General features: G+C 36.1%; 46 protein-coding genes and 1 other RNA gene. 25 read left to right on the top strand and 22 right to left on the bottom strand.

Translation table 11 applies throughout. The features are described from left to right. Both GJU43_RS21390 and GJU43_RS21385 read right to left on the bottom strand, forming a co-directional pair. Nucleotides 1-2,072, bottom strand: a 2,072-nt coding sequence (locus GJU43_RS21390) for a VWA domain-containing protein (RefSeq protein WP_154343798.1), incomplete at its 3' end; no start/stop codon positions are given. 37 nt (nt 2,073-2,109) lie between these two features. Then, complete coding sequence (locus GJU43_RS21385; protein ID WP_195760080.1) at nt 2,110-2,661, bottom strand: hypothetical protein; 552 nt, start codon at nt 2,659-2,661, stop codon at nt 2,110-2,112. A gap of 498 nt (nt 2,662-3,159) precedes the next feature. Between GJU43_RS21385 and GJU43_RS21380 the strand changes: the two genes are divergently transcribed. The 6 genes from GJU43_RS21380 (at nt 3,160) to GJU43_RS21355 (ending at nt 8,598) form a co-directional block, all read left to right on the top strand. Then, nucleotides 3,160-3,645 (top strand): histidine phosphatase family protein, encoded by a 486-nt coding sequence (locus GJU43_RS21380; RefSeq protein ID WP_154343794.1) that lies wholly within the window; start codon nt 3,160-3,162, stop codon nt 3,643-3,645. Between the two features lie 5 nt (nt 3,646-3,650). Then, entirely contained in the window at nt 3,651-5,768 is a 2,118-nt protein-coding gene (ppk1, locus tag GJU43_RS21375; protein WP_370455678.1) for a polyphosphate kinase 1, read from the top strand. After that, a complete protein-coding gene (locus tag GJU43_RS21370) occupies nt 5,765-6,655 on the top strand; it encodes a Ppx/GppA phosphatase family protein (RefSeq protein ID WP_154343792.1) in 891 nt (296 codons plus the stop codon). The genes ppk1 and GJU43_RS21370 overlap by 4 nt, the downstream gene beginning before the upstream one ends. Before the next feature lie 152 nt (nt 6,656-6,807). Then, complete coding sequence (locus GJU43_RS21365) at nt 6,808-7,389, top strand: TMEM175 family protein (RefSeq protein WP_154343790.1); 582 nt, start codon at nt 6,808-6,810, stop codon at nt 7,387-7,389. Between the two features lie 12 nt (nt 7,390-7,401). Then, nucleotides 7,402-7,962, top strand: coding sequence for a Crp/Fnr family transcriptional regulator (locus GJU43_RS21360; protein ID WP_154343788.1), 561 nt, complete (start codon nt 7,402-7,404; stop codon nt 7,960-7,962). A gap of 57 nt (nt 7,963-8,019) precedes the next feature. After that, entirely contained in the window at nt 8,020-8,598 is a 579-nt protein-coding gene (locus GJU43_RS21355) for an NAD(P)H-dependent oxidoreductase (protein ID WP_154343786.1), read from the top strand. 177 nt (nt 8,599-8,775) lie between these two features. Here the strand turns inward: GJU43_RS21355 and GJU43_RS21350 are convergent, their stop codons facing one another. Both GJU43_RS21350 and dnaX read right to left on the bottom strand, forming a co-directional pair. Beyond that, nucleotides 8,776-9,363, bottom strand: coding sequence for a DNA polymerase III subunit gamma/tau (locus tag GJU43_RS21350; RefSeq protein ID WP_229655107.1), 588 nt, complete (start codon nt 9,361-9,363; stop codon nt 8,776-8,778). A 95-nt stretch (nt 9,364-9,458) separates the two neighbouring features. Further along, nucleotides 9,459-10,544, bottom strand: a complete 1,086-nt coding sequence (gene dnaX, locus GJU43_RS21345; protein ID WP_127338789.1) for a DNA polymerase III subunit gamma/tau — start codon at nt 10,542-10,544, stop codon at nt 9,459-9,461. A gap of 281 nt (nt 10,545-10,825) precedes the next feature. On the opposite strand from dnaX, the gene GJU43_RS21340 reads away from it, so the two are divergent. From GJU43_RS21340 to GJU43_RS21320, 5 genes are all read left to right on the top strand, one after another. Beyond that, nucleotides 10,826-11,275, top strand: coding sequence for a nuclear transport factor 2 family protein (locus GJU43_RS21340; RefSeq protein WP_154343784.1), 450 nt, complete (start codon nt 10,826-10,828; stop codon nt 11,273-11,275). Nucleotides 11,276-11,349: 74 nt separating this feature from the next. Next, nucleotides 11,350-11,793 (top strand): GNAT family N-acetyltransferase, encoded by a 444-nt coding sequence (locus GJU43_RS21335; RefSeq protein ID WP_154343782.1) that lies wholly within the window; start codon nt 11,350-11,352, stop codon nt 11,791-11,793. Continuing rightward, nucleotides 11,790-12,542, top strand: coding sequence for an endonuclease/exonuclease/phosphatase family protein (locus GJU43_RS21330; protein WP_154343780.1), 753 nt, complete (start codon nt 11,790-11,792; stop codon nt 12,540-12,542). The genes GJU43_RS21335 and GJU43_RS21330 overlap by 4 nt, the downstream gene beginning before the upstream one ends. A gap of 188 nt (nt 12,543-12,730) precedes the next feature. Then, nucleotides 12,731-13,210, top strand: coding sequence for a BON domain-containing protein (locus tag GJU43_RS21325; protein WP_154343778.1), 480 nt, complete (start codon nt 12,731-12,733; stop codon nt 13,208-13,210). Nucleotides 13,211-13,217: 7 nt separating this feature from the next. Further along, nucleotides 13,218-13,589 (top strand): LysM peptidoglycan-binding domain-containing protein, encoded by a 372-nt coding sequence (locus GJU43_RS21320; protein ID WP_154343776.1) that lies wholly within the window; start codon nt 13,218-13,220, stop codon nt 13,587-13,589. A gap of 251 nt (nt 13,590-13,840) precedes the next feature. On the opposite strand, the gene GJU43_RS21315 is transcribed toward GJU43_RS21320, so the two are convergent. After that, entirely contained in the window at nt 13,841-14,134 is a 294-nt protein-coding gene (locus tag GJU43_RS21315; protein ID WP_127338795.1) for a hypothetical protein, read from the bottom strand. Nucleotides 14,135-14,257: 123 nt separating this feature from the next. Between GJU43_RS21315 and rnpB the strand changes: the two genes are divergently transcribed. The 3 genes from rnpB (at nt 14,258) to GJU43_RS21300 (ending at nt 16,989) form a co-directional block, all read left to right on the top strand. Next, nucleotides 14,258-14,573: RNase P RNA component class A (gene rnpB, locus GJU43_RS21310), an RNA gene on the top strand. A gap of 31 nt (nt 14,574-14,604) precedes the next feature. Beyond that, the gene (locus tag GJU43_RS21305) at nt 14,605-15,855 is read left to right on the top strand and encodes a cation:dicarboxylate symporter family transporter (protein ID WP_154343774.1); all 1,251 of its coding nucleotides are present in this window, start codon (nt 14,605-14,607) and stop codon (nt 15,853-15,855) included. A gap of 195 nt (nt 15,856-16,050) precedes the next feature. Further along, the gene (locus tag GJU43_RS21300; RefSeq protein ID WP_154343773.1) at nt 16,051-16,989 is read left to right on the top strand and encodes a ketopantoate reductase family protein; all 939 of its coding nucleotides are present in this window, start codon (nt 16,051-16,053) and stop codon (nt 16,987-16,989) included. Here GJU43_RS21300 and GJU43_RS21295 read toward each other — a convergent pair. After that, nucleotides 16,986-17,183: a hypothetical protein gene (locus GJU43_RS21295; protein WP_370455679.1), complete on the bottom strand. Its 198-nt coding sequence runs from the start codon at nt 17,181-17,183 to the stop codon at nt 16,986-16,988. The genes GJU43_RS21300 and GJU43_RS21295 overlap by 4 nt on opposite strands. Nucleotides 17,184-17,379: 196 nt before the next feature. On the opposite strand from GJU43_RS21295, the gene GJU43_RS21290 reads away from it, so the two are divergent. Beyond that, complete coding sequence (locus GJU43_RS21290; RefSeq protein WP_154343769.1) at nt 17,380-18,039, top strand: hypothetical protein; 660 nt, start codon at nt 17,380-17,382, stop codon at nt 18,037-18,039. On the opposite strand, the gene GJU43_RS21285 is transcribed toward GJU43_RS21290, so the two are convergent. After that, nucleotides 18,036-18,725 (bottom strand): response regulator transcription factor, encoded by a 690-nt coding sequence (locus tag GJU43_RS21285; RefSeq protein ID WP_370455676.1) that lies wholly within the window; start codon nt 18,723-18,725, stop codon nt 18,036-18,038. The genes GJU43_RS21290 and GJU43_RS21285 overlap by 4 nt on opposite strands. A gap of 10 nt (nt 18,726-18,735) precedes the next feature. After that, nucleotides 18,736-20,094, bottom strand: a complete 1,359-nt coding sequence (locus tag GJU43_RS21280; RefSeq protein WP_154343767.1) for a sensor histidine kinase KdpD — start codon at nt 20,092-20,094, stop codon at nt 18,736-18,738. A gap of 150 nt (nt 20,095-20,244) precedes the next feature. Here GJU43_RS21280 and GJU43_RS21275 point away from each other — a divergent pair, with 150 nt between their 5' ends. Next, nucleotides 20,245-22,347: an outer membrane beta-barrel protein gene (locus GJU43_RS21275; RefSeq protein WP_229655106.1), complete on the top strand. Its 2,103-nt coding sequence runs from the start codon at nt 20,245-20,247 to the stop codon at nt 22,345-22,347. Between the two features lie 54 nt (nt 22,348-22,401). Here GJU43_RS21275 and GJU43_RS21270 read toward each other — a convergent pair whose 3' ends face one another. Both GJU43_RS21270 and GJU43_RS21265 read right to left on the bottom strand, forming a co-directional pair. Then, complete coding sequence (locus GJU43_RS21270; RefSeq protein WP_154343763.1) at nt 22,402-23,007, bottom strand: RsmD family RNA methyltransferase; 606 nt, start codon at nt 23,005-23,007, stop codon at nt 22,402-22,404. Beyond that, nucleotides 23,004-23,825, bottom strand: a complete 822-nt coding sequence (locus GJU43_RS21265) for a DUF3822 family protein (RefSeq protein WP_154343761.1) — start codon at nt 23,823-23,825, stop codon at nt 23,004-23,006. Before GJU43_RS21265 ends, GJU43_RS21270 begins: the two co-directional genes overlap by 4 nt. A 253-nt stretch (nt 23,826-24,078) precedes the next feature. Here GJU43_RS21265 and GJU43_RS21260 point away from each other — a divergent pair, with 253 nt between their 5' ends. The 3 genes from GJU43_RS21260 (at nt 24,079) to kdsB (ending at nt 27,310) form a co-directional block, all read left to right on the top strand. Further along, nucleotides 24,079-25,503: an ATP-dependent RecD-like DNA helicase gene (locus GJU43_RS21260; RefSeq protein ID WP_154343759.1), complete on the top strand. Its 1,425-nt coding sequence runs from the start codon at nt 24,079-24,081 to the stop codon at nt 25,501-25,503. Between the two features lie 117 nt (nt 25,504-25,620). Further along, nucleotides 25,621-26,451 carry a 4,5-DOPA dioxygenase extradiol gene (gene ygiD, locus GJU43_RS21255; protein WP_154343757.1) on the top strand — a complete coding sequence of 277 codons (831 nt, stop codon included), beginning with the start codon at nt 25,621-25,623 and terminating at the stop codon, nt 26,449-26,451. 124 nt (nt 26,452-26,575) lie between these two features. Then, nucleotides 26,576-27,310: a 3-deoxy-manno-octulosonate cytidylyltransferase gene (kdsB, locus tag GJU43_RS21250; protein ID WP_154343755.1), complete on the top strand. Its 735-nt coding sequence runs from the start codon at nt 26,576-26,578 to the stop codon at nt 27,308-27,310. A 224-nt stretch (nt 27,311-27,534) separates the two neighbouring features. Here the strand turns inward: kdsB and GJU43_RS21245 are convergent, their stop codons facing one another. From GJU43_RS21245 to GJU43_RS21225, 5 genes are all read right to left on the bottom strand, one after another. Further along, nucleotides 27,535-29,949, bottom strand: coding sequence for a thiamine pyrophosphate-dependent enzyme (locus GJU43_RS21245; RefSeq protein WP_154343753.1), 2,415 nt, complete (start codon nt 29,947-29,949; stop codon nt 27,535-27,537). A 187-nt stretch (nt 29,950-30,136) separates the two neighbouring features. Further along, nucleotides 30,137-32,917, bottom strand: coding sequence for an aminopeptidase (locus GJU43_RS21240; protein ID WP_154343751.1), 2,781 nt, complete (start codon nt 32,915-32,917; stop codon nt 30,137-30,139). Nucleotides 32,918-33,186: 269 nt separating this feature from the next. After that, complete coding sequence (locus tag GJU43_RS21235) at nt 33,187-33,915, bottom strand: TIGR00730 family Rossman fold protein (protein WP_127338810.1); 729 nt, start codon at nt 33,913-33,915, stop codon at nt 33,187-33,189. A gap of 210 nt (nt 33,916-34,125) precedes the next feature. After that, complete coding sequence (locus tag GJU43_RS21230; RefSeq protein ID WP_154343749.1) at nt 34,126-34,485, bottom strand: cupin domain-containing protein; 360 nt, start codon at nt 34,483-34,485, stop codon at nt 34,126-34,128. A gap of 297 nt (nt 34,486-34,782) precedes the next feature. Continuing rightward, complete coding sequence (locus GJU43_RS21225) at nt 34,783-35,124, bottom strand: helix-turn-helix transcriptional regulator (RefSeq protein WP_154343747.1); 342 nt, start codon at nt 35,122-35,124, stop codon at nt 34,783-34,785. Between the two features lie 191 nt (nt 35,125-35,315). Here GJU43_RS21225 and GJU43_RS21220 point away from each other — a divergent pair, with 191 nt between their 5' ends. The 3 genes from GJU43_RS21220 to GJU43_RS21210 all read left to right on the top strand — a co-directional run bounded on the left by GJU43_RS21220 (nt 35,316) and on the right by GJU43_RS21210 (nt 36,987). Beyond that, entirely contained in the window at nt 35,316-35,564 is a 249-nt protein-coding gene (locus GJU43_RS21220) for a hypothetical protein (protein ID WP_154343745.1), read from the top strand. A 71-nt stretch (nt 35,565-35,635) separates the two neighbouring features. Further along, entirely contained in the window at nt 35,636-36,046 is a 411-nt protein-coding gene (locus GJU43_RS21215) for a hypothetical protein (RefSeq protein ID WP_154343744.1), read from the top strand. 278 nt (nt 36,047-36,324) lie between these two features. After that, nucleotides 36,325-36,987 (top strand): ATP-binding cassette domain-containing protein, encoded by a 663-nt coding sequence (locus GJU43_RS21210; RefSeq protein ID WP_154343742.1) that lies wholly within the window; start codon nt 36,325-36,327, stop codon nt 36,985-36,987. A gap of 25 nt (nt 36,988-37,012) precedes the next feature. On the opposite strand, the gene uvrA is transcribed toward GJU43_RS21210, so the two are convergent. From uvrA to GJU43_RS21185, 5 genes are all read right to left on the bottom strand, one after another. Then, nucleotides 37,013-39,844 carry an excinuclease ABC subunit UvrA gene (uvrA, locus tag GJU43_RS21205; protein ID WP_154343740.1) on the bottom strand — a complete coding sequence of 944 codons (2,832 nt, stop codon included), beginning with the start codon at nt 39,842-39,844 and terminating at the stop codon, nt 37,013-37,015. 100 nt (nt 39,845-39,944) lie between these two features. Then, on the bottom strand, nt 39,945-40,898 hold the full coding sequence (locus GJU43_RS21200) for a Fic family protein (RefSeq protein ID WP_154343738.1): 954 nt from the start codon (nt 40,896-40,898) through the stop codon (nt 39,945-39,947). A gap of 62 nt (nt 40,899-40,960) precedes the next feature. Next, nucleotides 40,961-42,745 (bottom strand): chloride channel protein, encoded by a 1,785-nt coding sequence (locus tag GJU43_RS21195; RefSeq protein ID WP_154343737.1) that lies wholly within the window; start codon nt 42,743-42,745, stop codon nt 40,961-40,963. A gap of 74 nt (nt 42,746-42,819) precedes the next feature. Continuing rightward, a complete protein-coding gene (gene ggt, locus GJU43_RS21190; RefSeq protein WP_154343735.1) occupies nt 42,820-44,505 on the bottom strand; it encodes a gamma-glutamyltransferase in 1,686 nt (561 codons plus the stop codon). After that, nucleotides 44,502-45,086 (bottom strand): ACP phosphodiesterase, encoded by a 585-nt coding sequence (locus tag GJU43_RS21185; RefSeq protein WP_154343733.1) that lies wholly within the window; start codon nt 45,084-45,086, stop codon nt 44,502-44,504. The genes ggt and GJU43_RS21185 overlap by 4 nt, the downstream gene beginning before the upstream one ends. A 241-nt stretch (nt 45,087-45,327) precedes the next feature. On the opposite strand from GJU43_RS21185, the gene glmM reads away from it, so the two are divergent. Then, nucleotides 45,328-46,716, top strand: coding sequence for a phosphoglucosamine mutase (glmM, locus tag GJU43_RS21180; protein ID WP_154343731.1), 1,389 nt, complete (start codon nt 45,328-45,330; stop codon nt 46,714-46,716). 80 nt (nt 46,717-46,796) lie between these two features. On the opposite strand, the gene GJU43_RS21175 is transcribed toward glmM, so the two are convergent. After that, nucleotides 46,797-48,281, bottom strand: coding sequence for a glycosyl hydrolase (locus GJU43_RS21175; protein WP_195760079.1), 1,485 nt, complete (start codon nt 48,279-48,281; stop codon nt 46,797-46,799). A gap of 196 nt (nt 48,282-48,477) precedes the next feature. After that, the gene (locus tag GJU43_RS21170; RefSeq protein WP_154343727.1) at nt 48,478-49,350 is read right to left on the bottom strand and encodes a lysophospholipid acyltransferase family protein; all 873 of its coding nucleotides are present in this window, start codon (nt 49,348-49,350) and stop codon (nt 48,478-48,480) included. Between the two features lie 112 nt (nt 49,351-49,462). Here GJU43_RS21170 and GJU43_RS21165 point away from each other — a divergent pair, with 112 nt between their 5' ends. Then, entirely contained in the window at nt 49,463-50,101 is a 639-nt protein-coding gene (locus GJU43_RS21165; RefSeq protein WP_154343725.1) for a rhomboid family intramembrane serine protease, read from the top strand. 52 nt (nt 50,102-50,153) lie between these two features. Further along, nucleotides 50,154-50,846 (top strand): SIMPL domain-containing protein, encoded by a 693-nt coding sequence (locus GJU43_RS21160; protein ID WP_154343723.1) that lies wholly within the window; start codon nt 50,154-50,156, stop codon nt 50,844-50,846. Nucleotides 50,847-51,097: the final 251 nt, after the last annotated feature.

Below are 51,097 nucleotides of genomic sequence, written 5' to 3'. Positions count from 1 at the left end.
AAAGAGCCGGTGGTTTTGGTATAAGTTATTGTTCCACCACAATTATCAGTAGCTACGGGAGCCTGATTTTGCGCAGTTGCTAAACCTTCAACATCACTGCATTGAAGCGTTACGTTTAGTGCATTAGCCGAAGTGGTCCAGCTTGGTGCAGTGTTGTCCTGAATGGTAATTACCTGTGTGAAAGTTGTAGAAGTATTCAAACAAACATCTTTGGCAATCCAGGTATTGGTATAGGTTCCGGAATTGCTGCAGGAACCCGCAGCAAAAGCACCGCTGGTTTTAGTATAGGTTATTGTTCCACCACAATTATCAGTTGCCACGGGAGCCTGATTTTGGGCAGTGGCCAATCCGGCGGTATCGCTGCACTGAAGTGTTACGTTTAGTGCATTAGCCGAAGTAGTCCAGGTTGGTGCAGTGTTGTCCTGAATGGTAATGGTTTGATTCGCTGTAACGGTACCGCAACTCGCAGTAACTTTGAAAGTTCGGGTAACCACAATGGGGCATGTTCCTGTAGCAGTATCGGAATACGATATGGTGTAGGCTCCTATAGAAGCATCATTTGGTAATGATCCTCCTGCAGCATTTAATTGAGCTAAAGTTATGTTGGTACTTGCAGCAGCGTAAGGAAGTCCTGTAATAGCACTGGTTCCGCAGCCTGTAATAGTTGCATTAGCCGGGGCGGTAAGAGCAGCAGCCGGGCTAATGGAAACATTTGAAGCAGCAGAAGTTAATTCACAATTGGTAGTGCCATTTTTTACTTTTACTTTATACGCACCGCTCGTTGTCACCAATAAAGTTGAAGCGGTCTGACCTGTTATTTCAACATTATCTTTGTACCACACATAGGTTGGTGAAGCTGCATTTGTAGAAGCTGTTAATGTTGTTGATCCACAAGCACTTAATATGCCGCTGATTAATGGGGTACATGGCACAAAATAAGCCGGACTCGTAATAGTTTTAGAATCATTGGCGCAAGCTGAATTTTGATAGTTTAAAGTAGATGTACTTACCGTTTGAGTACCGCAGGCAGTTCCGGTTGGCGTTAATTGATAGTTTAAGGTAATGGTTTCTGAATTTAAAAAGTCAGTATTCCAGGTAATAACTTGTCCGGAAAGTGAGGCTGTGCCTTTGGTAGTAGTAATTGAACCAATTGTAAATCCGGGTATTATGGTTTCTTTTTGAATTAAACTTTGTGCAACCCATGATATTTGTGAAGCAATCTGAGTGTAAATTGAAGTTAGATTAGCAGCACTTTGCGTGATATAAGAAGCACTTCCCTGAATTCCGTCCAAAGTAAATTTTGCTACAAATTGGTCACTTCCGGGCGTATTGATATTGCCGGGAATCCCACCAAAAAGACCCACAGAAAAGATCTGATTGTTATAGGTAATACTTGATTTTACAGTGGTTTTTGCATTTGTAGCAGCGGTTATTGCCGATGTAACGCAGGTTGATGTGGTACTTGTAGTGTTACAGCTGGTTGTATTTCCTACGGGTCCGGTTCTGTTGGTTACTCCATCAGTAAGTAAAATAATACTTCTTGCAGTTGCACAATCAAATCTTCCATTTGTTTCCAGCTCAGTTTCGGCTTTTACAATTCCATCCTGAATATTGGTGTTGTTAGTGGCTATTAAGGCATCAATTTTGGCATTCAAAGCAGTTACTCCAACAGCATTTAGGGATGTTAAACCAAGTTCCAGTTTTGCATTTGTGGTATAAGAAACAATTGCAATTCTGTTATTTGTATTTGCTGAAGCCTGCGAAATAAAAGATTTTGCCGCCAGTTTGGCATAATCCATTGACGTTTTAGTATCTCCGCTAATCGTATTTCCCATACTTCCGGATACATCAATTACTAAAATCACATCTGAATTCCTTGCCACAGGATTTGAACCTGTAATATCTAATTTTACATTAACAATACCACAATTTCCTGCATTTGCAGTCACAGTTTTGTTGGTGGTTATTGTTTGCGCTAAACCAAATGAAGAAGATAGAAGAAATAATACGGCGAAGTATATTTTTTTTAAATCTCGTAAATAATTGCTGAAAGAGAGTAAAGATTTTTCCATTTTTAATTATTTTAGGTAACATTTGATGTGTTTGTTATTAGTCATTTACAGGATTAATGACATAAGTGTGCAAAACAGTATCAGTCGAATAATTGGTACAGTTTTTTGAAGTCGCCATAATCCGGTTACAGGACCATTTATCGGCGGGAGTTCCTGTTGGTACAGTAATATGCAGGTAGAAATTTACAGACTGCCCCGGACTTAACGTCATTTCGCTAATCGGGCTCTTTTCAGAATTAATAAAATTGGTAGTGAGAGACACATTTGTGCCGGTGGGGCTTCCATCAGTATTGGCACAGGAGCTGTTGCTGTTTTTTGCCGAAAGCAGGAAGGTATCTGTAGAGGCCCCGTTGTTGGTAAGAATCAGTGAGTAATAAGTTCCGTCAACAGGAGTACTTCTAACGTTTCCATTATTTTCTACAATCAGGGTTGCATTACAGGAACCGGACTGAGCAAATGAAACACCGGTTATCAAACAAAAAAGTAAACAAAAAATATTTTTTTGTAACAGGTTCTTTTTGAATGAAAAAATGAACTTACAATTTTTTACAAATCTTAGTGCTTTTTTAAGAGTAATTTTTGTTTTCATAACTTAAGATTTTGTTTTACGATTTTTATCTAATTTTAACAGAATCAAAGTTATAGCGAGGTTTTGATTTTGATTTTTTTTCTCTGTAACTAACCCAAATACTCGTTGAAAGGTCTTTTTTTTGTTAAAATATGCTCGAAAAAAGCATTTTTTTTGTGATTTGTAACAAATAAAAAATGAGTATATTTTCGTATTTTAATTAAAAAACGGAAAGTTTAAAATATTATAAATACTTAATAATCAAATATTTAGTTAATTTTTTAAGATATACTTAATATCGACTAAAGGAATCTTTTAACAGATGAACTACACTTTTTTGTAAAAACAGAGATTCTCGTTTGTTATGATTTTGATGTTTGATGCGAATTCTATTCCTGTTAAAATTTTCTTTAAATGTTAACAGAATTAAAAAAAAGAGAAGTATTAGAATTTCTTTTGTAAATTAGAACTTCAATAAAAAAGAACTTCTCTCTACGATGTTTCTAAATCCTTCTACTTATGAAAAATTTAATTTTAATACGACATGCCAAATCCAGTTGGGAAGCTCCTTTAAAAGATTTTGACAGACCTTTGATGAAAAGAGGGATTCTTGATGCTCATGAAGTATCAACAAATATTTTAAAATTTCTGCCAAAAACATACATTATCTGGAGTAGCACTGCTGCACGTGCTTCAGAAACTGCTCTTATTTTTGCTCAAAATATCTCTTATCCCATAGAAAGCATCATATATAAAGATGATCTTTATACTTTTGATGACAAACAACTCGAAAAAGTTATCAAATCATGTGATAATAGTTTAGAAAGCGTTATTCTTTTTGGACATAACGAGGCTATTACAAATTTTGTTAATAAATTTGGAGATGTTTTTATAGAAAATGTACCTACCTCCGGTTTTGTGTCTCTTAAATTTGAGTCAGAAAGCTGGGACAACATTCATAAAGGCAAGACACAAAAAACAATTTTCCCCAAAGATTTAAAATAAATAAAGTGTACGAACAGAAATATATCGATAGAGAAAAAAGTTGGTTAGCGTTTAATGCAAGAGTACTTCAGGAAGCAGCAGATAATACCGTTCCACTTTTGGACAGGTTGCGTTTTGTTGGAATTTTTTCAAATAATTTAGACGAATTTTTTAGAGTTCGATATGCCGCAATCCGAAGATTAAGTTTGTCCGGAATTTCTGGTGAAAAATACCTGGGAGGAGTTTCTGCCCATCAGCTGATCAAGGATATTACCGAAATCGTAATTCAGCAACAATCAGAAAGTTTACGCATTTTAGGGAACATCGAAGCCGAACTGGAAGCCGAAAATATCTTTATCATCAATGAAGATCAGATTACAGAACTGCAGGAACGTTTTCTGAAAGACTTCTTTATTCAAAAATTAAGTCCTGAATTAGTGACTATTATTCTGAATGATCTGGCTGAATTTCCGGTTTTGAAAGATACTTTGGGATATTTGGCTATTCGTTTGGAGATGAATACCAATGACGAAGTCCGATACGCAGTAATTGAAATTCCGAAAACAATAAACAGGTTTGTGGTACTTCCGTCAGATGACGATAAACAATATGTCATCTTAATTGACGATGTAATTCGCCATAATCTTGAGAACATCTTTAATATTTTCGATTATAAAAGCGTCTCAGCCCATATGATCAAAATTACGCGTGATGCACAGTTGGATATCGATAGTGATTTGAGTAAAAGTATGCTGGAGAAAATTGCTACATCGGTAAAAGACAGAAGAATAGGGGAGCCGGTTCGCTTTATTTATGATAGTTTAATCGAAGAAGATACGCTGCGTTTCTTTTTGGATAAAATGAAAATTGTAGCGACAGACAGTATTATTCCCGGCGGAAGATATCACAATCGCCGTGATTACATGAGTTTCCCCAATTTAGGAAGATACGATTTGCTTTATAAAACCAATGATCCGTTACCAATTCCGGGCCTGAGCATGGCAGGAAGTATGTTGGAAAAAATTAGTAAAAAAGACTATTTATTACACGCACCTTATCAGTCGTTTTCTTATTTAACGAAGTTTTTGCGTGAAGCGGCTTTAGATCCGAAAGTAACGAGTATCAAAATCACTTTATACCGTCTGGCCAAGAACTCGCAAATTATTAGTTCTTTAATCAATGCAGCCAAAAATGGTAAGAAAGTAGTCGTTCAGATCGAGCTTCAGGCGCGTTTCGATGAAGCCACAAACATTTCGTATGCAGAGCAAATGCAGACCGAAGGAATTGAACTTATTTTTGGAATAAAAGGGCTTAAAGTACATAGTAAAATTTGTGTCATTGAAAGGGTTGAAAATGATAAGACCCGTCGTTACGGATTTATTTCTACCGGAAACTTCAATGAATCCACTGCTAAAATTTATACGGATGTAACCTTGTTTACCTGTCACCAGCAGATTTTGAAAGACATTTCTAAAATATTTGAATTTTTTGACATCAATTACAGGGTACACCGATACAAACATTTAATTGTATCACCCCATTATACGAGAACAAAATTTATAAAATTGATAGATCGTGAAATTTTACATGCTCTGGCAGGCAGAAAAACACATATCAAATTAAAAATGAATAGTTTATCTGATTTTAAAATGATCGACAAACTATACGAAGCCAGTAATGCAGGAGTGAAAATTCAGCTTCAGGTGCGGGGAATATGTTCCTTGATACCGGGTATTCCGGGAATGAGTGAGAATATTGAAGCGATAAGCATTGTAGATAATTATCTGGAGCATTCAAGAGTCTATATTTTTGGAAATGCCGGATTAACAGAAGTATATATTTCTTCAGCCGATTTTATGACCAGAAACCTTGACGGAAGGGTAGAAGTTACCTGTCCTATTTATGATCTTGAAATCAAAAAAGAACTAATCGATAATTTTGATATTGCATGGAAAGGGAATGTTAAGGTAAGATACCATTCCTATAAACTAGATAATAAATATAAGCCACGAAATCATCATGCCCCATTTAGAGCCCAGCTTGAAACCTATAAGTATTACCAGAATAAAATTGAGGCAATCGAAAAAGATGCCGCAAAAAATAAATCAATAACAAATCAAATTCAAATCATAAGGGAGCAATGATTAAAATAAAAAAATATGCAGCAATAGATATCGGATCAAATGCCATGAGGCTTCTGATATCCAATGTTGTAGAACAAGATGGCAAAGAACCGCAATTTAATAAAAGCTCTCTTGTTCGTGTGCCAATTCGTTTGGGACAAGATGCCTTTACAGTTGGAGAAATTTCAGAAGAAAATATAGATCGAATGGTGGATGCCATGAAAGCATTTAACCTTTTGATGAAAGTACATAAAGTAGAACGCTATATGGCGTTTGCAACCTCTGCAATGCGTGAGGCCTATAATGCAAAAGAAGTTGTGGCTTTAATTAAGAAAAAAGCCGATATTAAAATCGAAATTATTGATGGTAAAAAAGAAGCCGCTATTATTGCTTCAACAGATTTACATCATTTACTGAAAACAGATGAGACGTATCTTTTTGTCGATGTTGGCGGCGGAAGTACCGAATTTACCTTGTTTTCTGATGGTAAAATGATTAATTCGAGATCTTTCAAAGCCGGAACCGTTCGTTTATTAAATGACATGGTATGCGACGTAGTCTGGGATGAAATCGAAAAATGGATCAAAACCAATACGCAGGGATACGAAGAAGTAACACTAATTGGTTCCGGAGGAAACATCAATAAGTTGTTTAAAATGTCCGGAAAACAACAGGAAAAACCACTTTCTTATATTTATATCAATTCGCAATATGCTTATCTAAATTCATTGACTTACGAACAAAGGATTACAGAATTAGGTTTGAATTCGGATCGTGCCGACGTAATTATCCACGCGACCCGTATTTACCTGAATGCGATGAAATGGAGTGGGGCACGCCAGATTTACGTTCCAAAAATCGGACTCTCCGATGGAATTGTAAAAGCAATGTATTACGGTAAAATTTAATATTTAAACAGGGAGCACTATATTTTTGCCACGACCCGAGCGTGAGCGAACAGGCGAAGCAATTACACGAATTACTATTTTATATTGACCATAAAAAATTCATGTAATTGGCGCAAACTTTTTTAACACACCATAGTATAATTAGGAAGTAAATGAACAAAACAAGACTTGAAGCTTTTAGTGATGGTGTATTGGCTATTATCATAACCATTATGATTTTAGAAATCAAAGTACCTGAGGGACATGAATTTACGGATTTAACACCGCTTATCCCGAAGTTTTTAAGTTACGTACTAAGTTTTATTTATGTTGGAATTTACTGGAACAACCACCATTATTTAATTCACAGTCTGACCAAAATCAACGGAAAAATCCTTTGGGCCAATTTGCATTTGCTTTTCTGGTTGTCTTTAATTCCGGTTGCAACCGGGTGGATGGGAGAACATAACTTCGCAAAAACCTCTATGACACTGTACGGAGTTGTATTGCTGCTGTCTTCGGTAGCCTACTTCATTTTACAAAGAATTATAATTAGTAGCGAAGGAAAAAATTCAGTAATAGCAAAAGCAATAGGCAAAGATGTTAAAGGGAATGTCTCGTCTGTTTTATATATTATTGGAATTGCCTTTTCGTTTTACAGCGAATGGATTTCAGGAGCCGCCTATTTTATAGTGGCTCTGTTGTGGCTTATTCCTGACAAAAGGATCGAAAGAATTTTTACTACAAAAGATTAATTTTTATTATAAATGAAATCTCTTTTTCAATTCTTTCAAATAATTTCCCAGGATGAATTAGATCATTTAGATGATTTAATTACAGTTAGAAAACTCAAAAAAGGAGCACTTTTATTGAAAGAAAATCAGGTTTGCAATGAAATCGTTTTTATTAAAAAAGGCATTTTAAGATCTTATTTTTTCAATCATCAGGGCGATGAAATAACGAATTGTTTTGCTTTTGAAAATGAATTTATGGCTTCGTTTTCAAGTTTTATAACACAAAATGTAGCCGAAGAAAACATTCAGGCACTCGTTGATACAGAATTACAGGTCATCAGCCGTGAAAGTTTGGAGAAGCTTTATAAGTCAGGAATTCACTGGCAGGAAATTGGCCGTAAATTGACTGAGATGGAATATGTCACGCTTCAAAAACGAATGATATCTTTTCAGAAATTATCCGGAACCCAGCGTTATGAAGAACTTTATCAAAATCATCAAAAATACCTTCAGCTAATTCCGCTTCAGTATTTAGCTTCTTATTTAGGGGTTACGCCGAGACATTTAAGTCGTATCCGGAAAGCGATTTTTTAGGACATTTGTCCGGTATTCATTTTTATCGGAATAGTATTTTTGTAAAAAAGGAAACACATGAAAAAAATACTGATTATAAACGGCCATCCAAATCCGGAGAGTTTTAATTTTGCAGTTGCAAACGAATACGCACACGGAGCACTTGACTCCGGTGCGGTTGTAGAAACGATAACAATAGCTAAACTACAATTTAATCCGAATCTGCAATTTGGCTATCAAAAACGCACCGAATTAGAACCCGATTTATTAGATGCCTGGGAGAAAATTAAAAAGGCAGATCATTTGGTCTGGATTCATCCTGTCTGGTGGGGCGGCTTACCGGCAATAACAAAAGGGTTTATTGATCGGTTGTTTTTGCCCGGAATGGTCTTTCAGTACCGTGAAAATTCAGTTTGGTGGGACAAATTACTCAAAGGAAAAACCGCCCATATTATCACCACTTTAGATCAGCCGGGCTGGTATTACCGCTTGTTTTACGGAAAACCAAGCGTCAATCAGCTTAAGAAATCTACTTTGGAATTCTGTGGTGTAAAACCGGTAAAAGTCACCTATATCGGAATTGTAAAAGGTTCCGGTGATTTTCAAAGAGAAAAATGGCTGCAAAAAGTCTATGATTTCGGGCTTAGGAATAAATAAAAAGGTTTGCCACGAATTACACGAATCTGCACGAATTTTTATTCAAACTGTAAAAAAAATAATTAGTGATAATTCGTGTAATTGTTTCACCTGTTCGCTCAAGCTCGGATCGTGGCAAAAACCCTTTGCGAACTTCGCGAAAATCTTTGCCTCTTTGCGGTTAATTATGGCAGAATATTAAGTATGTAAATCCAATCCAAATGTAGAACGCAAAAGTTCAATGTTTGGGTTGATTTCAAGTAAACGGTTGTATCGGTCCTGATCGTTAAAGCTGCGTTTGGTCTCAATAGTTTCATTTACTTTAACCTGAATTGTAATGTCATGATTGTGTAAATGGCCCTTTAAATGCCCTAAAAGCCCGTTAATCTGACTTTCAAAATCCAGTTTGGAACCTTCATTAGGTAATTCCAGCGTGATTACCGTTCCGTCTAAAGTGGGGTCATTAATCAATAATAACGATTGCATGATTTTTAAGCCTTTATCCCCCAGACGCTGTGCATATTTATTCCATTCCACTAACATTTCTGTTTCCGTAAATTCTTCAGTTGGGAGGACAGAGGAAGGCTTTACATACGATTTGGCGCTGGCTTCCAGTTCTTTTTTCTTGCGGATACTCGACAAAGAAAAAGCAGAAATTTTAGGTTCAGCACTTGCTTCGGGTTTTGTTACAGAGGTTTCCACTTTTGGAGCTTCGATAATTGTCTCCGATTTCACTTCAACAGTTGAATGGCTATTCTGCCCCTCATTTGGAATTTGGGATTTCAAATTTGGATCTTCTCCTGCAGTGTTTGGAATTTGGGCTTTAGTAGTTGGAATTTCTACAATAGAATATCCCCCATTTTTAAAGTAAACGGGTGGAATTATGAATTGCTCAGCTTTTTTTTTTCTCCATCAAAATTGATAGAGGCCAGTTGCATCAGACATAATTCGACTAAAAGACGCTGGTTCTGACTTAGTTTGTATTTTAAATCACAGTCATTCGCAATGTCAATTCCTTTTAATAAAAAATCCTGTGAGCATTTTTGAGCTTGTACGCCATACATTTGTTGGGCCTGTTCACCCACTTCAAGCAAAGCGATTGTAGCCGGAGTTTTGCTCACCAGTAAATCTCTGAAATGCGAAGCCAGTCCGGCAATAAAATGATGTCCGTCAAAACCTTTGGCAAGAATATCATTGTAGGCCAGTAAAAGATCCGGAATTTTATTTTCTAAAAGTAAATCGGTAATGTTAATGTACGTTTCGTAATCTAAAACGTTTAGGTTTTCCGTTACCGCCTGACGTGTTAGGTTCGTGCCGCAAAAAGAAACGACACGGTCAAAAATCGATAAAGCATCACGCATAGCACCATCTGCTTTTTGGGCAATAATGTGCAAAGCATCATCTTCAAAATTAATTCCCTGACTTGCTGCAACTTCCGCTAAATGTTCCTTAGCATCTTTTACCGTAATTCTCTTGAAATCAAAAATCTGGCAACGGGATAAAATCGTTGGAATAATCTTGTGTTTCTCTGTGGTAGCTAAGATAAAAATAGCATGTTTTGGCGGTTCTTCCAGTGTTTTCAGAAAAGCGTTAAAAGCTGCTGAAGACAACATGTGAACCTCGTCAATAATATAGACTTTGTATTGCCCGGTTTGTGGCGGGATCCGAACCTGATCGATCAGGCTTCGAATGTCATCAACCGAGTTGTTGGAAGCTGCATCTAACTCAAAAACGTTAAAAGCAAAATCTTCATTAGGATCATCATATCCGGGCTGATTTATTTTTCGGGCCAGAATACGGGCACAGGTGGTTTTTCCGACTCCACGCGGTCCGGTGAATAAAAGAGCAGAAGCAAGGTGATTGCTGTCAATGGCATTCAACAAAGTGTTGGTAATAGCTTTCTGGCCTACAACATCCTTAAAGGTTTGCGGGCGGTATTTACGGGCCGATACTACAAATTGTTCCATAATCTTTTAATTCGATAGCAAATATAGGCTGAAAATTGCCAAATCACAAATCTGAAATTGATAAATATTGGAGTGTATTTGGAGTGGTTTGAATAGGAGGAAGTAAGGTACTATTTTAACTGAAATTGTTTTTCACCAACAGCTTTTGGTTTTTAAATATTTAAAATCAGATTACTTATTTTGTAATATAAATGTACTATTTTAGCTGGTATCAATACCTGAAAAATTACGTAAAGTATTTAAAAAGTGATGATTGATATGTTTTTTAAATCCGGGTTTCTATGAAAAAATATCTGTTATTTATTACAATTGTATTTTATTCTTTTCAGATTCAGGGGCAGACGGCTCAGGATACGCTTGATATCAAACGTGTTGCACTGGCTTATATTGAATCACAACACAACCCAAATCCGAAATTGATGGAAAGCGCCCTGCATCCGAGACTGGTAAAAAGATCTGTTTTTAGAAATAAGGAAACTCAGAAAGATTATGTGTCGGAATATTTCGCAGAAAACATGGTTATTCTGGCCGGGACGTATAACCTAAAAGGAGATAAATTCCCCAAAAATCCGGCAAAAGAAGTGAAGCTGTTAGATGTTTCTGCCAGAACAGCATCTGTAAAATTAATTGCCGATGCCTGGATCGATTATATGCACATTGTAAAAACGAACGGAGAATGGAAAATAATCAATGTACTCTGGCAATACAATGATGTGTCGCAACATGAATAGAAGTCCTGTTTTTAGGTGAATATTTTATTTAGAAACATATCCTGAATAACCAGTTATTTTCTTAATTTGTGGATATGAATGATAAGCTGAAAATCATAGAATTCAGAGAAAGCGATTTAGATGCGTTGCGCGAACTGTTTCTAAAAGTGCGTCAAAGTACTTTTGTCTGGGCAGATCATAGTATCTTTGATTTGCAGGATTTTGACATTCAGACAAAAGGAGAATATATCCTAACAGCACTTTACGATGAAAAAGTCATCGGATTTATTTCGGTCTGGATGCGGGATAATTTTATTCACCATTTATATATTGACGAAGCATTTCATAAACTCGGAATTGGAAAAAGGCTTTTAAAAGCTGCTTTAGAGCAAACAAAGTTTCCGGTAATGCTCAAATGCCTGGAGCGGAATACCCAAGCCGTTGCATTTTATAAAAAGACTGGATTTACAGAGAAAGGACACGGTGATAATGAAAACGGTCCTTATATTTTGTTTGAACTGAATCAGAAAATAGAATGAAAATCATCACCTGGAATTGTAATATGGCTTTCAGAAAAAAAGCCCGGTTTATTCTGGCTCATCAGCCGGATATTCTCATTATTCCGGAATGTGAAAATATCGAAAAGCTCAACTTTCCTCCCGATGTCCCGCTGCCGACAGCGGCACTTTGGTACGGTGCGAATCAGCACAAAGGCCTTGGTGTTTTTTCATACAGTGATTACAGGTTCGAACTTATGGATTGCCATAATCCTGATTTTAAAAATGTATTGCCCATTGCAGTTACCCGGGGAAAAACAGATTTTACTTTATTCGCGGTATGGGCCAATAATCCTGAAGATAAAGACGGACAATATGTAACTCAGGTCTGGAAAGCCATTAATTACTACGAAAAACTGCTTGCTGAAACCAGGACCATTTTAATTGGCGATTTTAACAGCAATACCATTTGGGACAAACCCAGAAGAGAAGGAAATCATTCGACTGTCGTGAGCAAATTGGCGGAGAAGGGGATATATAGTGTTTACCATAAATTTTTCAATCAGGAACAGGGAAAAGAAATACATCCCACTTTGTTTTTGTATCGTCATGAAAACAGACCATACCACCTCGATTATTGTTTTGCTTCAAATGATTTTATTGAAGTTTTAGAAAGCGTTGAAGTCGGAACTTACGAAGACTGGAAAATACATAGTGATCATAAACCTTTGATGGTTACTTTTGGAAATTTAATTTCAAAAAATAATTTAAACATAACAACACATGCTTAAGAAATTCCTTGTCACAATACTTATCCTGTTTGGAATATTTGCATTCTTTTTGACGTGTGTTATTTTTTTCATTTATAAATATTAATTTTCGCTATACTGGGAAAAATATAAAAATGCTAAGAGTATCGTGTAAGATTTTGGAATGCAATTCGTTTAATTTTAGATACTTAATTTAAAAAAATAGCATTATGAAAATGAAATCAGTTTTACTGGGAATGGGCCTGGCTTTTTCTCTATTTGCATGTACTCGAAAGGATACCGATATACAAAAAGAAATTGCTTTAAAATTAGGAGACAAGCCTGAAGTACAGGTTTTGGTACAAGATGGTGTTGCCACTATTACAGGTATTTGTAACGATGAGGCTTTTAAGCAAAATACAGAAAACATTATAAAAGGAGTAAAGGGAGTGAAATCTGTAGTGAACCACTGCGAAATTCCGGCTCTACAGACAGAACCTGTTGCAGCGGCCGTTGTCATTACTTCGGATAGTACTTTAGATAAATCGGTAAGTGATGTCGTAAAAGCGTACAATGGAGTGAGTGCCACTGTTGTAGGCGGTGTAGTAACGCTTTCCGGAGAAATCAAAAGAAACCAGTTACAGCCTTTAATGCAAAGTGTGCAGGAATTGAAACCCAAAAAAGTAGAAAATAAATTAACCATAAAATAAAGAAGTGATGAGTTTACAGGAAAAATACAGGGAAGTAACCCATCTGGCTTCTGATTTAGGAATAACAAATTTGCAGATCAGAGAACAGGATAATGTGCTGTATATTGATGGGACCGCTAATTCTGCCTCAGACAAAGACAAACTTTGGGACGCTTACAACAAAATAGATCCGGATTACAGGTCGGCTGATGTCGTTATGAATATTGAAGTGATGGAAAAAGTGGCCAGAGAATATACAGTTGAAAACGGAGATTCACTTTCTAAAATCGGAAAAGCATACGGCGTTTCCTGGCAGGATATCTACGAAGCCAATAAAGATATCATCAAAAATCCTGACCTGATCCAGGTGGGCTGGAAACTGAAAATACCAACAGTATAATTTAATTTTGCTGTTTTGAAAAGTCCGTCGTCTGATGGGCTTTTTTTATTTTGCTTTTAACCGTAAGGGGGCTAAGATTTGCAAAAGATTCAAGGGGTTTGTGTACAATTGGTATCATTCTGAGGAACGAAGCATCTTCGCGACATAAAGAAAGGAAATCCCTCGTTCCCCAAAACGACAATTTTCTCCGTCCGATTATTGGAATTTGGAATTTAAAAAATTTGGAATTTAAAAAAAAAAGAATTTAAACTTCACCTTCCCTTTATACTCAAATCCAATAAAATCTGTGCGGTTTCGGAATCGGAATCCGCCGAAAACCCTGATACATAAACTCCTTTTTTGCCGGAGTTTGATTTAATTCCGTATACAACTGCCTCATCGCCCGGGTCTGATTCCCCTTCGTATCGATACACATGTACAATTTCAAATTTTTCAGGATTCTTTTTAATGGCGTCGGAGTTTAAATTAAAATCGCAGGTAAATCCTTTTTCATGTAATTGGTCCAAAGCTTTTGAAACAGTTGCGTAATGATACATTCTAGTCATAATAATTGTATTTTAAAATTATGGATTTTAAAGGTAACTATTTTAAAATTAAATCATTATGAAAACGAGACTAAATCTAAAATTTAAAATCATTATTCTTAGTAGATAAATCGCTACTTTTGCCGCGCAGACCGCCTTATCGTCGTCCGCCTCGGCGGAGGGAGGAAAGTCCGGACACCACAGAGAAGCATAGCGGGTAACACCCGTCGGTCTTAGCAATAAGGCAAGGACAAGTGCAACAGAAAGTATGTACAGGTAATGCTGTAGTGAAACCAGGTAAACTCTATGCGGTGAAATACCAAGTATATCAGCATTTAAGGGCTTCTCGTTCGTTGCTGAAGGGTAGGTAGCTCGAGCTTATGAGTAATTGTAAGCCTAGATAAATGATAAGGCTCTGATTTATCAGAGACAGAATCCGGCTTATAGGTCTGCATTTTTTATATATTTGTGAATCCATCTAACTAATTTTCATGAATATTGCTACCCCAAATTTTTCGGATAAACCTAAAAAAAGTACTTTTAAAGTCATTACAACCAATCTTACGTTTTGGGTGCTGATTGCCATTATTGCAGGTGTTCTGCTTGGTCATTTCTCGCCTGAAAAGGGTATGAAAATGGAAATCGTCGGCAAGACCTTTGTCGACATTATCAAGCTTTTTATTGGACCGATTATCTTTCTTACGATTGTTTTGGGGATTTCAGGAATGGGGAACCTTAAAAAAGTAGGCCGTATCGGTGTAAAAGCCCTGGGCTATTTTGAAATTGTTTCCACGGTTGCTTTGGCAATTGGTGTTACGATTGCTTATGTGTTCAAACCCGGCAAAATTGATAAGACAGGATTGGCCCTGCAGGACGCCAGCCAGTATACTGATCATGCTGCGGATAATTTTTCCTGGTTACAATTCTTTCTTTCTAATTTTACACTTCAGGTTTTACTGGCAGCAATCGTCTGCGGTATCGCATTAAATTTTTATCAGAAAAGAGAACAGACCATTCTGGTTTTGGAGCGTTTCTCAAAAGTCGTTTTTACAGGTTTGAAATATGTAATGTATCTCGCTCCGCTGGGTGCTTTTGGCGGAATGGCTTATACTATTGGAAAGTTTGGCCTGCAGACTTTGATTCCGTTGGGGAAACTGATGCTTTGCGTGTACCTGACCATGATTTTGTTTGTGTTTTTGATTTTGGGAAGTATCCTGAAATATTATAAAATAAGTATCCTTTCGATTTTAAAATATATCAAAGAAGAACTCTTACTGGTACTCGGAACTTCCTCTTCTGAAGCGGCTCTGCCCAGTATAATGGTGAAACTGGAGCGAATGGGCTGTAGTAAATCGGTGGTGGGATTGGTGATACCAACCGGATATTCTTTTAATCTCGACGGAACTTCGATTTACTTATCGATGTCGGTGATCTTTTTGGCGCAGTTGTATGACGTTCATTTGAGTTTCTTTGAAATTCTGAGTGTTATTGGTATCCTGATGATTACCTCAAAAGGCGCCGCCGGGGTGACCGGAAGCGGTTTTATTGTTTTGGCGTCGACCCTGACCGCGATCCATAAAATTCCCGTTGAAGGACTGGCTTTTTTATTGGGAGTAGATAAATTTATGAGTGAAGCCCGCGCCATCACAAACCTGATCGGAAATACGGTAGCCACAATCATAATTTCTAAAAGTGAACGTGATTTTACGGAGCTGAATCTGGAACCTGTTGTGGAGGGATAGCATACGTATCGTACAGATTATAAGGGTTTTTAGAGAAAATGATTTAAGCAGTTTTTATTAAACATTAACTTCCAGCATCTTGTATCTTGCATCTCACATCTTTCATCCAGAGCATCTTTCATCTTTCATCTTTCATCTTGCATCTCACATCTCACATCCAGTATCTCACATTTAACATCAACTTTATAAAAAATTATGAAAACAAGAATAGGAATTTTAGGTTTAGGTGGAGTAGGCGGCTATTTTGGCGGACTTTTAGCGAAAGCGTATCACGAATCGGAAGACATAGAAATTGTGTTTATTGCCCGTGGTGAAACGTTAAAAGTAGTTTCAGAATCGGGACTGAAGATTATTACGAAAGATTCAGAAACAGTTGTTTTTCCGAAAGTAGTTTCAAACGATCCGGTGGTTATTGGTAAACTCGATTACTTAATTTGTGCTACTAAAACCTATGATATCGAGGAAAGCCTTCTTGCCTTAAATAAATGCATTACAAAGAATACAGTAATTCTTCCTTTATATAATGGCGTGGATGCTCCGGAACGTATCAGTACACTTTATCCGGATAATGAAGTGCTGCAAGGCTGTGTGTATATTTTTTCGATGATTGAATCAGCTGGTGTTATTCATAACGTCGGCGCTCTGCAAAGATTGTTTTTTGGATCTGAAAGTGCTTCTGTTTACAAAATGAAAGCCTTGCAGACCATCCTAAAAAACGCCGGTATCGATAGTCATCTGGTGGACAATATTGAAGATACCGTTTGGGAGAAATTTGTTTTTATATCAGTATTGGCTTCGGCAACCTGTTATCTGGATTTTAACATCGGGCAACTTTTAGAAAGCCGGACCGGGAGAAATGTATATGTTTCGCTAATGAACGAAATTACAATGATTGCAGCCGTAAAAGGACTAAATCTTCCTGAGGATATTATTATGCAGACGATTTTAAAACTTGAAAAAACGCCTCCCGATACAACTTCGTCGATGCATCGCGATTTGTTGGCCGGAAGAAATATAGAATTGGCTTCATTAACCGAATTTGTAGTTAATGAAGGCCAGAAATATGAAGTGGAAACCCCAACGTATCAATTAGTTTTAGATAAGTTACGAAACCAAAATAAATCAGTAATCTAAGATTCGTCTTTTGTCCCGCGAACCAAACTGATTCCTGACATAAAAAAGACTATCCCCAGTATTCCGTAAATGATTAAGGATTTTACATCTCTGGTTTCCCCAGAAGTGCCTGCAAAAATAACTGCTGTGTAAATTAGGCCAATAATACCCAGAACGGTAAGTAATCCTCCGAAAAATCTTTTTAGATTCATAATTTGTGTTTTTAAATGTTAACAGCAAATGTATTTGAATTAATAGTGAATTAGTTATACAATTACAGGTGCAGATTATAAGATTTACGGTTGAATATGTAAGAAAATAATCTGTTTTTTATATCATGGCAATGTTTTAATACTATATTTGCGCCAGTTGCCAATCTTGCCTTAGGTCGGGTTAATTGGAAAATAAGCTATGATAAAAAAAACACTTTTCTTTTTATTGGTTTTGTTCTGTTTAAAATCAAATGCACAACATGCCAGAGTATTTGCCAATATTTCAGCCTATTCGCATTCGGACTTTGAAAACAATTCCTTTGCAGAAGTGGGAGCCGGTTTAGAAGTAAAAGTGCATCGCTTTCTGAAACCCGAAATTGGAGTCAGTTATTTTATAGGAAGCCTGGAGGATTACAGCAGAAATGATGCACTGGGAAATACCCTCGATATCAGAACCAGTAAGGCATATGCTCTTAATTTTAACCTGACGCCCAAGATTTCCCTATACAGTAAAGAAGTAAATTCGGGTGATGTGTTTATTCAGATCTTACCGAGATTTAATGTTTCGAAAATTGGTGCAGATCGTCATTATACGCTCATCAACCAGACGAAACCTTCGGCTTCTGTTACTACAAAAGAAACCGTCAGCGAATGGCAGCACTCGTTCGGAATAGGACTAGGAATCGATATTGTACTTTCGGATAATAGTTATGATTCGATTTCTGTCAATTTGTATTATAACGGAGTGAATATGGGAAAAGCTTTAACAGAAGTAAACCATTCCGGTTCAAGAGTGAATACAGAAACATTAGGGTTGGGAATCAGCTATTATTTAGGATTTGAAAAAAAGAAAGACTAAAGCCTCTCTGCTTTAAACTCAATACCAATATTCCGGATACTTTCGATACTGATTGTAGTATCTTCCTTAAAATATTTCCGGATTTTACTGATGTAAACATCCATACTTCTGCCGGAAAAAAAATCATCATTTCCCCAAATGGCTTTCAGGATTTCTTCTCTTTTCAGCAATTGGTTTTTATGCAAATAAAAATAGTGAATCAAAGCGGCTTCTTTTTCTGTAAGCTGGTGATTTTTATCGTTTAGTTTTAAAGTCAGGCGTTTGGTGTCAAACAGATATAGTCCAATCTGAATTTCTGCTGTTTCCGTTGAAAGGTCTTTTTGACGGCTTCTTTTTAAGATATTTTGCAAACGTAAAATCAGTTCTTCAGCTTCAAAAGGTTTTACGATATAATCGTCTGCACCTAGTTTCAGACCAATGATTTTGTCTTCTTTTAGTTTTTTAGCTGTCAGGAAAATAAAAGGAATTTCCGGATTTATTCTGATGATTTTTTCCGCTAATGAAAAACCGTCCAGTTTAGGCATCATCACATCAAAAACACAAATATCAAAGTGCTGGTTTTTAAAAAGATCCAGTGCGATTTCGCCATCTTCCGCCCAAATTACTTCATAATGATAAAGTTCCAGATATTGCCTGAGCACGTTGGCAAAATCAAAATCATCTTCGGCTAAAAGTATTTTTTTCACTGGAAAGGATTTAAACTTTAAACATAATCGTAAAAACCGCTCCTTTTCCCAAATCGCTCATTACGGCAATCGAACCCTGATGCGCTTTTATAATCTGATCCACATAATACAAACCTAATCCGAGGCCTTTTGCATTGTGTACATTGCCTTGTTCGACCCTGTAAAATTTTTCAAAAAGAAGGGCTTGTTTGTTTTTCGAAATTCCGATTCCGTCATCTTCAATACTGATTGCAAACTCATCCTGATGCTTTCTTGTTTTTACGGAAATATTGCTTGAACCATATTTTACGGCATTTTCGAGCACATTTAAAAGAGCCGTAGTCAAATGAAATTTATCCAGAATCAAAACCGTTTTTTGCGTTTGAAAATCGGTTTCAATTGTAATTTTCGGGTACCCGATTTTAAAATCTTCTACAATCGAAAGCAGAAAGGTTTCAGTATTGATTTTTTCTTTTTGTAACTCGATTTCGTTTTCCGCCAGTGAGTTGGCCAGAACCTGATCGATTAAGCTCTGTAAACGATTATTCTGGCGCGAGATGGTATTCACAATCGCATGGAAGTTTTCGTCGTTATCACGAATGTTTTTCTGTTCTAATATTTTTGTTGAAATGCCTAAGGTTGCCAAAGGCGTTTTGAGTTCATGTGTAATATTATTTATAAAATCAGTCTTGACGTCGCTTACTTTTTTTTGCTTGATTAAGGCTTTGATCGCAATTATAAAAAGCATTATCAAAGTGAAAACAGAAAGCAAAGACAAAGTCAGGACAACGGCCATACGCCTTAAAATAATCAGTTTCCAGTCGATTACCGAAATGTACATCGAATCTTCCGTCAGTAATTTATACTCCTGATTTTCAAATGTTCCATTCGTGGTGCCGACATAATTCCGAACCAAAAAAGCATGATTTAAAGAAGTCAGATTTCCGTACAGTTTATTTTGGATCAAAGGTTTCTGTGAGAAAATAGTATCTGCTTTTTTGTTGTTTTGATACAGTAAGAATTTATTCAGGACTATGGCAAAATCAATTCTCAGATTCGGTATTTCCCTTTCAAACTTACGCTGGATTTTCAGCGTCAGGGCATCTCTGAATTCATTGTCAACAATATCATTTTGAATCGCAGCTTTAGATTTTTTTCCCTGAACGTAACTCTCGGTTAATTGTTTGTAAAGCGCTTCTTTTTTCGATACAATTACAGCATCGATATCACTGTAATTGTTTGAGATTTGCGCTATTTCATTTTTGATTTCGGTATGAAACTGCGCCACTTTATAATCATAAGTAGTTTTTACCAGATAGCATTGTACCGCCGATAAAATAATCAGGGCGATGACAGAAAAAGCTATTAATAAATTGATTCTTTGTTTCATACAAATCGAAAATTCATTCCAAAAATAATGCTTTTAAGACACAATTAAAGCATTAACCCCGCATTAACCTCCAATTAACTTTCGCGGCAATTTTTTAGAAGCATTTTTGCAGGAGTTCAATCTGAAAATTATTGCCAAATGAAAATTTGTATGTTTTTAAAAATTATTCTCGCCCTGTTATTATTCTGTTTTTCAATTGTCGGAAATGCTCAAAATGAAACACCAAAAGACAGCATTTCAAATAAATTAGAGGAAGTGGTCATTACTCAGAATAAAAAAACGTTCACCAATACCAACGGAAATATAAAAGTTGACGTTGCAAATTCGATTTATAATTCAATTCCGAATGCCGTTGATTTACTGGCAAAATTACCAACCGTTCAGATCAGTTCAGATCAGGAAAATATTACCGTTATCGGAAAAGGAAGTCCGCTGATTTATATCGATAATCAAAAAGCGGGAATAAATGACCTGAATGCCTTGGCAGTGACTGATATCAAAACGATTGAAATTATTCAGAATCCGTCTTCCAAATACGAAGCAGAAGGCCGGGCCGTAATTTTAATTACAAGGAAATTTAGTAAAAAAGACAGTTTCAGAACGGAAATTTCGGAAGTCGCTTCTTTCAAAAAACAGTATAACAATTACCTTGGATTGAATTCAAATTTCAAAAAAAATAAACTCGAATGGAAAGCAAATTTCAATTACAATAAACTGCAGCCCTGGGAAAGCCACAGTATTAAATATCAGATTCCACAGGCGAATATTGCATCCGATTATGATGTAGCGGCGCTTACAAAAAGAAACCAGTTTGTTTTTGGGGGAGGTTTGTTCTATAAAATAAATGACGATGATTATTTTTCGATTAGTGTGAACAGCAAACTGCAGAAAGATTCTTTTGATATCAATACCGTCACTTATAACAAAAACAACAGCGAAATAAATAATGTGATCACATGGACGGGAAATGAAAGCAAAAAGAATTTTGTCAACTCCTTTTTAAATTATCAGAAAAAGATAAAGTCGATTGATACACAGTTTTTTACAGGCCTGCAGTATTCTAATTTTGATCAGGGTCTGTTTACCGATGTAAAGGATAATTATAATGATACACAATTTGAACTGACACAAATCCGGGATCAGAAATTTGAAATTAATTATTTTTCGGGAAGAATGGATCTCGAGAAAAAATTTAAAAATGAACTGAAATTTGAATTTGGCGGCCTGTATTCAGCAGCAAATTCTAAATCGGATGTGGCTGTTTTTGATGCTGCAGCCGATGAAAATGAATTGAGTTTTTACGATTTTAAAGAGGCAAATGTATCCGGATACACGCAATTGTCAGGTAAAATTAAAAAAATCGATTTTTCTGTGGGATTCAGGGTTGAGAACTCAAAAGTAACCGGGAAATTTAAAACAGACGAATTGCCATTACTGCATAAAAACTACACGAATCTTTTTCCGAAAATGCAGTTTATAGTTCCAATAGACAGCGTTAAAAGTATTTTGGTAAACTACGCCAAAAGCATTTCAAGACCTAATTATTCGTCTTTAAGTCAGGGAGCTACCTATATTAATCCGTACTTTTTATATGCGCGCAATATTAATTTAGTTCCGACTATTTCAGATGAGATTGCTGCGAATTTTCAGTATCATGATAAATCCGTCAGATTAAGTTTTACTAAAAGCAATAATCCGGTTTACAATAGTTTTTCTTTTGATGATCAAAAAAATATTATGACGTTCAAGGATATTAATTTTGATAAAAGCACAGCAGTATCACTTGATTTTACGCTGCCGTTCACTTATAAATTCTGGACAACAACCAATTCTCTGGTTTTTATTTTAGAAAAAATTGAGGATAAATCTGCAGTAGTTCTGGCCTCGGAACCTTATTTGTATTATTCTTCCAATAACGAATTCAGACTTCCAAAAGAATATGTCTTCACTTTAAATTTTTGGGGTTTAACGAAGCAAAAAACCGGTGTTTTTGAAACAAATCCAAGACTTATTGTAGCTATGGCCGTTTCAAAAACGTACTTTCAAAAATGGAAATTTACACTGAGCTGCAATAATGTTTTTAAAAATAACATCGAAACCGAAAAATTTACCATCAATACGATTCATTCTAAAACAAGATACGTGGTGGATAATCATGAGATTTCAATCGCCGTAAAATATTCCTTCGGGAAGATAAAAGAAACGGAATTTAAAGAGCGAACTATCGACGAAAATCAAAACAGAATTCGATAAAAACAAAAAGTCTCCTGAATTTCGGGAGACTTTTTTAGGATTGAAAAGAAGAATTTATCCTTCATCTTCTTCTATAGTTTTATTAGATGTTTCATCGGCCAGTTCTTCGTCGTCATCCGTAGAATTCAATTCGAAGAAGGTAAAAAAGGAACCGCCATAACTTTTCTGAAAAGAGAAATTGCTCAAATGTTCCATTTTGGTATATTTGGAATGTTCGATAATCATCATCCCGTCATCGTGAAGCAAATCTCTTTCGAAAACCGTCAGGACTATTTTTTCAAAAGTAGCCTGGTCTAAACCGTACGGAGGGTCTGCGAATATAATATCGTAAGAAGTTTTGCAGTTTTCAAGGAATTTAAAAACATCACTTTTTGTTGCGGCAATTTCAAAATCATATTCCGACGCCACCTGCTTGATGAACTTTACGCATCCAAAATCACCATCAACCGAGGTAATAGGAGCACTTCCTCGTGAAGCGAATTCGAAACTGATATTTCCGGTACCTGAAAACAAGTCCAGAACCTTTAAGCCTTCAAAACTAAAATGATTGTTCAGAACATTAAACAATGCCTCTTTACTCATGTCAGTTGTTGGTCGTACAGGAAGGTTTTTGGGTGGAAAAATACGGCGTCCTTTGAATTTTCCTGAAATGATTCTCATGATTGAAATAAGATATAATGTTTTTGATTCTGAGCAGTAGAGTAGCTGTTTTTTTCTTGTAACCTGCTTACATCCAAAAATGTAACGTTACGAATGTATTTATACGCAAGGGCATAAAAAGGATCATTTCTGGTTATTGTTCCCAATAATTCAAGGTGAAAACTTTCGGGATTTAAACTCAGTTGTTCGGCAGTAAAAAGGAGATAATATAAAAAGTCTTCCGGTGTCTGATATTCGAATGAGTTGAACAGCAATAGTTTTTGGTTCTGTACCACAATCAGTTCAAAATGATCCGGATTAAAATTAACGATCATTTTTTTATTGTCGTTATTTTTAGAAGCTTCCAGTATTTTCTCAATTAAGATGCTGTTGGCATGCTTGTAATCAAAGGAACCCACCTGATCAATCAGAAAATTATTGATATTCACATAGGGTATGTAGACCGTATTCATCTCGTAATTTGAAATGTGATCATAAGTAAAAAAGTCAGTTTCAAAAACTTTGGTATTGTATTGCAGGTAACTTCCTAAATAATTTTCATCAAATAAGGCAGTAGGCACAAAAGTCGAAAGGTTGTTACTGTGAATGACGGTAATGTCATCATAAGTCTCTTTTAATTCCGGATGTTTTTTAAAAGCATCACTGTACAATTCCTCTATTTTGGATCCTTTTTGTGTAGGTGTAAATTCTACTTCATTAAACGAAGTGATGCTATTATTAAGCGTGTCAAAACAACAAAATGAAAATCCGCTCAGTGAAACCTGAATAGAAAGTTTTTTGTATTTTTTTGATGTAATATTAGTATTTTGAAATGCCATAATCTGATTTACAATTCATTACCTGTTGTAGTGTCAAGAAAGAATTTAGTTAAAACACAAACTTACAAATTAAAAAGCAACAATAATAATTGCAATTTCAAAAACAACATTTTAGTAAAGTTACCTCCTTATTATATTTTCATTAATTCTGTAATTTCAATTGGTCACTTTTCAAAAATAGTAGTATTAAAATCGATTCCCGAAATTGTCTTTGACAGTAAAATGAACGTACTTTGCAGTTCAAATTTACCTTATGAATTCATCACTGTTTTACAGCGTTTTACAAAAAAAGTTTCCTTTTGCTCCCACCTATAAACAGGATATATTTTTTCAGAAAATTGCTATTTTCCTGACAGAACCGGCCAATGACACCATTTTTGTGTTAAAAGGATACGCCGGAACCGGAAAAACAACCGTAATCTCTACGATTGTAAATAACCTGGGTGAGATCAATAAGAAGTTTGTTTTGCTTGCCCCAACCGGACGTGCTGCAAAAGTAATCGCCAATTATTCGAACACGCCTGCATTTACCATTCATAAAAAAATATATTTCCCTAAAAAGTCTTCCGGAGGAGGTGTTGCTTTTACAAGGCAGCTCAACAAGCACAAAAACACCATTTTTATTGTCGATGAGGCTTCGATGATTTCAGACAGTAATTCAGATTCGAAATTGTACGATAACGGATCGTTGTTAGATGATTTGATTTCCTATGTGTATTCCGGGACCAATTGTAAAATGATCCTTTTGGGAGACACGGCACAGTTACCTCCCGTGAATTTAGACATTAGTCCGGCGCTTGATACGCAAACGCTGGGCATTCATTATAACAAAGAAATCGAACATATCGAACTGGATGAAGTAATGCGTCAGGAAGAAAATTCCGGGATTTTGTATAATGCTACGGAATTACGGGAACTGCTGAAAGAATCTTTTATAACAGAATTTAAATTCAATGTAAAAAAATTCAAAGATATTGTCAGACTGACCGATGGATATGATATTCAGGACGCCATAAATACAGCTTACAGCAATTATAGCATTGAAGATACGGCTTTTATAGTTCGTTCGAATAAAAGAGCCAATCAGTACAACGAGCAAATCAGGACCAGGATTTTATTTAAAGAAAGTGAACTTTCGGTTGGCGATTTCCTGATGGTGGTCAAGAATAATTATTTTTGGCTAAAGGAAACCGACGAAGCCGGATTTATTGCCAACGGGGACATTATTGAAGTGCTGGAACTTTTTGGTATCAAAGAGCTATACGGATTCAATTTTGCAAAAGTTAAAATCAGAATGGTCGATTATCCGGATCAGAAACCTTTTGAAACGGTTTTAATTTTAGACACTATAAAAAGCGAATCTCCTTCTTTGACGTATGAAGAATCCAATCGTTTATACGAAGAAGTCATGAAGGATTATGAAGACGAGACAACCAAATACAAGAAATTTCAAAAGGTAAAAAACAACGAATATTTCAATGGCCTGCAGGTGAAATTTTCGTATGCCATTACCTGTCATAAATCGCAGGGAGGGCAGTGGGACACGGTTTTTGTCGAACAGCCTTATCTGCCAAACGGAATTGACCGCGATTACATCAGATGGCTGTACACTGCGATGACACGTGCTAAAAATAAGTTATATTTGATAGGCTTTAAAGACGAGAGTTTTGCCGAATAGATTTTTGCCACTAATTTCAATAATTTGCACGAATTTTTTTTGAGATTTAATTTAATTAAAAAAATATTCAGCCCTGGTAATTAGTGAAATTCGTGGCGAAAGAAAAACAACTTTATAATGACAACACTAAACGATTTACATTCGATTTCATCCACGTTTTCGAATACCGATAAAATGCCGGTTTTGTTTTTGGGACATGGCAGCCCGATGAATGCTATTGAAGAAAATCAGTTTGTAGCCGGTTTTCGTAATCTGGCGAAAACATTGCCGCAGCCCAATGCTATTTTGTGTATTTCGGCACACTGGTTTACCAACGGAACCAAAGTGACCGCCATGCAGATGCCAAGAACCATTCATGATTTCGGAGGTTTTCCTCAGGCACTTTTTGATGTGCAATATCCGGCGAAAGGTAGTCCGGAACTGGCACAGGAAACAAAAAAAATACTGGAACCTGTTCCTGTTGAATTAGATGAACACTGGGGTTTAGACCACGGGGCATGGAGTGTCATCAAACATTTATACCCGGAAGCGAATGTTCCGGTCATTCAGCTGAGTATTGATTATACCAAATCCGGACAATATCATTTTGAACTGGCTCAAAAGTTACAATCCTTACGTCACAAAGGCGTTCTGATTATCGGAAGCGGTAATATAGTGCACAATTTACGACTGGTAGATTTCAGGAATTTTGATAAGGACAATTATGGTTTTGACTGGGCCATTGAAGCCCGGGAAACCGTTAATAATTATTTGCTGGATGGCAATTTTCAGCCTTTAATTAATTTCGAAAAAATGAATAAAGCCGTTCAGATAGCGATTCCGACTCCGGATCATTATTTACCTTTGCTGTATACTTTAGGGTTAAAGCAGGAATCAGAAGAATTAAGCTTGTTTAATGATAAATTACTGGCGGGTTCCCTAAGCATGACCTCCGTAAAAATTATGTAAAAAGAACTTCGTGAATCTCCGTGAAATCTTCGTGAGCCTCTGTGGAAGAGTAATTACACCAAGCTACGCAAAGATTTCACAGAGATTCACAGAGAAAAAAATAGAAAATTAAAAGAAATTAAGAATGAAAATAATAGCTGTAATTCCGGCGCGATATGCATCCACACGTTTTCCTGCGAAATTAATGCAGGATTTAGGAGGAAAGACTGTAATTTTAAGAACTTATGAAGCAGCTGTAGCCACAAAATTATTTGACGATGTTTTTGTAGTAACCGACTCTGATTTGATCTTTAATGAAATTGTTGCTAACGGCGGTAAAGCGATCATGAGCATCAAAGAACATGAATCCGGAAGTGACCGTATCGCGGAAGCTGTAGCCAATTTAGACGTTGATATCGTAGTGAATGTGCAGGGTGATGAACCATTCACGGAAGCCGGCCCGTTAGAGCAGGTTTTGGCTGTTTTTAAGAACGATCCGGATCGTAAAGTAGATTTGGCTTCACTGATGCGTGAAATTACAGATGAAGCAGAAATCAATAATCCGAATAATGTGAAAGTGGTGGTCGATCAGTCGAACTTTGCCTTATATTTTTCACGTTCCGTAATTCCGTATCCAAGAGATAAAGAGGTTGGCGTGCGTTACTTTCAGCACATTGGAATTTACGCTTTTAGAAAACAGGCGTTGCTGGATTTTTATAATCTCCCGATGAAATCCCTTGAAGCCTCCGAAAAATTAGAACAGCTTCGTTACCTGGAATTTGGAAAACGCATCAAAATGGTTGAAACCACCCACGTAGGAATTGGAATTGATACCGCCGAGGACTTAGAAAAGGCGAGGGCTATTTTGAGAGATATATAAGCGTGAGACAGTAAGCGGGTTTATACTGAATTTTTCATACTTGATTACTCCTGTCCCACTGAGCGAAATCGAAGTGCCAGGTTCAGTGAAGTCCAAGTGTCAGGCTGAGCGAAGTCGAAGCCCCCCGCAAAGTATTTCAATTTTTTTATGACAAACTTCAGGTCAAAGCATAAAAAAAGCTCCAAAAATAATTGGAGCTTTTTTTATATCGAAATCAAACTAAATTATTGATACAAGTTCGGAAATTTAGTTGGATTAACTTCATTCATCATGTTGTACACTTTCTCGAAAATATCTTCAGCAGAAGGTTTAGAGAAATAATCTCCATCTGTTCCGTAAGCAGGCCTGTGTGCTTTTGCAGCCAGTGTTTGCGGTTTACTGTCCAGATATTTATAAGCGTCCTGTTCTTCCAGGATTTGCTGTAAAATAAAGGCTGAAGCTCCACCGGGAACATCTTCGTCGATTACCAGAAGACGATTTGTTTTAGCAACACTTTTTACGATATCGTGGTTAACATCAAACGGAAGCAAAGACTGGATGTCAATCACTTCGCAATCAATTCCTAAATCAAGTAATTCGGTTGCCGCCTGTTCTACTAGTCTTAAGGTAGATCCGTAAGAAACCAAAGTAATATCAGCACCTTCTTTTAGGGTTTCCACCACTCCGATTGGTGTTTTGAACTCCCCAAAATTAAGTGGTGTTTTTTCTTTTAAACGATATCCGTTCAGACATTCAATTACCAGGGCAGGTTCGTCACATTCCAAAAGCGTGTTGTAGAAACCGGCAGCCTGTGTCATGTTTCTCGGAACCAAAACGTGGATTCCGCGAATAGCATTAATAATCATTCCCATCGGTGAACCGGAATGCCAGATGCCTTCTAAACGGTGTCCGCGGGTTCTGATGATTAATGGTGCTTTTTGTTTTCCAACAGTTCTGTATTGTAAAGTAGCCAAATCATCACTCATGATCTGAATGGCGTACAGCAAATAATCTAAATATTGAATCTCAGCTATCGGACGTAAGCCTCTTAAAGCCATTCCGATTCCCTGTCCAAGAATAGTAGCTTCCCTAATGCCTACATCAGCAACACGGAGTTCACCGTATTTTTCCTGCATACCTTCAAGGCCTTGGTTGACATCGCCAATGTTTCCTACATCTTCGCCAAAAATCAGGGTTTCCGGATATTTTGTAAACAGTGCATCGAAGTTATCACGAAGAATCATTCTTCCGTCTAAATCAGCTTTGGCATTCTCTGCATATTCAGGAAGAACTTTCTCTACTGAAAAAACATTTTGAGCGGAATTAGAATATAAATTACTGCTGAATTTTCCTTGTGTATCTCCTATATAATTGGTAATCCACTCCGACAATAAAGCTTTGCTGTTCGGAACTTCAATAAAACGCAATATTTTTCTGGAGATGACAAGCATTTCCTTTTTCAGAGGCGATTTTATGGCACTTAATTCCGAGATGTATTTCTGGATTTTATCTTTATGATTGATGCTGGCAGCTGAAATCTGCTCCAATAAGGCCAAAAGGTTTTTCTGGTCTTCAATAATTGGATTAATAAACGAATTCCACGCCTCTTTTTTAGCTTCCAGAACTTCTTTTTTGATTTCAAAATCAATTTCGGCCAATTCTTCCGGTGATGCAATATTGATGGCAATCATCCATAAACGCATCTGACGAATACAGTCAAAATCTCTTTCCCATGCCAGTCTTTCTCCGTTTTTGTAACGCTCATGCGATCCTGAAGTCGAATGCCCCTGTGGTTGTGTCAATTCATTCACGTGAATTAAAACCGGTACGTGCTCTTCACGTGCAATTGCAGCAGCTTTTTCGTAAGTTGAAACCAGCTCGGCATAATCCCAGCCTTTCACCCTGAATATTTCATAACCTTTTGAATCTTCATCACGCTGGTATCCTTTTAGGATTTCAGAGATGTTTTCTTTGGTAGTCTGGTGTTTGGCGTGAACCGAAATTCCGTATTCATCATCCCAGACACTCATTACCATCGGAACCTGTAAAACTCCGGCAGCATTTATGGTTTCAAAAAATAAACCTTCAGAAGTACTGGCGTTTCCAATAGTTCCCCAGGCCACTTCGTTTCCGTTTACAGAAAATTTGTCTTTGATTGTAATCCCGTCAACATTTCTGTAAATTTTAGAAGCCTGTGCTAATCCTAACAGTCTTGGCATTTGCCCTGCTGTAGGAGATATATCTGCACTTGAATTTTTTTGTTTGGTTAAGTCTTTCCAGGAACCGTCTTCGTTTAAACTGTGTGTTACAAAGTGACCGCCCATTTGTCTTCCGGCAGACATCGGATCAAAATCTAAATCAGTATGACCGTATAAACCGGCAAAAAACTGCTTTGGAGTAAGTTCTCCAATAGCCATCATAAAAGTCTGATCGCGGTAATAGCCCGAACGGAAATCCCCGTTTTGAAAAGCTTTCGCCATAGCAAGTTGCGGCACTTCTTTCCCGTCACCAAATATTCCAAATTTGGCTTTTCCTGTCAATACTTCTTTACGACCCAACAAACTACATTCGCGGCTGGTTACAGCAATCTTGTAGTCGTTAAGTACCTCAGTTTTGAAATCTTCGAAAGTCAATGTAGTATTGTTTTTTTCTTTAATCATAATCTGGAATGGTCATGTTAAGCGGCAAAATTACTTAAAAAGTATCAATAATCATAATTCATTAAAATAAATATAATTTAATTATTTACAAGTAAATTGCTAAAACTACGTATGTTTTTTATTGAATATTCAGATTATTTGTGATATAAGTGAATATAATTTATGTTTTTGTTTAAAATTTATTCAATTATAACCACTTTCGGGTAAAAAGATTGACTAGTGTTTTAGGAGAAAAAGTGACCACAAATCGTATTTTTTCATTGTATTTGTTTTGGGAGATTTCCCAGCCGTTATTCGAGTATACCGGAAAATAGAGTTCAAAGTAATCCGGAACAAGGTTCAGGCGGATTCCGGCATCATACGCAAAATCAGCGGTTTGCTTTTTGCTTTTCATAAGACCAACGTCTCCATAAGCCTCAATCCAGTTCCAGATCGAATAACTGGCATTTAGCGTTGTCATCCATCTGTTGGCATATCGGGGTTCTATTTTAGATTTAAAACCACCTTCTGCCATGATAAATTGCTGACTGAATATTCCTGTGCTTTCCGATCGCCCCAGAAAATTATAATCAAACAAATAATCAGACGGTCTGTCTAATCCAAAACTAAAATAGTCTGAATTGGTATTGTTGTAGAGGAAACTTCCGGCATACAGTCGTAAATTTAGTTTTCTGTTATTTTCAAACAGCCTCCTGTATTCGACTTCTCCTGCGAGTTTTCCGAAATCACCCGAAAACTGAACATCAGTCATAAGATTAAAATGATCTACCAATTCTGTTTTCGTATTCATGTAACGCGCATTAAAAACAGAATAATTCGGTTTGGAATTGTCTGTGATATATTTGCTGGCTTCCCGGTTTACGATTACCTGGCGCAACAGGAAAAGCTGCTTTCTGTTATCCCTGAAATTTTTTTCCCGAATTCTGAACTGAACCATAGGGTTCAATCTGAAATATGTTGCATCTGGCGCATAATGATAATAATTCTGACTAATAGAGTATCGAACGTTATAAAGCGTGCTGTTGCGGTAAAAATGACTTAAAGAAAAGGCAGAAGACCCGGAAAACGTGCCGGCATTAATAGAATAAGCCGGATTAATGTCGAACGTAAAGGGCTTGTCTAATATTGTTTTATTGTGAAGACGTATTCCGGGAGTCAGCCCGTCATAGTAATTATAAGTAAGTGTGGGAACGTATAAGATCTGATTGTAATACGGATCTTCAAGATCTTTTACGAAATTAAATTTTATCGGACGATTTGTGATGACCAGACTTTTCAATGATTTCCAGTTGTTTCTTAAATTGTATTCCGGAACTTCATTGTCATAATTCAAAACTATTTTATCTGCTTTTTTGCGGTCAAAAACGTAGATTGAATCATTGTTTTGGGGCTCAATCCATTTCTTGAAAACAACTTCATTTTTTCTGATTCCATAAACAGGAATTGGCGCAAAGCCCCCCGTTTTGTTTCGTATCTGAAATTGCACGCTGTCTTTAGTTCTGGAAACATTCGAAAATTTGTAGTCGATAATATCACGGGAACCAATAATAGTTGTGAAAAACCAGCTGATGTCCTTTGAACTGTTTTTAGTGAGTATTTTTTCGAAATCAGATCTATCCGTTTGTTGGGTTTTATTTAAATCATAAAATTCCTGAACGCTTACGGGTACAATATCATGGTTTAAATAATCATCTAAATAACTCAGGCTCAAACCTGCACGGTACTTACTGGCAATCTGTTCGTTAAATTTTATAAGGGTATTTTTGGGATCTCCAAGAGGCTGGTCCAGGTTTTTTCTGGCCATCAGCATATAGTAATAGCTGTATTGTTCGTTAAAAGTCAGATTGGTAATGTTGTAACTTTTAAAGAGTTTCATGTTGGAGAGGCTTCCCAACATCTTTTGGTCCAGATGGTTTTCTTCCATGAATTTCATCATGGTATAAATCTGAATGCCGTCGTAAATCCAGTTGTCTTTTCTGGGATCTAAGCGCAGGCTGTTCTTCAAATAATTGTTCAGATAGGTTTTTAAAAAGGTAATTTCAAATATAAAATCATCTGAAAACGGACTAATAAAAGACGGCAGTTGATTTAATCCGTAAAAAGGGTTCCGATCGTAATCAACCTGTGAAACAGTAATTTTTTCATGCGGATATTTACCAATAAAAGCACTGGCAAAATTAACGACCTTATTGATGATAATGGCCTTCTTTATGTCGCTGAGTTTTTTGTTTTTCAGGTTAGAAAGTACTTCAATAGACCCATTTTGATAGCTTTTGAAACTATTGTGCTTTTCTATAAATAAGTTAAAGTCAGTTCTGTTGTTCCCTGAAAAAGAATAAACAGCCGACTCTGGATTGGTCAGATCCGTAGCGACCGTATTTAGATCTGTCGTAATCGAATAACCATTGGGAACTTTTATCTCGATTTCATAATCAGTGCTGGCATTTGCAATATCATCAAGATTGAAATTGTTGTATTTTATAAAGCTGTGATTTTCGAAACGGGCAGGGCTTAAATACCAGTTTTTCAGGTTCATTCCGCCATTTTGGTCAAAACCATAATTGGTAAATTTATTACTCGGAATCTTAGCGACATAAGTCAGGTGCAGCTCGATTTTTTGATTGGGTGCAAGTTTTTGTTTTAGCTTTATAACAATGTAATCCGGATTCTTATCGGTTCGTTCCCATTCTACGGCACTTTCATCAGAATCTGTCAGATTCAGAATAGTGGTGTTTCCTCTTTCTTCTGTGCTGGCCAAATGAAAGCCTCGGTAAAACTCATCCGAAAAACGTCTGGCTAACGGTGTATTTTTGTTTGAAAAAGCATTGTTCCAGTCATTCAGCACAATCGAATCCAGAGAATCATTAGAGGTGTTGTAATAGGTAAGATCCTGTTTTACATTCAGTGTTTTCAATTCAAAATTTACCGCAGCTTCTATTTTAGAGCGATGCTGCGCATATTGTTTCATTGAACTGAATAAAACGAAAAGGAAGAAGATTATTTTATAAAATGATCTCAATTGATACTTATGTTTTGGAATATATCTTTATTTACGAGCTTTTGATTGTTATGGATTGTTGTAAAAATAGTATAAAAAAAGCTGTTAAAAAAAACAGCTTTAATTTTTTGCAATATGTTGATGTAATTTAACTATTTAAGTAGTTTAAGTTCATGTAAATTTTACTTTTACCAGCTCAGGATTAAATGAATTTAAATTTTTTAAACGGTTTAAAAAAATTAGAAATTCGGACTTAAATCGTATTTTTTATAGAATTTATCCAAAGCTTCAACTACTTCATCTTCAGTGTCTACGATCTTAAATAGGTTCAGGTCTTCCGGACTTACCGTGTGCATTTTTTCTACTAAAACTGTTTTTACCCATTCGATCAGTCCCGACCAAAATTCAACACCAACCAATATAATCGGGAATTTTCCAATCTTTTTCGTCTGGATCAAAGTAATGGCTTCAAACATTTCATCTAAAGTTCCAAAACCTCCGGGCATAACCACAAAACCCTGCGAATATTTAACGAACATTACTTTTCTCACAAAGAAATAATCGAAATTCAGGTTTTTATCGTGATCGATATAAGGGTTAAAGTGTTGTTCAAAAGGCAGCTCGATGTTCAGTCCAACCGAAGTTCCGCCTCCTAAATGTGCTCCTTTATTTCCGGCTTCCATAATTCCCGGCCCTCCTCCTGTAATTACTCCATAACCGGCTTTACTGATTTTATAGGCAATTTTTTCTGCCAGTAAATAATATTTATCGTCTGGTTTTGTTCTGGCTGATCCAAAAATTGATACACACGGACCAATACGTCCCATGCTTTCGTAACCGTTTACAAATTCAGCCATAATTTTAAAAATCGCCCAGCTGTCATTGGTTCTGATTTCATTCCACGTTTTTTGTTTCAAACGGTCCTGAATTACTTTATCCTCATCATTATCAAAATCTTCTAATCTCATTTTAGGTATTTTAATTATTTATATTTTTATTTTTAAGTTGTGTCTCTGTTTTTGAATCAGTTCGTCCTCTTGAGCGAAGTCGAAGGAGCTGTTCCTGCTGTCCGCTGTATCTTTTGCGCCGAACCCCGGCACAAAAGGATGCCGCTGCCATCAGGGCTAGGGCATTCGGCTTCTATTAAAACATTGTTTTATAAAAAGAAGAACTCTTTATTAATACGTCTGTTCTTCAATTGATTTGGTAATGTTGCTTTTAACTTTTCCGGTATGTTCTGTAGTTTTAGATTCAATCAGCATTATAGAACATTCTTCAACCGATGAAACCCTGTGATTGACGCCTTTTTTTACCACGAATAGATCGCCTTTTTTCATGGTGAATGATGGCTTGTTTTCAATCTCCATCAAAAGTTCACCGTCAACGATGTAAAATAATTCATCTTCATTTTCGTGATTATGCCACGGCACTTCCTGCCCCTTTATTTTAGCCACCTTAACATATTGATCGTTTACTTCATCAATTATTTTAGGCGAGAAATAGTGGTCAACGGTATTTAATCTTTCTTTTAGATTCATAGATTTATCTTAGTACTTGTCAAAATCAAAATAACGTTGACAAAATGGGCGTACTAAATTAATCCTTTTTTTGAGAATTGTTACAAAAATGTGGGTTTATTAATTGAATTGTAACATTTTCAAAGGTTTGGTTTTGGTTGGAGTTTCATTATCAATAGATTAGGTTATTGTAAGAAATATGCATTAATATTTGTTGTGAGGTCGCAGAATCTTCTGCCAGCTTACGGCTGTGTTTAATTAATTTTAAAGATAATTATGTATTTGATCTCTAATTTTTTTGGTTTAAAGACATTTTTATTAAATCTTGTTTTTTAAAATAATTAATAATTCTTCAAGTTTTTTATATAATTCATTTATTTCGCTCGGTGGTATTATAATCTTGATTTTTATACCATTTTTAGATTTACCTTTTTCTTTGTCATTAGTGTTGATACTAAATAAAGTATCATCGCTTTCAAAAATATCCTCAACTTTAACATTTAATATTTTGGCCATTTTTTTCCATTCTTCTGTTGAAATTTTTATAAGACCTTTTTCTCTTCTATTGTATTGGGATTGATCCATAAATAGTAGTTCTGCAATCTGTTCCTGAGATAATTTTTTCTCCTTTCTTTCGGCTTTTAATCTATTTTTTATCATTTATCCTAAAATTTTTAATTTAACAAAATTAATAAAAAAGTAGGATTATATTTATGTTTTATGCTTTGATTCACATATTATTTTGTATGTTCACATTTTTAATTAGAATTTAAAAAGTGAAATTTGTCTTACAAAATTTTTCGCGGGAATTTGTATAATATTTTAAATTATTAATTTAAACAATTTTAAAAATGAAAAAAATGATTTATTCAACTGTTGTTATGATGTTATTTGTAACTGTTTCTATGGGAAATATTAAAAAAAATCATATTCGAATTCTAACTTTAAAAGAAAATAAAAATACTGAGATAATCAGATTAAAATATTCTGATAAAATTGAGAATGTAGATTTAAAATTTAGTGAAAAGTGTTATAGAGAAAAAAGTGATTTTGCCGGGTTTGTATGCTGGTTATTTAATATGCATTGCCAACCGATCTAATTTATGTAAAAAGAATTATTTAAGCAGCTATAATTCATTATAGCTGTTTTTTGTTAATAAAAACTCTAGATATGAAAATTGAAATAAAAGAAATATTTTTTTTACTGCTTTTAATTACTTTATGTAATTATAATGTTTTTTCACAAGACAGCAGACTTATAGGAAAATGGGTAAACAATGAAGATTTCTCAAATATAAATTATATAGAATTCAAAAATGATAATATAGCTATATTATTTCAAGGCGAAAAGCAGTCCCCTCCGTTTTTATTTATTACAGATTTTACAAAAGAACCAGTCTGGATAAATATGAAGGTTGAGAAGAATGGGATTGAAGCTAAAATACTAGGATTGTTACATTTTATTAACTCGGATAAAATAAAAATAGAATTTTTTCATGGTGAATTTGAAGAACAGCCCACGGCTTTTTCTTTAAATAAAAACTCTCAAAGCCAATTATATATTTTTAATCGTTTAAAATAGATGGTAAAAATGATATTTAAGTACTATTATGATGTTAATTTTTTTAACCTTATCTATTCTTTTCTACTAAGCCTATTATTTTTTAATTTTTATTTCGTACCAATTATTTTTGCCAGCATTGGAACGATTTTGGGTATTTTAAGTTTTCAGTATTTTTATGGTAATGAATATTATTTTTATCATAATAAAGGATTTACTAAAAAGAGATTAAATTTTATTGTTCTGTTTTTGAATGTTTTTATTTCGATTATTGTCTCTCTAACTTATCAGCTAATAAAATGAATGTTTTAGAAATTAAAAATGTAAATAAATCTTTTAAGGAAAAACAAATTTTTAAAAATTTGTCATTTCAATTTTACACAGGTGAAATAAATGCAATTTTTGGACGAAATGGTAGTGGTAAATCGACTCTTTTAAAACTTATTTATGGAACTTTAAAATCGGATAACATAGAGATTAGAATCAATGAGGAGTTCATAAAAGAGAGTAACGTCATTTTGGATAATAGAATTGGTTATTTACCACAAAAAAATTTCTTACCTAAAAGATTAAAAGTCTCAGAAATAATTTTCATGTATTTTAATGATGAAGATAAACAAGATAAAATATTTTATGCTCCGCGAATTAATAATATACAAAATCGTAAAATTTGGGAATTATCTCTTGGAGAAAGAAGGTATTTGGAAATTATTTTACTAGGTAATTTAAATCATAATTTTTTATTATTAGATGAGCCGTTTTCTATGGTTGAACCTTTATTTGTTGAAATAATTAAAGATTTTTTAAATAATATAAAAGAAACGAAAGGAATAATTTTGACGGATCATTATTATGAAGATGCTATGCAAATTGCAAACAAAATATTTTTAATAAAGGAAGGGCATAAGATAAATATTCATGATAAAAATGATTTAGTTTATCATGGATATTTATCTCAGTAAAAATTTAGATTTTAATAATATCTCTTTATTCCAACTCTTTTTTCAAAAACTTAGCTGTATAACTTTTTTTATTTTTTGCCACTTCTTCAGGAGTTCCTTTGGCAATTAATTGTCCGCCGCCTTTTCCACCTTCAGGGCCAATATCAATAATGTAGTCGGCAAGTTTAATGACATCCATATTATGTTCGATCACCAGAATGGTGTTTCCTTTATCCACCAGTTTATTGATCACATCCATCAGAACCCGAATGTCTTCAAAATGCAAACCGGTAGTAGGTTCATCCAGAATATAAAACGTATTTCCGGTATCTTTTTTAGACAATTCTCCTGCCAGTTTGATACGCTGCGCTTCACCACCCGAAAGCGTTGTGCTTTGCTGGCCAAGCGTAATATAGCCTAAACCAACGTCCTGAATCGTTTTTACTTTTCGGTAGATTTTTGGAATGTTCTCAAAAAACGGAACCGCTTCATCCACCGTCATATTCAATACATCCGAAATAGATTTTCCTTTGTAACGGATTTCTAAAGTTTCCCTGTTGAAACGTTTTCCCTGACACGTTTCACATTCCACGTAAACATCTGGTAAAAAGTTCATTTCGATCGTTCTGACCCCCGAACCTTCACAGGTTTCGCAGCGTCCGCCTTTCACATTAAAGCTAAAACGCCCGGCTTTGTAACCGCGAATCATACTTTCGGAAGTCATCGTAAACAAATTTCTGATTTCGGTAAAAACTTCGGTATAAGTCGCCGGATTTGAACGTGGTGTTCTTCCAATCGGACTTTGGTCAATATCAATTACCTTGTCAATATGTTCTAATCCTTCTATTTTTTTATAAGGTTGTGGTTTTTTGACACCGTTAAAATAATAAGCGTTCAGAATAGGGTAGAGGGTTTCGTTGATCAAAGTCGATTTACCGCTTCCCGAAACTCCCGTAACGCATATTAATTGGCCTAGAGGCAATTCGATAGAAACATTTTTAAGGTTGTTTCCCGTTGCTCCGGTTAGTTTTAGAAATTTACCATTTCCTTTACGACGTTCTTTTGGAATCTCCAGTTTCATTTTACCATTCAGATATTGAGCGGTAATGGTATTCGATTTTAAAGTTTCTGCAGGTGTTCCGATACTGATGATTTCTCCCCCATATTTACCGGCTTTTGGTCCAATATCAATGACATAATCCGCACGTTCGATCATGTCTTTGTCGTGCTCGACTACAATAACCGAGTTGCCGATATCACGCAATTGCTCTAACGAATGAATCAGTTTTTCGTTGTCTCTCTGGTGTAAACCAATACTCGGTTCATCGAGGATATATAAAACACCAACCAATTGCGAGCCAATTTGCGTGGCCAGGCGAATTCGCTGTGCTTCACCGCCCGAAAGCGATTTTGAACTTCGGCTCAACGCCAGATAATTTAGACCAACATTCATCAGGAAGTTCAGGCGATCTTTGATTTCCTTCACCACTTCAGAAGCAATCAGAAGCTGTTTATCTGATAAATGATTATTTAAATCCTGAAACCAGGAAGTTAAATCAGAAATATCCATATCACACAATTCGGTGATGTTTTTTCCGTTAACTCTGAAAAACTGAGCTTCTTTTTTCAGACGCGAGCCTTCACAAACCGGACAGTTTACTTCGTCCATGAAATCTTTTGCCCAGCGTTTTATGGTGGTCGAAGCGCTTTCGTCGTATTGGTTTTTAATGAAATTCGAAATCCCTTCAAAATCAATTTTATAATCGCGCGTAACACCCAAGTCCTTTGAATTGATTGTAAATTTATCTTTTCCGCCATGAAGAATCATTTGCATGGCTTCTTCCGGAATCTTCTCGATAGCATCTGTTATTTTGAAACCGAATTTCTCTCCAATAACCTCTAATTGCTTGAAAATCCAGGATGATTTATATTCTCCAAGCGGAGCAAAACCACCACTTTTAATGGATAATTTAGGATTTGGAATAATCTTTTTGACATTGATTTCATGAACTGTTCCCAATCCATTACAATGCGGACAAGCTCCTTTTGGAGAGTTGAACGAAAATAAATTCGGTTCCGGGTTCTGATATGAAATTCCTGTTGAAGGGCACATTAAATTTCTACTGAAATAACGTACTTCATTGGAATCCTGATCTAAAATCATTAATACATCTTCACCATGATGCATAGCGGTATTGATACTTTCAGCCAATCTTTTTTGATTGTCCGGAGTATCTTCGATGAGCATTCGGTCGACTACAATTTCGATGTCATGGGTTTTATAACGGTCTAATTTCATTCCTGAAACCAAATCCTGTACTTCGCCATTTACACGGACTTTTAAAAATCCCTGTTTGGTAATTTGCTGGAATAATTCGGCATAATGCCCTTTTCTGGCTTTAATCACCGGAGCAAGAATATTAATTCGCTTCCCGTTAAAATCCTGGATAATCAAATCTTTAATCTGGTCGTCAGAATACGAAACCATTTTCTCACCGGTATTGTAACTGAAAGCATCGGCACCACGGGCATATAAAAGTCGCAGGAAATCGTATATTTCAGTAATAGTACCAACGGTTGAACGCGGGCTTTTACTGGTTGTTTTTTGTTCGATTGCAATTACGGGAGAAAGTCCGTCGATTTTGTCAACATCAGGACGTTCTAAGCCACCAAGAAACTGTCTGGCATAAGCTGAAAAGGTTTCTACGTAACGACGCTGCCCTTCAGCGTAAATGGTGTCAAATGCCAATGAGGATTTTCCCGAACCCGATAAACCGGTAATGACCACCAGTTTTTCACGCGGAATAGAAATGTCTATATTTTTTAGATTATGAACTCTTGCACCAAGAACTTCAATAGTATTGTCTTTTTCTAACATAATTTTGAGCAAAACGCAAAGTTACCACTTTGATTTGTTCTTTTAGTACTAGAGTACAAAACTTTATGTTACAATTAGTAACAAAAAACGCTAACCTGAGCTAGCGTTTTCTTTTTCGGGTAAGCATATATTCTTCGATGGCTTCTTTGGTCGTATACCAGTTTCTGCCTTCTTTGTAAGCGTCTATTTTTCCTGTTCGGGCGAGTAAACTAATATACTCCTGACCATAATGAGCTTGCGGCTCACTGACAATATCAGCTATTTTCTGAAAGTTGGTATCACTATCCGGCATCGCATTGAGGTAAATATTAAGTGTACGCTCTAAGGCCTGGCACATCAAAAGGATTAATTTCTGATAATTACCGTTATTAGCCTGGTTAAGTGCTTCATAATACTTTTTTCTGTCATTTTTAAGAATAATGGCAGGCGGAAACCCACAGCGCATCAATAATAAATTCATGCTTAAACGCACCGTACGGCCATTTCCATCAAAAAAAGGATGTATCCAGACTAGTTTGTGATGATAAATGGTAGCCAGTTCGATATCATTAAGCCCCAATGGATTTGTATTTATAAAATCTATTAATTCGTCAAGATAGTCTGAAACTTTATTCGCATTTGGAGGCATAAAATTGGCTCCCGAAATACGAACACCGCCATTTCGTAAACGCCCTGCAAAATCATCTTCGATAGAGCGCAATACTAAACCATGAATGGAAAGTATATCTATACTTCTGAGTTTGTAATCGTCATTGACAATGGTATACAAATAATCAATAGCCTTATCGTGATTATGGGTTTCAAAATGTTCCCGCAATGATTTTCCTTTTATGGTGATGCCTTCCTGAATTACCATTTGTGTTTCACGCAGGCTCATGGTGTTTCCCTCGATACTATTCGAATTGTAGGTCCATTCTAGCGAAAGGCTTTCACGGATTTTATGCAAAGCGATATTGGGCAATGGTCTGCTGGTTTGCAAATCATGCCTTTTTTGGTACAATCGTTCAAAAGTTGATTGAAATTCTTCTCTGTATGTTAGGTCTATATTCCACATAATCCTACAAAAGTACTTCTTAATATCGGATAATCCAAATTTTAGCCTATCCGATACTAAGCTTATTCAATGGTCATGGATCGCAATTTGGTTCTGTAGGCTTCGAGTGCTATCGATTTGGAAATGAAGCCGTAGTATTTTTCATTTCGTAAGACGGGAATGAATGCAGTTTTTGTATTTTCGAATTTACTCATCACAATTTCCATGCTGTCGTAGGAAGAAATGGTAGCAGGCGGAGTTTTCATGACGTCCTTGATCACAGTGTATTTCACACGATATGAATTGAAAATAATTTCACGGATGTCATTAAAATGCACTACGCCAACCAGGTCCCTGTCGTTATTAACAACTGCAAAAACGACCTGATTGGAGTGGGAGATAAGATCAACCAGTTTGCTTAAATTTTCATCAGGATGAACGGTTAGATAGTCTGTCTGGATAATGGAGTCAATGTCCAGAGTCGAAAGAATATTGGAATCTTTATTACTCGTAAAGGCATGCCCTTTCTTAGCCAGTCCTTTTACATCAAGGGAATGTTTTTCGAATTTTTTAGAAATAGCAAAACTTATAGACGATATAATCATCAGCGGAATCATTAAGCCGTAACCTCCTGTTATTTCTGCGATCAGGAAGATGGCTGTTAACGGTGCATGAAACAAACCACTAAGAATTCCGGCCATTCCAACCATTGTGAAATTGCTGACAGGCAGATTGGTGAGGCCTGTCATATTAATCAATTTGGAGAAAAAATAACCCAAATAAGAACCAATAAACAAGGCAGGAGCAAAATTTCCTCCGTTTCCGCCGCTTCCTATAGTCAAACCTGTAGCCAGTACTTTTATCATTAAGGTACATCCGACAAAAACCAGTAAAACCCAATTATTGTTTCGGTAATCACTAAATAAAGTATTGTCCAATAATTTTCCGGGATCATTCTCCGATAAGGTTTTGATACTTTCGTAACCTTCCCCAAAAAGAGTAGGGAAGATAAAAATCAAAATAGCGAGTATAGAAGATCCTATCAACGCTTTTTTATAAGGTCCCATTTCAAGTTTGGAAAAATAATGTTCGACTTTCTGGAAATTTCTGGAATAATAAATCGCTACAAGTCCGGTTAGTACGCCTAAAATTACATAAAACGGAGTATTATGATAATTGAAAGTCTGTTGCTGTCTGAAAGACAATAAGATGCTTTCATCTAATAAAATGGCAGATACAATAGCACCAGTTGCGGCGGAAATCATAATGGGGGTGAAAGCTGAAATACTCACATCAACCAGTAAAACTTCAATCGCAAAAAGAACACCGGCGATGGGTGCATTAAATGCCGCAGAAATTCCGGCAGCGACACCACAGCCAATCAGTAAGGTTCTGTCTTTGTAAGGTAATTTATAATTCTGGGCAAAATTAGAACCAAATGCAGCTCCTGTAATTACAATCGGACTTTCTAAACCGGCAGAACCGCCCAGACCAACGGTTAACGAGCTGGTCACAATTTGTGCGTACATCTGTTTCTTAGGAATGATACTTGCTTTTTTGGCAACCGCATATAGTATTTGGGAAGTTCCTTTCTGAATGGTTCCGCTAAGCACTTTTTTTACCACCAAAACAGTAAGTAAAATACCAATAATAGGAAGTAAACTGTTGATGAAACTTAATTTTAAAATTCCATTGATATAAGTGGCAAATGAAAAAACGCTATGTGCAAAAGTCTTTAGAATAATAACGGCAAGCGAACACGAAATGCCGATTAAAACACTTGATAAAAAAATAAATTGCTTTGGGGTCATTAAGGATTGCGCCAAAGCAATAATGCTTTCGAGTCTTCTGAAATATTTTTTTAGCATTCTGTTTTAAAAATTACGGATACTACAAATTTAAATTATAATCTTTAAAAAACTAGTAAAAAAACGGAACTAAATTAAAAGCCTACTGCTTTATCATCACCGCGGAAGTCTGCGCCGCCTTCCAGATTTTTATTGGGAAGAACCAAAATGGCATCCACTTTACCAATAATCGGACTTGGTTTTTCATTAATCAGATAGTTTTTTGATTTTAGTTTTTCGATAGTTGCAGGATCAAAAGTGTCCTGCTCAAAATTAATAAGGTCAGGCAGCCACTGATGATGAAAGCGTGGGGCATTTACTGCTTCCTGCATGCTTAAATTGTATTCGTAAACATTTAGAATAGTTTGTAATACAGAAGTAATAATAGTTGAACCACCAGGAGTGCCGACTACCATAAACAGCTTGCCGTTTTTTTCTACAATGGTTGGCGTCATCGAACTTAACATACGTTTTTGAGGTGCAATACTATTGGCCTCATTTCCTACTAAACCAAACATATTCGGAGATCCGGGCTTGGCACTAAAATCGTCCATTTCGTTATTGAAAAAGAAACCTAATTCGTCACAATAATATTTAGATCCATACCCGTCATTTAGGGTTGTCGTTGCCGCAACAGCATTCCCAAACTGATCCACGATAGAATAATGGGTAGTTTCCGTACTTTCATTATACGTCACTTTTCCTTCTTTTATTTCTGAGGATAAGCTCGCCTTTTCGGGATTAAAAGTAGCCATTCTGTCTTTTAAGTACGAATCAGCCAGTAAAGCTTTGATCGGAATTTTTACAAAATCAGGATCGCCTAAATATTGACTTCTGTCTGCGTAAGCACGTCTTTCGGCTTCAACAATGATCTGAATGGATTCGGGGGTGTTGTGTCCTAATTTAGATAAGTCGTACGGTTCAACCATTTTTAAAATTTGTGCCAGACAGATTCCGCCACTGCTTGGAGGAGACATGGAGGTTAATTTTAAATCTTTGTAGGTAAACTGAAGTGGTGTTCGCCATTTGGCTTCATATTTCGCTAAATCTTCAAGTGTGATAATGCCTCCTTTTTTCTTAAGATAATCGACCAGGATTTTGGCTGTTTTTCCTTTGTAGAATTCATTTCTGCCGTTTTTCTGAATTCTCTTTAAAGTTTCAGCTAAGGCAGTATATTTAATGGTATCGTTTTCTTTAAAGTCAGCAGCCAAAAGAGTTTTTTCTCCATTTATTCTAATAATACTTTCACGATAATCTTTCAGGCTTTTTTCCTGTTTTCTGGTTACAATTACGCCTCTTTTTGCTAATGCAATTACCGGTTTTAAAATCTCGGACATAGGCAAAGAGCCCAGTTTTTTATGAACGGCAAAAACACCGGCAATAGTGCCCGGAACTCCAATTGCTAAAGCTGTTTCGGTACTTTTTCCTTTAATAACATTTCCGTCTTTATCTAAAAACATGTCTTTGGTCGCGGCCAACGGGGCTTTTTCACGATAATCTAAAGATCCTACTTCGCCATTTGCTTTTCGGTACACCATAAATCCGCCGCCGCCAATGTTTCCGGCAAACGGAAAAGCCACTGCCAGGGCCAGTTCTGTACCCACCATCGCATCGTAAGCGTTACCGCCTTTTTTCATGATTTCAACCCCTATTTTTGAGGCTTCTTCGCGGGCGGAAACGACCATAGCTTTTGTAACTACTAATCCTGTTGGTACTGCCGGAGTTTGCTGCGCTGTGCAACTAATGTAAATGAAGGTAAATAAAAGCGTTATTTTTCTCATAGTAAGAGTAATTTTTGTTTTGCATGCTCTTTTATATCTTCAAAAAAGAGCGTGAATTCCTGTTCGAATTCGGTGTAAAATTCTTTTAATTCGGTACTGGCAAACTGCATTTTGGATTCGTTTTTGGATCTTCGGTCCATTTGGGTTAAGATCTGATGAATCCCTTCAACGGTCTGATAGCTCAAAAGCCAGTTTCGCTCAATCATATATGGCATCAGGTTCTGTGTTTTTTCCGTCAGGATATCGTAATTTTCATGTAGAGATCTATAAAACCGGTTAATAAAAGTTTCCAGTTTTTCGTCAGAATATTTAGTCCAGTTTTTAGCTAAAAAATGATCGTAAACAATGTCTACAATCACTCCGGAATAATGGTGGTATTTTTCATGTAACCGCTTGGTACTTTGTCTGAAAATATCATGCGAATCGGTGTAAGTATCTATAGAACGGTGCAGAATGATTCCTTTTTGGACATCCTTCGGAAAATGTTCAAATTGTTTTCCGCGGATTCCATCGGCCATAAAATTGCCAATTTTGATCAGATCATTGTCTCCTGACAAATAAATGTGTGCTAGAAAATTCATTTTTTGAGGTGCTAAGTTTCTTAGGTACTAAGGCTCTTAGGTGGTAAGATGCTAAGTTTATTTTAGTAAATGTATGAAAACTTTTTTATATCGTTTAAAGAATGATTCACTGCTCCATTAAAATCTCAGCACCCAAGTAACTTAGCTCCTCAGCAACTTTTTCAGAAAATCTTAGCCCCTTAGCCACTAAGAACCTTACTAACTTTTCTATATTTGTAATTGGTAACTATAACTCAAAAAAATGACTTTAATAAAATCTATCTCAGGTATACGTGGAACTATTGGTGGAAAAGTAGGAGATAACCTGACTCCTGTTGATGCCGTAAAATTTGCATCGGCTTACGGAACTTTCCTTAAAAATAATACTTCTAAAGAAAAATTAACGGTTGTAATTGGTCGCGATGCCCGAATTTCAGGCCCGATGATTCATAACCTTGTGGTAAATACTTTAATTGGTTTAGGAATTAATGTAATTGATCTTGGGCTTTCCACTACGCCAACCGTAGAAATTGCAGTGCCATTGGAAAAAGCAGATGGCGGAATTATACTGACGGCTTCTCACAATCCAAAACAATGGAATGCCCTGAAATTGCTAAATGAAAAAGGCGAATTCCTAAGCGGGGCAGAAGGGGCTAAAATTCTTGAAATTGCAGAAGCCGAAGCTTTCGACTTTTCAGATGTAGACAACTTGGGAGAAATCACGATAAACGATGCGTATATGGATATCCATATCGACGAAGTTTTAAACTTGGCTTTAGTAGATGTTGAAGCTGTAAAAGCAGCGAAATTCAAAGTTGTTGTGGATGGAGTAAATTCATCAGGAGGAATTATCATTCCGAGGTTATTGGAGTTAATGGGCGTTGAAGTAGTAAAATTGTACTGCGAACCAAACGGACATTTTCCTCATAATCCGGAACCTTTAAAAGAGCACCTGACAGATATTTCTGAATTGGTAGTAAAAGAAAAAGCACATCTTGGAGTAGTAGTAGATCCGGATGTTGATCGTCTGGCTTTTATCAGCGAAGACGGGGAGATGTTTGGCGAAGAATATACTTTGGTAGCTTGTGCCGATTATGTACTGAGTAAAACACCTGGAAATACCGTTTCTAATATGTCTTCTTCACGTGCTTTGCGTGATGTTACGGTTGGCCACAAAGGCAGCTATGAAGCCAGTGCCGTAGGTGAGGTGAATGTAGTGGAACTGATGAAAAAAAATAATGCCATTATCGGTGGTGAAGGTAACGGCGGAATTATCTACCCGGAATCACATTACGGGCGTGATAGTTTGGTTGGAGTAGCGTTGTTTTTAACGCATCTGGCCAATAAAAAAATGTCAGTTTCAGCATTGCGTGCTTCGTATCCGGAATATTACATGAGCAAAAATAAAATTGAACTGACACCACAAATTGATGTGGATGCTATTTTGGTTGCCATGACAGAAAAATATAAAAACGAAGATATCACGACAATTGATGGTGTGAAAATTGATTTTGCTACAGAATGGGTTCATTTAAGAAAATCAAACACAGAACCAATCATCAGAATTTATACAGAAGCGCCTTCTCAGGAAAAAGCAGATGTTCTGGCACTTCGTATTATTGATGAAATCAAAGCGATTGCCGGAATCTGATTTTCTGCTGTTTTTCATAAAATAAAAAACACCTCTTTCAAATCGACGAAAGAGGTGTTTTTTTATTCTAAAACCAAAATTTATTTTTTGATAATTTTTAATGATTTTTTGACTGTGCCATAAGTTGCGGTTACGATATAAACCCCGCTCTGGAGTTTGTCTCCAATTTTAATATCTTCATTGGTAAAATAGTTGTCTGAAGAATAACAGATACTTCCTTTTATATCGATAATTTTCAAATGTAACGGTTCAGTGGTTTCCGATTTAATGTGAAGTGTAGACTGCTCTTTAACCGGATTAGGATAAACCGTAAAAGAATCTTTTTCAATCGCAGGATCATTGACGCCGAGGTTCGCCGTTGCAACATCAATAAAATTAAAATTCATATCATTTGATTTGAACTTGATTTTAAGGTAAACTTCTCCCTTTGGTAATGCAATTCCGTTTACAATTTTGTTGGCATACGTCTGCATACCTCCGGTTGCCGGAAAGGTTTCGTCTGTTTTAACAACCGTATTGTTGACCAAAATGTCAAATTTTCCGGGAATTGTAGCGGATGCAACTCTAAAAGTAAAATTATAAGTCCCGGCATCAGCAACACTCAGCATAAATTCATTCCAGTCTCCGTTGCTGACCGAACTAACATTTTGACCTGTCCCGGAATCTGTTGTGTTTGATAAAGTGGTGCCTTTTCTGCGATAATGTTTGTTGGCCGTGATTCCGCCCGGAACAGTCATTTTTTTAGACGTATAAGTCGCATTGACGTATTCCGTTCCAATAGGTCTTAAAACACCACTTTGTGGAGCCAATAAAGGCCCTTCAGCCATATCCAGCCATTTAGGATCAACACGGCCCGAAAACCAGGAATAGCGGTAAATATCCGGATCATTTTCAAAACTGGTTACAATTTCTTTCATGAAAGCCGTTTTCTCTGCGGCTGTCTGAATGACCCTGTTTGCGAATTCAGTGACCCAAACCGGGCGATTATATTTTTTCAGAAGTCCCGTAACGCCAATAACAGATCCTGCTGTGGCATCATACGTATGAAAAGCAATATAATCGACTTTGCAATCAGGACATAAAAGAAAAAACTGATCATGCCATGCGATTGGACTGGTATATCCGCCATAATTATTCGAGCCGTTAAACGCTGGTGCCGCGCTTACGATTTCTAGATTTTTTGCGGCTGCAATTTTTTCGATATTGGCCCATGCATTTACGGCTTCCTGAGGCGTTAGTCTTGCACCATCATTAAAATTCGGCTCATTGAATGCTAATAAATATTTAGCGCCGGGTTTTATTTTGGCAATGAAGCTTTGTACGTCGGCATCGGAGATTTTGCCCCAGGCCATGGGTACAAATTCAACGCCAATGGATTGGTAATTAGGTTCAATAGCCTGGTCTGGCGAGGGGCTCCAGTTGTACCACCAGGAAACACCCGGTTTCAGTGCCAGTAAATCTTCCTGGGAATGGTAACCGTAAGCAATGCCGCGTTTCGGACTTTGGGCCAATAGGGCCATTGAAAAACAGAACAGCAATGCTGTAAAAGATAGGTTTTTTGTCATAGGTAGATAATTAGATTTGGGAAAATTTTTATCGACATCAAATATATTATTGTTTGTTGAAATTGTCATTAATATCTTATCAAAAAAAACAGTACAAAAACCCATCAAATCTTTTTTATGGGTTCTGAAAGGCCTTAAAACGAAAAGATCCAAAAAGCAATTATCGCTTTTTGGATCTTTTTATTTCTTAACAGAATTATTCCACTCTGTGTTTCCATCGCTTGTGTGTCCACAAATAATATTCCGGAGCTTCAAGAATTTGTTTTTCTACCTCTCTTAAATATTTCTCGGTAATATCAAAATTGGGATAATCGTTTGGATTTTCTGCAATAGGGAGAAATGTAGCTTGATAATAACCTCTCGCTATTTTTTTTACCTTTACCATTATGACACTTAAATCATATTTTTTGGCCAGCATTTCAGCACCGGTGTGTACCGGAACTTCAACACCCATAAATTTCATCGAATGAAAAATCCTGTCCAGTTTTGGAGATTGATCACTAGCTAACCCGTACATGCTTAAAATCCCTGCCCGTTGATTTTGAGCCATTAATGGAATTGCCTTTCTGGTTTCAATTAATTCGGTATCATATCGGGAACGAATTCTTCGAACCAATCTGTCAAAATAAGGATTTGCCAGTGTTTTATAAACGGCTATTCCTTTAAAATCGATTTTGGTGTTCATCGTTAAAAGCCATTCATAACTGGCATAATGTGAAGCTACCAGAATAACGCTCTTCCCTTTTTTCGCATAGTCCTTTACAAGATCAAGATTGGTAATTTGAAACCTTTTATCCATTTCTTCCGGTGAAATACCCATCGTTTTGATTGTTTCCAGGAACATATCACACATGTGCTGATAAAATTTCTTTTCGATCACTTTTCGTTCAGCTAAATTTAAATGTGGCAAAGCCAAAGCCAGATTTTCACGCACCACTTTTCTGCGGTATCCTAAAACATAGTACACCAGAAAAAATACAAAATCAGAGAACCAATAAAATATTCGAAAAGGAAGTATAGAGATAAGCCAGAGAATAGGGTAGGCCAAAATATAAACGAGAAATTGCATGTAAATTTTTTTTACAAATATAAAGTAAAAATGAATAACGACCGATATTTTGGTTTGTTACTGACTTATCTGGGAGAATGAGTATCTTTACAATTCACATTAAATATTTTTTATGAATACCATTTTGATTGGGATAATAGTGGCCAATGCACTTATAAGTTACAAAGGTTTTAATGATATTGCCTTTTTTAGAAAATACGAATTTCATGTCGGAAGTATTCGTTCCGGCGAGCAGATCAGAATGTTATCATCAGGTTTTTTACATGCAGATATGATGCATTTGATTTTTAATATGCTGACACTTTGGTTTTTTGCTCCCGTGGTTTTAAGCTGGCTGGGAGATTTTTCTTTTGTTCTGGTTTATTTTGGAAGTTTGATTTTTGGAAGTTTACTTACTATGCTGTTTCATAAAAATGATTACAGCTACAGGGCCGTTGGTGCTTCCGGAGCCGTAACCGGTGTTTTGTACTCTGCCATATTATTGCAGCCGGATATGATGCTGGGTATCTTTTTTGTAATTCCAATACCGGCCTATCTTTTCGGAATTTTATATTTATTGTATTCGATTTACGGAATGAAAGCCAAAAATGATAATATCGGTCACACAGCGCATTTTGGCGGGGCTGTAGGCGGTTATCTGATTACGCTGATAAAAGTACCTTCGTTATTTGCCGATCATACCTTAATGGTAATTCTGCTGGCAATTCCGATTTTGATACTTTTCGGGATGGCGAAATTGGGCAAATTGTAATGCTGGCACAACTTTTGAAATGCAACTATCAAACAATTTAAATATAACAAAAATGAAAAAACTAGTATTATTTTTAACAATCATGTTTATGACTATGTCTTACGGCCAGGAAATCAAACAAATCCCTCAAATCAATGTTAATGGAGAAGGTAAAGTAAAAATAGCACCTGATCAGGTTTGTATTTCAGCTACGGTTGAAACAAAAGGGAATAATGCTAAAGACGTCAAAAAGCAAAATGACGAAAAAATGGATGCCGTTTTGAAATTCATCAAAAAAATGAATATTCCAACAGCAGATTTCAAAACAAAACAAGTAGCTCTGAATCCGATATACGATTACGAGAAAAAGAAAACAACTTACAATGCTGCTCAAACGGTAGAAATTGTATTGAAAGATTTAGCGAAATACGATGAGTTAATGGAAGGTTTGGTTCAACAGGGAATTAACCGTTTAGACAACGTTTCTTTTGAATCCTCTAAATTAGCACAATACCAGTCAGAAGCCAGAAAATTGGCCATTAAAGATGCAAAAGCAAAAGCAGAAGACTATGTTTCTGTTTTAGGACAAAAAGTAGGTAAAGCTTATACGATTTCTGATAATTCTCAGGTATACCACCCACAGCCAATGTATGCGGCCATGAGAATGAAAGAATCTGCAGATACAGCCGGAGCGGCAAACGAAACTTTGGCAATTGGCGAAATCGAGATTTTAGCAAATGTTACGGTTAGTTTTATTCTGGACTAAAGTTTTAAAATAACAATTTTATAAATCCCAAATTCCAAATCAGGAGTTTGGGATTTTTGTTTTTAACCGCAAGGGGCGCAAGGGTTTTCGCAAGGTTCGCAAAGTTTAATTCTAGCTTTGCGAGCCTTGCGCTTTTTTCCTTGCGTGCTTTGTGGTTATTTTTTTAAACTGTAATTTTTTATAAGAAAAATATTATATTTGTATTCAGAATGAAAAACAATTAATGAAGTCTCTCGGAGAGATATTGTACT

Origin of the sequence: Flavobacterium sp. LC2016-23, from assembly GCF_009674775.1 — a bacterium.
GTDB lineage: Bacteria > Bacteroidota > Bacteroidia > Flavobacteriales > Flavobacteriaceae > Flavobacterium.
Note: the sequence above shows the minus strand (reverse complement) of the source record. Positions and strands in the feature narration are given on the sequence as shown.

What these genes read in the sequence shown, in the direction of transcription:
- GJU43_RS21385 (WP_195760080.1), bottom strand. Translation starts at nt 2,661, where the DNA reads ATGAAAACAAAAATTACTCTTAAAAAAGCACTAAGATTTGTAAAAAAT.
- GJU43_RS21380 (WP_154343794.1), top strand. Translation starts at nt 3,160, where the DNA reads ATGAAAAATTTAATTTTAATACGACATGCCAAATCCAGTTGGGAAGCT.
- GJU43_RS21370 (WP_154343792.1), top strand. Translation starts at nt 5,765, where the DNA reads ATGATTAAAATAAAAAAATATGCAGCAATAGATATCGGATCAAATGCC.
- GJU43_RS21365 (WP_154343790.1), top strand. Translation starts at nt 6,808, where the DNA reads ATGAACAAAACAAGACTTGAAGCTTTTAGTGATGGTGTATTGGCTATT.
- GJU43_RS21360 (WP_154343788.1), top strand. Translation starts at nt 7,402, where the DNA reads ATGAAATCTCTTTTTCAATTCTTTCAAATAATTTCCCAGGATGAATTA.
- GJU43_RS21355 (WP_154343786.1), top strand. Translation starts at nt 8,020, where the DNA reads ATGAAAAAAATACTGATTATAAACGGCCATCCAAATCCGGAGAGTTTT.
- dnaX (WP_127338789.1), bottom strand. Translation starts at nt 10,544, where the DNA reads ATGGAACAATTTGTAGTATCGGCCCGTAAATACCGCCCGCAAACCTTT.
- GJU43_RS21340 (WP_154343784.1), top strand. Translation starts at nt 10,826, where the DNA reads ATGAAAAAATATCTGTTATTTATTACAATTGTATTTTATTCTTTTCAG.
- GJU43_RS21335 (WP_154343782.1), top strand. Translation starts at nt 11,350, where the DNA reads ATGAATGATAAGCTGAAAATCATAGAATTCAGAGAAAGCGATTTAGAT.
- GJU43_RS21330 (WP_154343780.1), top strand. Translation starts at nt 11,790, where the DNA reads ATGAAAATCATCACCTGGAATTGTAATATGGCTTTCAGAAAAAAAGCC.
- GJU43_RS21325 (WP_154343778.1), top strand. Translation starts at nt 12,731, where the DNA reads ATGAAAATGAAATCAGTTTTACTGGGAATGGGCCTGGCTTTTTCTCTA.
- GJU43_RS21320 (WP_154343776.1), top strand. Translation starts at nt 13,218, where the DNA reads ATGAGTTTACAGGAAAAATACAGGGAAGTAACCCATCTGGCTTCTGAT.
- GJU43_RS21315 (WP_127338795.1), bottom strand. Translation starts at nt 14,134, where the DNA reads ATGACTAGAATGTATCATTACGCAACTGTTTCAAAAGCTTTGGACCAA.
- GJU43_RS21305 (WP_154343774.1), top strand. Translation starts at nt 14,605, where the DNA reads ATGAATATTGCTACCCCAAATTTTTCGGATAAACCTAAAAAAAGTACT.
- GJU43_RS21300 (WP_154343773.1), top strand. Translation starts at nt 16,051, where the DNA reads ATGAAAACAAGAATAGGAATTTTAGGTTTAGGTGGAGTAGGCGGCTAT.
- GJU43_RS21290 (WP_154343769.1), top strand. Translation starts at nt 17,380, where the DNA reads ATGATAAAAAAAACACTTTTCTTTTTATTGGTTTTGTTCTGTTTAAAA.
- GJU43_RS21280 (WP_154343767.1), bottom strand. Translation starts at nt 20,094, where the DNA reads ATGAAACAAAGAATCAATTTATTAATAGCTTTTTCTGTCATCGCCCTG.
- GJU43_RS21275 (WP_229655106.1), top strand. Translation starts at nt 20,245, where the DNA reads ATGTTTTTAAAAATTATTCTCGCCCTGTTATTATTCTGTTTTTCAATT.
- GJU43_RS21270 (WP_154343763.1), bottom strand. Translation starts at nt 23,007, where the DNA reads ATGAGAATCATTTCAGGAAAATTCAAAGGACGCCGTATTTTTCCACCC.
- GJU43_RS21265 (WP_154343761.1), bottom strand. Translation starts at nt 23,825, where the DNA reads ATGGCATTTCAAAATACTAATATTACATCAAAAAAATACAAAAAACTT.
- GJU43_RS21260 (WP_154343759.1), top strand. Translation starts at nt 24,079, where the DNA reads ATGAATTCATCACTGTTTTACAGCGTTTTACAAAAAAAGTTTCCTTTT.
- ygiD (WP_154343757.1), top strand. Translation starts at nt 25,621, where the DNA reads ATGACAACACTAAACGATTTACATTCGATTTCATCCACGTTTTCGAAT.
- kdsB (WP_154343755.1), top strand. Translation starts at nt 26,576, where the DNA reads ATGAAAATAATAGCTGTAATTCCGGCGCGATATGCATCCACACGTTTT.
- GJU43_RS21245 (WP_154343753.1), bottom strand. Translation starts at nt 29,949, where the DNA reads ATGATTAAAGAAAAAAACAATACTACATTGACTTTCGAAGATTTCAAA.
- GJU43_RS21240 (WP_154343751.1), bottom strand. Translation starts at nt 32,917, where the DNA reads ATGAAACAATATGCGCAGCATCGCTCTAAAATAGAAGCTGCGGTAAAT.
- GJU43_RS21235 (WP_127338810.1), bottom strand. Translation starts at nt 33,915, where the DNA reads ATGAGATTAGAAGATTTTGATAATGATGAGGATAAAGTAATTCAGGAC.
- GJU43_RS21230 (WP_154343749.1), bottom strand. Translation starts at nt 34,485, where the DNA reads ATGAATCTAAAAGAAAGATTAAATACCGTTGACCACTATTTCTCGCCT.
- GJU43_RS21225 (WP_154343747.1), bottom strand. Translation starts at nt 35,124, where the DNA reads ATGATAAAAAATAGATTAAAAGCCGAAAGAAAGGAGAAAAAATTATCT.
- GJU43_RS21220 (WP_154343745.1), top strand. Translation starts at nt 35,316, where the DNA reads ATGAAAAAAATGATTTATTCAACTGTTGTTATGATGTTATTTGTAACT.
- GJU43_RS21215 (WP_154343744.1), top strand. Translation starts at nt 35,636, where the DNA reads ATGAAAATTGAAATAAAAGAAATATTTTTTTTACTGCTTTTAATTACT.
- GJU43_RS21210 (WP_154343742.1), top strand. Translation starts at nt 36,325, where the DNA reads ATGAATGTTTTAGAAATTAAAAATGTAAATAAATCTTTTAAGGAAAAA.
- uvrA (WP_154343740.1), bottom strand. Translation starts at nt 39,844, where the DNA reads ATGTTAGAAAAAGACAATACTATTGAAGTTCTTGGTGCAAGAGTTCAT.
- GJU43_RS21200 (WP_154343738.1), bottom strand. Translation starts at nt 40,898, where the DNA reads ATGTGGAATATAGACCTAACATACAGAGAAGAATTTCAATCAACTTTT.
- GJU43_RS21195 (WP_154343737.1), bottom strand. Translation starts at nt 42,745, where the DNA reads ATGCTAAAAAAATATTTCAGAAGACTCGAAAGCATTATTGCTTTGGCG.
- ggt (WP_154343735.1), bottom strand. Translation starts at nt 44,505, where the DNA reads ATGAGAAAAATAACGCTTTTATTTACCTTCATTTACATTAGTTGCACA.
- GJU43_RS21185 (WP_154343733.1), bottom strand. Translation starts at nt 45,086, where the DNA reads ATGAATTTTCTAGCACACATTTATTTGTCAGGAGACAATGATCTGATC.
- glmM (WP_154343731.1), top strand. Translation starts at nt 45,328, where the DNA reads ATGACTTTAATAAAATCTATCTCAGGTATACGTGGAACTATTGGTGGA.
- GJU43_RS21175 (WP_195760079.1), bottom strand. Translation starts at nt 48,281, where the DNA reads ATGACAAAAAACCTATCTTTTACAGCATTGCTGTTCTGTTTTTCAATG.
- GJU43_RS21170 (WP_154343727.1), bottom strand. Translation starts at nt 49,350, where the DNA reads ATGCAATTTCTCGTTTATATTTTGGCCTACCCTATTCTCTGGCTTATC.
- GJU43_RS21165 (WP_154343725.1), top strand. Translation starts at nt 49,463, where the DNA reads ATGAATACCATTTTGATTGGGATAATAGTGGCCAATGCACTTATAAGT.
- GJU43_RS21160 (WP_154343723.1), top strand. Translation starts at nt 50,154, where the DNA reads ATGAAAAAACTAGTATTATTTTTAACAATCATGTTTATGACTATGTCT.